41 protein-coding genes (2 of these 41 only partly in view) are annotated in these 57671 nt (G+C 49.5%); 18 read left to right on the top strand and 23 right to left on the bottom strand.

The window, feature by feature from the left end:
* A protein-coding gene (locus tag Q0577_RS08730) for a TonB-dependent receptor (protein WP_298734943.1) crosses the window boundary here: on the bottom strand, positions 1–2057 show its 5' portion. 268 nt of this gene lie to the left of the window's left edge; the window shows 2057 of its 2325 coding nt (coding positions 1–2057); it begins with the start codon at positions 2055–2057; its stop codon lies off the left edge, out of view.
* Positions 2058–2439: 382 nt separating this feature from the next.
* Here Q0577_RS08730 and Q0577_RS08725 point away from each other — a divergent pair, with 382 nt between their 5' ends.
* The 8 genes from Q0577_RS08725 to Q0577_RS08690 all read left to right on the top strand — a co-directional run bounded on the left by Q0577_RS08725 (position 2440) and on the right by Q0577_RS08690 (position 14444).
* A complete protein-coding gene (locus tag Q0577_RS08725) occupies positions 2440–4398 on the top strand; it encodes an ABC-F family ATP-binding cassette domain-containing protein (RefSeq protein ID WP_298734941.1) in 1959 nt (652 codons plus the stop codon).
* Positions 4399–4416: 18 nt separating this feature from the next.
* Entirely contained in the window at positions 4417–5103 is a 687-nt protein-coding gene (locus tag Q0577_RS08720; RefSeq protein ID WP_298734939.1) for a response regulator transcription factor, read from the top strand.
* A gap of 101 nt (positions 5104–5204) precedes the next feature.
* Positions 5205–6578: a HAMP domain-containing sensor histidine kinase gene (locus Q0577_RS08715; RefSeq protein ID WP_298734936.1), complete on the top strand. Its 1374-nt coding sequence runs from the start codon at positions 5205–5207 to the stop codon at positions 6576–6578.
* A 121-nt stretch (positions 6579–6699) separates the two neighbouring features.
* Positions 6700–7965, top strand: a complete 1266-nt coding sequence (locus Q0577_RS08710) for a TolC family protein (protein ID WP_298734933.1) — start codon at positions 6700–6702, stop codon at positions 7963–7965.
* A gap of 94 nt (positions 7966–8059) precedes the next feature.
* A complete protein-coding gene (locus Q0577_RS08705) occupies positions 8060–9148 on the top strand; it encodes an efflux RND transporter periplasmic adaptor subunit (RefSeq protein ID WP_298734930.1) in 1089 nt (362 codons plus the stop codon).
* A 116-nt stretch (positions 9149–9264) separates the two neighbouring features.
* Positions 9265–12363 (top strand): CusA/CzcA family heavy metal efflux RND transporter, encoded by a 3099-nt coding sequence (locus tag Q0577_RS08700; protein WP_298734928.1) that lies wholly within the window; start codon positions 9265–9267, stop codon positions 12361–12363.
* A gap of 330 nt (positions 12364–12693) precedes the next feature.
* Positions 12694–13731 carry a histidine kinase gene (locus Q0577_RS08695; protein WP_298734926.1) on the top strand — a complete coding sequence of 346 codons (1038 nt, stop codon included), beginning with the start codon at positions 12694–12696 and terminating at the stop codon, positions 13729–13731.
* The gene (locus Q0577_RS08690; RefSeq protein ID WP_298734925.1) at positions 13728–14444 is read left to right on the top strand and encodes a LytTR family DNA-binding domain-containing protein; all 717 of its coding nucleotides are present in this window, start codon (positions 13728–13730) and stop codon (positions 14442–14444) included. The genes Q0577_RS08695 and Q0577_RS08690 overlap by 4 nt, the downstream gene beginning before the upstream one ends.
* Positions 14445–14531: 87 nt before the next feature.
* Here the strand turns inward: Q0577_RS08690 and Q0577_RS08685 are convergent, their stop codons facing one another.
* The 7 genes from Q0577_RS08685 to Q0577_RS08655 all read right to left on the bottom strand — a co-directional run bounded on the left by Q0577_RS08685 (position 14532) and on the right by Q0577_RS08655 (position 21900).
* A complete protein-coding gene (locus Q0577_RS08685; protein WP_298734923.1) occupies positions 14532–15563 on the bottom strand; it encodes a rhodanese-related sulfurtransferase in 1032 nt (343 codons plus the stop codon).
* A gap of 100 nt (positions 15564–15663) precedes the next feature.
* Positions 15664–15915: a hypothetical protein gene (locus tag Q0577_RS08680; protein WP_298734920.1), complete on the bottom strand. Its 252-nt coding sequence runs from the start codon at positions 15913–15915 to the stop codon at positions 15664–15666.
* Positions 15916–16479: 564 nt separating this feature from the next.
* Complete coding sequence (locus Q0577_RS08675; protein ID WP_298734918.1) at positions 16480–18993, bottom strand: DUF5686 and carboxypeptidase regulatory-like domain-containing protein; 2514 nt, start codon at positions 18991–18993, stop codon at positions 16480–16482.
* A gap of 3 nt (positions 18994–18996) precedes the next feature.
* Positions 18997–19377 carry a hypothetical protein gene (locus tag Q0577_RS08670; RefSeq protein ID WP_298734915.1) on the bottom strand — a complete coding sequence of 127 codons (381 nt, stop codon included), beginning with the start codon at positions 19375–19377 and terminating at the stop codon, positions 18997–18999.
* Between the two features lie 78 nt (positions 19378–19455).
* A complete protein-coding gene (locus Q0577_RS08665; RefSeq protein WP_298734912.1) occupies positions 19456–20109 on the bottom strand; it encodes a hypothetical protein in 654 nt (217 codons plus the stop codon).
* A 50-nt stretch (positions 20110–20159) separates the two neighbouring features.
* The gene (locus Q0577_RS08660) at positions 20160–21344 is read right to left on the bottom strand and encodes an aminotransferase class I/II-fold pyridoxal phosphate-dependent enzyme (RefSeq protein WP_298734909.1); all 1185 of its coding nucleotides are present in this window, start codon (positions 21342–21344) and stop codon (positions 20160–20162) included.
* Positions 21345–21480: 136 nt separating this feature from the next.
* Positions 21481–21900: an OsmC family protein gene (locus tag Q0577_RS08655; protein WP_298734907.1), complete on the bottom strand. Its 420-nt coding sequence runs from the start codon at positions 21898–21900 to the stop codon at positions 21481–21483.
* Between the two features lie 185 nt (positions 21901–22085).
* Here Q0577_RS08655 and metX point away from each other — a divergent pair, with 185 nt between their 5' ends.
* The 3 genes from metX to Q0577_RS08640 all read left to right on the top strand — a co-directional run bounded on the left by metX (position 22086) and on the right by Q0577_RS08640 (position 26634).
* Positions 22086–23105, top strand: coding sequence for a homoserine O-acetyltransferase (metX, locus tag Q0577_RS08650; protein WP_298734905.1), 1020 nt, complete (start codon positions 22086–22088; stop codon positions 23103–23105).
* A 156-nt stretch (positions 23106–23261) separates the two neighbouring features.
* Entirely contained in the window at positions 23262–24350 is a 1089-nt protein-coding gene (locus tag Q0577_RS08645; RefSeq protein WP_298734902.1) for a hypothetical protein, read from the top strand.
* 451 nt (positions 24351–24801) lie between these two features.
* Positions 24802–26634, top strand: coding sequence for a DnaJ domain-containing protein (locus Q0577_RS08640; RefSeq protein WP_298734900.1), 1833 nt, complete (start codon positions 24802–24804; stop codon positions 26632–26634).
* A gap of 76 nt (positions 26635–26710) precedes the next feature.
* Here Q0577_RS08640 and Q0577_RS08635 read toward each other — a convergent pair whose 3' ends face one another.
* The 5 genes from Q0577_RS08635 to Q0577_RS08615 all read right to left on the bottom strand — a co-directional run bounded on the left by Q0577_RS08635 (position 26711) and on the right by Q0577_RS08615 (position 31653).
* Positions 26711–27214 (bottom strand): DUF5063 domain-containing protein, encoded by a 504-nt coding sequence (locus Q0577_RS08635; RefSeq protein WP_298734898.1) that lies wholly within the window; start codon positions 27212–27214, stop codon positions 26711–26713.
* Between the two features lie 838 nt (positions 27215–28052).
* A complete protein-coding gene (locus Q0577_RS08630) occupies positions 28053–29192 on the bottom strand; it encodes a hypothetical protein (protein ID WP_298734896.1) in 1140 nt (379 codons plus the stop codon).
* A 32-nt stretch (positions 29193–29224) separates the two neighbouring features.
* Positions 29225–30649, bottom strand: coding sequence for a hypothetical protein (locus Q0577_RS08625; protein WP_298734895.1), 1425 nt, complete (start codon positions 30647–30649; stop codon positions 29225–29227).
* Positions 30650–30658: 9 nt separating this feature from the next.
* The gene (locus tag Q0577_RS08620) at positions 30659–30907 is read right to left on the bottom strand and encodes a hypothetical protein (protein ID WP_298734893.1); all 249 of its coding nucleotides are present in this window, start codon (positions 30905–30907) and stop codon (positions 30659–30661) included.
* Between the two features lie 266 nt (positions 30908–31173).
* Positions 31174–31653 carry a hypothetical protein gene (locus Q0577_RS08615; RefSeq protein WP_298734890.1) on the bottom strand — a complete coding sequence of 160 codons (480 nt, stop codon included), beginning with the start codon at positions 31651–31653 and terminating at the stop codon, positions 31174–31176.
* Positions 31654–31920: 267 nt separating this feature from the next.
* On the opposite strand from Q0577_RS08615, the gene Q0577_RS08610 reads away from it, so the two are divergent.
* Positions 31921–34800, top strand: coding sequence for a TonB-dependent receptor (locus tag Q0577_RS08610; RefSeq protein ID WP_298734888.1), 2880 nt, complete (start codon positions 31921–31923; stop codon positions 34798–34800).
* A 160-nt stretch (positions 34801–34960) separates the two neighbouring features.
* Here Q0577_RS08610 and ychF read toward each other — a convergent pair whose 3' ends face one another.
* Positions 34961–36064 (bottom strand): redox-regulated ATPase YchF, encoded by a 1104-nt coding sequence (ychF, locus tag Q0577_RS08605; protein WP_298734886.1) that lies wholly within the window; start codon positions 36062–36064, stop codon positions 34961–34963.
* Between the two features lie 229 nt (positions 36065–36293).
* Here ychF and Q0577_RS08600 point away from each other — a divergent pair, with 229 nt between their 5' ends.
* The gene (locus Q0577_RS08600; protein WP_298734883.1) at positions 36294–37526 is read left to right on the top strand and encodes a spore maturation protein; all 1233 of its coding nucleotides are present in this window, start codon (positions 36294–36296) and stop codon (positions 37524–37526) included.
* A gap of 153 nt (positions 37527–37679) precedes the next feature.
* Positions 37680–38930 (top strand): putative sulfate exporter family transporter, encoded by a 1251-nt coding sequence (locus tag Q0577_RS08595; RefSeq protein WP_298734880.1) that lies wholly within the window; start codon positions 37680–37682, stop codon positions 38928–38930.
* Positions 38931–39045: 115 nt separating this feature from the next.
* On the opposite strand, the gene Q0577_RS08590 is transcribed toward Q0577_RS08595, so the two are convergent.
* Both Q0577_RS08590 and Q0577_RS08585 read right to left on the bottom strand, forming a co-directional pair.
* On the bottom strand, positions 39046–40455 hold the full coding sequence (locus Q0577_RS08590; RefSeq protein ID WP_298734877.1) for a SusD/RagB family nutrient-binding outer membrane lipoprotein: 1410 nt from the start codon (positions 40453–40455) through the stop codon (positions 39046–39048).
* Positions 40456–40466: 11 nt separating this feature from the next.
* Positions 40467–43613, bottom strand: a complete 3147-nt coding sequence (locus Q0577_RS08585; RefSeq protein ID WP_298734874.1) for a SusC/RagA family TonB-linked outer membrane protein — start codon at positions 43611–43613, stop codon at positions 40467–40469.
* A 106-nt stretch (positions 43614–43719) separates the two neighbouring features.
* Here Q0577_RS08585 and Q0577_RS08580 point away from each other — a divergent pair, with 106 nt between their 5' ends.
* Together Q0577_RS08580 and Q0577_RS08575 are read left to right on the top strand one after the other, a co-directional pair.
* Positions 43720–43932, top strand: coding sequence for a response regulator (locus tag Q0577_RS08580; protein WP_298734872.1), 213 nt, complete (start codon positions 43720–43722; stop codon positions 43930–43932).
* Positions 43933–43951: 19 nt separating this feature from the next.
* On the top strand, positions 43952–44305 hold the full coding sequence (locus Q0577_RS08575) for a response regulator transcription factor (protein WP_298734869.1): 354 nt from the start codon (positions 43952–43954) through the stop codon (positions 44303–44305).
* Positions 44306–44334: 29 nt separating this feature from the next.
* Here the strand turns inward: Q0577_RS08575 and Q0577_RS08570 are convergent, their stop codons facing one another.
* Together Q0577_RS08570 and Q0577_RS08565 are read right to left on the bottom strand one after the other, a co-directional pair.
* Positions 44335–44634: a thiamine-binding protein gene (locus tag Q0577_RS08570; protein WP_298734860.1), complete on the bottom strand. Its 300-nt coding sequence runs from the start codon at positions 44632–44634 to the stop codon at positions 44335–44337.
* 11 nt (positions 44635–44645) lie between these two features.
* Entirely contained in the window at positions 44646–46169 is a 1524-nt protein-coding gene (locus Q0577_RS08565; RefSeq protein ID WP_298734858.1) for a bifunctional GNAT family N-acetyltransferase/carbon-nitrogen hydrolase family protein, read from the bottom strand.
* 70 nt (positions 46170–46239) lie between these two features.
* Between Q0577_RS08565 and Q0577_RS08560 the strand changes: the two genes are divergently transcribed.
* Complete coding sequence (locus Q0577_RS08560) at positions 46240–47442, top strand: glycosyltransferase (protein ID WP_298734856.1); 1203 nt, start codon at positions 46240–46242, stop codon at positions 47440–47442.
* A 75-nt stretch (positions 47443–47517) separates the two neighbouring features.
* Here the strand turns inward: Q0577_RS08560 and Q0577_RS08555 are convergent, their stop codons facing one another.
* Positions 47518–52572, bottom strand: coding sequence for a PKD domain-containing protein (locus tag Q0577_RS08555; RefSeq protein ID WP_298734854.1), 5055 nt, complete (start codon positions 52570–52572; stop codon positions 47518–47520).
* Positions 52573–53006: 434 nt separating this feature from the next.
* Here Q0577_RS08555 and Q0577_RS08550 point away from each other — a divergent pair, with 434 nt between their 5' ends.
* Positions 53007–54350, top strand: a complete 1344-nt coding sequence (locus Q0577_RS08550) for an oligosaccharide flippase family protein (RefSeq protein WP_298734852.1) — start codon at positions 53007–53009, stop codon at positions 54348–54350.
* A 58-nt stretch (positions 54351–54408) separates the two neighbouring features.
* On the opposite strand, the gene Q0577_RS08545 is transcribed toward Q0577_RS08550, so the two are convergent.
* The 4 genes in view from Q0577_RS08545 to asnB are tightly spaced (at most 46 nt apart) and all read right to left on the bottom strand, a layout consistent with a single transcriptional unit that may run on beyond the window.
* Entirely contained in the window at positions 54409–55266 is an 858-nt protein-coding gene (locus Q0577_RS08545) for a beta-1,6-N-acetylglucosaminyltransferase (protein ID WP_298734849.1), read from the bottom strand.
* Between the two features lie 9 nt (positions 55267–55275).
* Entirely contained in the window at positions 55276–56028 is a 753-nt protein-coding gene (locus Q0577_RS08540) for a methyltransferase domain-containing protein (RefSeq protein ID WP_298734847.1), read from the bottom strand.
* A 46-nt stretch (positions 56029–56074) separates the two neighbouring features.
* A complete protein-coding gene (locus Q0577_RS08535; protein WP_298734844.1) occupies positions 56075–57208 on the bottom strand; it encodes a glycosyltransferase family 4 protein in 1134 nt (377 codons plus the stop codon).
* Positions 57205–57671 carry the 3' end of an asparagine synthase (glutamine-hydrolyzing) gene (gene asnB / locus Q0577_RS08530; protein WP_298734842.1) on the bottom strand. 1432 nt of this gene lie beyond the right edge of the window, so 467 of the gene's 1899 nt are visible here — the last part of the coding sequence; the start codon falls outside the window, past its right edge; its stop codon occupies positions 57205–57207. Before asnB ends, Q0577_RS08535 begins: the two co-directional genes overlap by 4 nt.

Raw genomic sequence — 57671 nt, 5'->3', positions numbered from 1 at the left:
ACCAGGGCGCCTTCGATCATGTAGAATTTGGTAGGCAGGGTAGTAGTGTTGCCGGAACCAAAAATGAAAATGCCGGAGAGGTGCCATTTTTTGCTGAGCTGATAGTTCCCAACCACTACCAGGTCGTGGCGGCGGTCGTATTTTGCAGGGAATTTCTTACCCTGGTTCAGGTCGGGGAACTGGCGCCAGGTCCGGGCCAGGGTATATCCCAGCCAGCCGGTAAAACGTCCTTTGGTCTTATTGATGAAGAACTCTGCCCCATAGGCCCAGCCTTTACCGAATACAAAATCCTCTTCGGGGTCTTTCAGGGAGGGGCTGTAGCCCTGCCGGTATTCTATCTGGTGCTGCATGTCTTTGTAGTAAACCTCTACAGACGTTTCCCAGGTATCATCATTAAAGTTACGGTAGTAGCCCAGCGAGTATTGCCAGGATATCTGTGGCTTCACATTGTAGGTACTGGGTACCCAGAGGTCGGTAGGCAGCGAGGTGCCTGCATTGGTAACCAGGTGTATGAACTGGTAGTTGCGGGTGGCGGATGCTTTTACGGCGTTCTGGTTATTCCAGGCATAGCGCAGGATGGCCCTTGGCTCCAGTCCGCCGTAAGACCTCACCGGCTCCCAGTTCTTGTACACGGTGCTGTCTGTCTTAACGCCCCCTGCGTCTTCCCTGTACCGGGTATATGGCCCCACCTGCTGGAAACCGCTATAGCGTACACCGATGTTCAGCTTCAGCTGGGGCGTCAGCTCCCAGTCGTCCATCAGATAGAGTGCCGCTTCATGCGCATATTTGCGGTAGGCATTATCCGGCGTGAAGTGGGTACTGTCCTGGCGGCCGGAAATAGAATAGGGCGTAAAACGATGGTAGATATAATTCCCGCCAAAGCGGATACGGTGATTAAAGTTGGCGAAATAGTCGAAGTCCAGCTTTGTGTTCACATCACTGATGCCGGATTTGAACGTCACCTCAAAATTATTCTGCTTGCCGGAAAAACTGAAACGGTAATCATTGAAGATAACAGACGTATTGGCAAAGAGTTTCTTGCTGAAAATATGGTTCCATCTTAAGGTGGCGGTAGCGTTTCCCCAGGGAATGTCTGCATCAAAGGTGCGGGTGCCGCTGCGGAAGGTGAACACGTCGCGGCCAAAATAGCCGCTCAGGAACAGCCTGTCGCGATCAGAGAATATATAGTTGGCCTTCAGGTTCAGGTCGTAGAAATAGTACCCCGATCCGCCATAGGTTTTGTTCTCTTTCACAAAGGGTTTAGCAATCAGGTCGATATAGGTACGGCGGGCGGATACGATAAAAGAAGACCTGTTCTTTTTGAGGGGACCCTGCAGCGAAAGCCGGGAGGCGATGAGGCCCAGGCCGCCTTCCCCCTGTAGTTCCTGGTTATTGCCTTCCTTCATGCTGATGTCTACCACGGAAGAGAGACGGCCGCCGTAATTGGCAGGCATCCCGCCTTTGATCAGGGTGGTATTACGGATAGCGTCTGCGTTGAAAACGGAGAAGAAGCCGAACAGGTGGCCCGTATTATACACCGGCGCTTCATCCAGCAGGATGAGGTTCTGATCTGGTCCGCCGCCGCGTACATATAACCCGGCATTCCCTTCGCCGGAAGCCTGCACACCCGGCATCAGCTGCAGCGCTTTCAGCACATCTGCTTCTCCCAGGAAGGTAGGCAGGCGTTTAACCGTTTCTGCCGCCATCTCAGAGCGTCCCATTTCAGTGGAAGCCACATTTTTGCTCTGGCGCCTGTCTGTGATCACCACTTCCTGTGCCTGGTAGGTTTTGGGGGCCAGCACCAGGTTCATGCGCATGCTGCTGTCCAGCCGTATGCTACGCACCTGTTCCTCAAAGCCCAGGAAAGAACATACGATGGTATACTCCCCTTCCGGGAGGCTCAGGGCATAAAAACCATAGGTATTGGACTGCACCCCGTTGGCGCTGCCCTTTACGTACACCGTAGCCCCCGTCAGGGACTCGCCATTGGTGCTGTCGCGCACATAACCGCTGATAGTGAATTTCTGCTGGGCTACTGCCAGCAATGAACAACACATGCAAAGCATGGATAAGACGGAACATCTTACGATAAGATATGGATTGTTCACGCTCATGGTAATTAGCCCCACAGTTCTGGTTTAGAAGCGGTTATCGCTCCAGGTTTTTCGTTAACTGTTCCCTGCTAAAGTCGTCTGGTGCTTCTGGCAGGATTTCATAGGATATCTTCATTTCATGCTCACATACATCAACCTGACAAAAATAAAAAAAATATATGATATATATGTTACAAGGCAGCAAATACCATTCCTATATTCGAACATCTGTACATTAATATTACCTTTGTGTGCTTTAAAATAGCTGTTAGCTATTAGCTGCTGGCTTTTAGCTAACAGCTAATTGCTAATAGCCAATAGCTTTACTTAACATTTATATCTTATTATGCTGATTGCGTTACAGGACATTACTTTTGAATTCGGAGCCCGGGTGATTGTGGAAGATGCATCCTGGCATATTGTGCCGGGAGACCGTGTGGGGCTGATAGGATTGAACGGAACCGGTAAATCAACACTGCTGAGAATCATCAACGGGGAATATTCCGTTTCCAAAGGCAGTGTGAATAAGATCCGGAACCTGAGCATCGGCTTCTTCAACCAGGACCTGCTGAGCTTTGAATCTGATGAGTCTATCCTGAACGTAGGCATGACCGCCTTCAGCGAAGCGCTGGAACTGGAAAAAGAGATCGACCGTATTACCAAAGAACTGGAACACAACCAAACGGAAGCATTACTGCATGAGTTCAGCGACAAACTGCACGCTTTTGAGGCGCTGGATGGTTATAACATGCGGCACAAAACCGCCCAGGTGCTGGAAGGCCTGGGTTTCAGCACCGCAGACCTGGAACGGCCTTACAGCCAGTTCTCCGGCGGTTGGCGGATGCGCGTGCTGCTGGCCAAACTGATATTGCAGCATCCCGACGTGCTGATGCTGGATGAGCCTACCAACCACCTGGACCTCCCTTCTATTGAATGGCTGGAAAAATACCTGCAAAATTATAACGGCGCCGTGATCATCGTTTCGCACGACCGCTATTTCCTTGACAGGATGGTGAACAAGATCGTAGAGCTATACCAGCAGCAGTTGCACCACTACTCCGGCAACTATGAGGATTACGAGCAGGAAAAAGACCTGCGCCGCGAGCTACAGCAACGCGCATACGAAAACCAGCAGGAGTACATCCGCCAGCAGGAACGCTTCATCGAGCGTTTCAAGGCTAAAGCCACCAAGGCCGCCCAGGCGCAGAGCGCCATGAAAAGGCTGGAAAGACTGGACCGTGTTGAGCAGGTTGACAGCGGTCCCTCCAAGATCAGGATCAACTTCAATGTGGATAAAACACCCGGAAAGATATTGTGTACTCTTACGGGAGTGACTAAACGTTTCGGTAACATCACCGTATTAAATAACACCGGTGCAGAGATCAACCGCGGCGATAAGATTGCGCTCATAGGCGCCAACGGTAAGGGTAAATCTACCCTGCTGCGCATTATTGCGGGCACCGAGCAGATGGAAGGCGAACGCATACCGGGCCATAACGTAGTACCGGCCTTTTATGCCCAGCACCAGCTGGAGGCCCTCCACATGGATTATGAGATACTGGAAGAACTGAAATCTGCGGGCAGCGGCCGTAATGAGCTGGAACTCCGCTCCCTCCTGGGCTGCTTCCTCTTTACCGGGGATGACGTGTTCAAAAAGATCCGTATCCTCTCCGGTGGTGAAAAAGCCAGGGTAGCCCTTGCCAAAACCATCATCAGCCAGGCCAACTTCCTGCTGCTGGATGAGCCCACCAACCACCTGGACATGAACTCCGTACAGATGCTGATAGATGCCCTGGGTAAATATGAAGGCAGCTATGTACTGGTATCACACGACCGTTACTTTGTAAGCCAGACCGCCAATAAGATCTGGGAGATCGTTGACGGGGAGATCAAAGAGTTCAAAGGCACCTATGCAGAATGGGAAGAATGGAAGAAACGCCAGGCTGCGGCCTCCCAGCCTACCAAACCCACTAAGAACGACCGGAAGAACAAGGGCAGTGAGCCTGCCCCCGAACCACCAAAGCCTGTCGCGCCAGCTGCACCTGTAAAGTCAGCTCCTATTGATAAAGAAGCCAAACGCGAGCTGCAGAAACTGCAAAAGCAATTCCAGCAGCTGGAAACCGAACTGGCCAGGCTGAATGAAAAGAAACAGCAGCTGGAAACCGCCCTCGGCAATCCCGATGTATATGGCGACAAAGGGAAGTTCCAGCAGATAGAGAGCGACTATAAGCAAACACTTAAAGACCTTGAACAGGCCAACCAGCAGTACGAGTCTGTGTTTGAAAAGATCGTTGAGCAAGGTTAATTCTTAATTTAAAGGGGTATGCAGAAAATTCTTGTAGTTGAAGACGAAGTAAAGGTTGCCAACGCCGTCAAAAAGGGGCTGGAGGAGAATGGCTTTGAAGTAGAGGTGGCCTATGATGGCCGTATGGGCAAAAGCCTGGCCTCCGGTAACAGCTATGACCTGGTGATACTGGACCTGAACCTGCCGCATAACAACGGCTACGAGATCTGCGAAGTGATACGGCAAAGGAATATCCGCATCCCCATTATCATGCTGACAGCGCTGGGCGGAATGGACGACAAGATGCAGGCCTTTGAACTGGGCGCGGATGATTACCTGGTAAAACCCTTTGACTTCCGCGAACTGCTGGCCCGCATCCGCGTATTCCTGAAAAGAGCCGGTGCAGATGTGCAGCAGAGCAGTCTTTACAAGATCGTGATCGCCGACCTGGAAATAGACCGCGAAAAGAAAGAAGTGACCCGCGGCGGCAAAAAGATCTCCCTCACCGCCAAAGAATACCAGCTGCTTGAATTCCTGGCCCTGCATAAAGGCAAGGTCATTTCCAAACTTACCATCGCAGAAAAAGTATGGGATATTGATTTCGATACCGGCACCAATGTGATAGAGGTATATATGAACTTCCTCCGCAAGAAGATCGATAAGGATTTCGACAATAAGCTCCTCCATACCAAAACAGGGATGGGATACTACCTGGGGGATGAATAAATTGGAAGTTTGAACGTTTGAAAGTTTGAAGATGTCCGGCATAACCAGGCCACCTTCAAACTTTCAAACACTCAGACTTTCAAACGCTCAAACATGCTAATGTGAAGATTAAATATAAAATAGGGATCTATTATACCGTATCGGCGGCATTGCTGCTGATCGCATTTGCATCCCTGGCCTATTATTTTTCTGCACAGTCCAGGAAAGCAGAATACCTGGAACGCCTGGAATACCGCGCCCGCTCCATTGCCAATGTGATCATCGAAGGCGATATGGTGAGAATAGACCTGCTGCGTAAACTGGACAAAACCACCTTCCAGGACCTGTACAAGGAAACCATCCTGGTATATAGTCCCAATAGTCCCAATTACGATCTCCTCTACTCCAATCTTAAGGATACGGCTATACGCACCAGCCGCGGATTGCTGGATTACATCAAACGCAATGGCATTTACAGCTATGAAAAGGACAGCGATGAGGTGGTGGGGGTTTATTATACTGAAGGTAATATCTCCGTGATCGTGCTGGTATCCTCACTGGATATGTATGGTTTCCAGAACCTGCAGAACCTGCGGCGCATCCTGCTGATAGAGCTGGTGGTGGCCGTTATTCTGCTGGTGATCATCGCCTATTTCTTTTCCCGGAACATGGTGGCCCCTATCACCCAGCTGGTGAACCAGGTAAATATCATCAATGCCAACAACCTGCAGGACACTAAGGTGGACATACGGGGGCGGGACGAGATTGCCACCCTGGGCAGCAATTTCAATACCATGCTGCAACGCCTCAGCGATTCCTTTGATCTGCAGAAAAGCTTTGTCAGCAATGCCTCCCATGAGCTGCGCACGCCACTGGCCTCCATTATCAGCCAGCTGCAGGTGACCCTTTCAAAGGAAAGAAGTAAAGACGAATATGCGGCGGTACTCAACTCCGTGCTGGAAGACGCGGTGAACCTTTCCGATCTTACCAATGGCCTCTTACAACTGGCGCAATCAGACCTGAATGAACAGCGGTTTGCTTTTTATGAAGTGCGCATGGACGAGCTGTTGCTGGAGATGGGCAATCTCATTAAATTAAAACAGCGCGGAAAGGTAGATATCCGGTTTGAAAAGCTGCCCGAAACAGATACCGAGATCACCTGCCATGGCAATGAAACCCTGCTGAAGATCCTCTTCCTGAACCTGGTGGATAATGCCTGTAAATTCTCTCCGGACAATACTGCCAGCGTAAGCATCGATTTTCCTGCCGGGTATATAGAGATAAAGGTGAAAGACAATGGTATCGGCATTGCCGCCGGGGAGCTGGATAAGGTGTTTGAGCCCTTTTACCGCGGATCAAACACGCATCAGACCAGGGGCCATGGCCTGGGCCTTTCCATCTGTAAAAAGATAGTGCAACTACATAAAGGATCCATCAGTGTCAGCTCTACACTGAACAAGGGCACCATCTTTACCGTAGTTCTGCCACACATGTAACAGGCTCCCAAACCCTTAAACCTCCAAACTGATTTTAAGCCCATTTTAATCTTCCTTAAAGGCCCCTTTAATTCTCCTTTCAGAGCTTTGCATCAGAAATTGAGACTGAAACGTCACTTATATGCAAAAAAAGCTCTGGATTATAACTACAGCCCTGTTAATATTTTCACTCAGCAGCATGGCGCAGGTTATACAGCCCATCACCTTACAGGAAGCGGAGGATACTTTCCTTCACCGGAACTACCAGTTGCTGGCGCAACGTTTCCGGATCGATGCGGACCAGGCGCTTGTTCAGCAGGCAAGGTTATGGAACAATCCTTCATTCAGTGCAACCTGGGGCTTCGGCACCACTGATAAAATACAACCTTTTTATGGAGGCAACGGCGGCCAGACCGCTTACAGCGTGGACCAGCTGATCACGCTGGCGGGAAAACGCAATAAAGCCGTGCAACTGGCAAAACTGAACGCCGGCACCACACAATCCGGGTTCTTTGAACTGATGCGCACCCTGCGCCTGCAGCTCAGGAGTAGCTACTACCAGCTGTATTTCCTGCAGGAAACAGAAAAGGTATTGCAGCAGCAGCTGTCTAACCTGCAGAAGATCGTAGCGGCTTATGAAGATGCAGACAGGAAAGGCAGTGTGGCCCACGCAGATGTGATCCGCCTGCGCGCACTGATGGTAGGCCTCACCAATGATTATACAGACCTGAAGCAACAGGAACTGGCCTCACAGTTAAACCTGCAGCAATTGCTTGGTAACGACCGCCAGTATGCGCCTAACGTGGATACCGAAGGCCTGTCGCGCTACAACCTTCAGCTGAAAGGTTATACGTTGCCTGCTCTTATAGACACCGCCTTGCTGAACCGGCCCGACCTGCGTATTGCACAGCAGCAGTTACAGCAGGCGCAGATGAACTACAGCCTGCAGAAAGCGCTGGCGGTACCGGATCTGCATGTAGGCGCCACCTATGATAAATCAGGTAGCTATGCGCCCAACTTTGTAGGACTGACCCTGGGCATTGACCTTCCCTTCTGGAACCGCAACCAGGGCAATATCCGCTCTGCCGGCAGCCAGGTAAAGGTACAGGAGCAAAACCTGGCGCAGGGCAACAACATAGTAGCAACAGATGTGCAGCAGGCCGTGCAGAAGATCAGCCTGATGGACCACCAGTACCAGCTGCTGGATTTCAGAAGCTTCAACCAGGAATATAACAAGCTGATAGATGAGGTAGCCCTCAACTTCCGTAAAGGCAACATCTCGCTGCTGCAGTTCATTGATTACTTCAACAGCTACAGCGATAACGTTAAGAACACCAATAAACTGATGCTGGACCGGATCACCGCATATGAGGAGTTGAATTTTGCGACCGGAACGGAGTTGTTCTGAAAGTTTGAAAGTTGCCTGATGATACCGGACACCATCAAACTATTAAACTTTCAAACGGAATAAATTAAACGCATAATTGTAAATGAATAATAACATGAGTCGTTTTTTAAGCCTGGCCTTACTTTTAGCCAGTGCTGCCTGGTGGACCAGCTGTAAACACACACAGGCCGAAGATGCCGAAAAAGAGACTTTCGTGCTGAGCGACACCATGTTGCAAAGCATCCGGATAGATACCGCGGCTGTAAAACCCGTGCAAAGCGATCTGCGCCTCTCCGGCAAGGTGTCGCCGGATGTGGGTAAGGTACTCAAGGTATATCCCCTGGTGAGCGGCTACGTAAAGGATATCAAAGTTCAGCTGGGCGACTACGTGCAGAAAGGCCAGATACTGGCCGTGATCCAGAGCGGCGAGATCGCCGACTACGAAAAGCAGATGTCGCAGGCGCAGACAGACCTGGCCGTTGCTGAAAAAGGGCTGAAAGTGGCGCAGGACCTGTACAGCAGCCAGCTAAGCACCGAAAAAGATGTGGTGAATGCGCAGGGCGAAGTAGATAAAGCCCGTGCAGATGTGAACCGCCTCAACGATCTCTTTAAGATATACCGCCGGGGCAACGGCTCCACCTACCTGGTAACAGCGCCCATCTCCGGTTATATCATTGAGAAGAATATCAATAATAACATGGAGATCCGCAGTGATAACAGCCAGAACATCTTTACGGTCTCCGAACTGAATGATGTATGGGTACTGGCCAATGTGTTTGAAACAGATATCGCCCGTGTAAAGGAAGGCTACGATGCAGACATTGTGACCATCAGCTACCCGGACACCGTGTTCCATGGCAAGGTAGATAAAATCTATAATTTCCTGGACCCGGCCACCAAGACCATGCAGATCCGTATCAAGCTGGATAACAAAGGCCTGCAGCTGAAACCGGAAATGTTTGCCACAGTAACACTGCACTATAACGAAGGCGAACAGCGGATAGCGGTACCGTCTTCCGCACTGATATTTGACAGAAGCAAGAACTATGTCCTGGTATTCAAGGATAAATACAATATACAGGTACGTGAGGTAGAGCCTTATAAAACCTCGGGCAGCCTGGCCTACCTGAACAAAGGGCTGAACCCGGGCGAAAAAGTGATCAGCAGGAACCAGTTGTTAATTTATAACGCCTTAAACGATTAGTGAAGCTTAAGGGTTGAAAGTTTGAAAGTTTTAGCGTTTGAAACGTTGGCGACTAAAATGCTTTCTTAAACGCTTAAACGCTCAAACATTTAAACTTCAAATGCCATAGACTGGATATGAACAAGTTCATCAGAAATATAGTCGGTTTTTCGCTTAAGAATAAACTGTTCGTATTTATCGCAACATTAACGCTGATCATTTCGGGGATTGTAGCATTTGTGCATACACCGATAGAAGCGTTCCCGGATGTTACCAATACACAGATCATCATCGTTACCAAATGGAACGGGCGCAGTGCACAGGAAGTAGAACGCTTTGTAACGCTGCCGGTGGAAGTGGCGATGAACGCAGTACAGAAGAAAACCAGCGTACGCTCGGTTACCATGTTCGGCCTCTCCGTGGTGAAGATCATTTTTGAGGATGATGTGGAAGATTTCTTCGCCAGGCAACAGGTGAACAACATGCTGCAAAGCATCAGCCTTCCTGAAGGCGCCGACCCGGAGATACAACCGCCCTATGGCCCTACCGGTGAAATATTCCGCTATTACCTGAAAAGCGACCGCCGTAACTCCCGCGATCTGCTGACCTACCAGAACTGGGTGATAGACCGCCAGCTGCGCAGCGTACCAGGAGTAGCGGATATTGTGGCTTTTGGCGGACAGGACAAAATATATGAGATAGAGGCTGACCCGGTAAGACTGGCTAAATACGATATCACGCCGCTGGAACTTTACCAGGCCGTTACCAAAAGTAATATCAACGTAGGCGGGGATGTGATCGAGAAGAACGGTCAGGCGTATGTGGTAAGGGGTATCGGTTTACTGAACAGCATAGCAGATATAGAGAACATCATCCTGGATAATATTAACGGCACTCCCCTGCTGGTGAAGAATGTGGCCACCGTGAGGGAATCCTCGCTGCCACGGGTAGGCCAGGTGGGACTTGATAAGGAGGACGACCTGGTAGAAGGCATCGTAGTAATGCGAAAAGGGGAAAACCCGACAGAAGTATTAGCCCGGCTGAAGGACAAGATCAGGGAGTTAAACGAAACCATCCTGCCCGGAGATGTAAAGATGGTCACCTTTTACGATCGTGATAACCTGATGGAGTTCTGTACCCATACGGTGTTGCACAACCTGGTAGAAGGTATCCTGTTTGTAACGGTGATCGTCTTCATCTTCATGGCGGACTGGCGCACCACGCTGACGGTATCTATCATCATCCCGCTGTCGCTTTTGTTCGCGTTTCTCTGCCTGCGGCTGAAAGGGATGACCGCCAACCTGATCTCTATGGGCGCTATCGACTTCGGTATCATCATAGACGGGGCGGTGGTAATGGTGGAAGGCATCTTCGTGATGCTGGATCATAAGGCGCATAAGTATGGCATGGAGCGTTTCAACAAGCTGGCGAAGATGGGATGGATCAAACAGACGGGCGGTGAACTCGCAAAAGCCATCTTCTTTTCGAAGCTCATCATCATCATCTCCCTGATCCCCATTTTCTCCTTCCAGAAAGTGGAAGGCAAGATGTTCTCACCGCTTGCGTGGACATTGGGCTTTGCCCTGCTGGGTGCACTGCTGTTCACGCTTACACTGGTTCCTGTGCTGACCTCCATCCTGCTGAAAAAGAATGTGAAGGAAAAGCATAACCCCGTGGTGAAGTTCTTTGACCGTATTGTAATGCGCGGCTTCAACTGGACCTATGGGCATAAACGCCTGAGCATGGTGATGGCCTTTGGCTTCATGTTCCTGACCTTCTTTTCCGCCCGCTGGCTGGGTACTGAATTCCTGCCCCAGCTGAACGAAGGTTCGCTATGGGTTACCACAGAGCTGCCCATGAGCATGTCGCTGACGGAAAGTGTGAAAATGGCGCGTGCCATCCGCCAGGACCTGGGCGGTTTCCCGGAAGTAAAGCGGGTATTGTCGCAGGTAGGCCGTTCCAACGACGGCACCGATCCCAACGGATTCTACTTTGTACAGTACCAGGTAGACCTGGCCGCCAAAAAGGATTGGACACGTAAGATCACTCAAGATGAATTGATCAGCCAGATGGAACAAAGGCTTAAGAAATACCCGGGCATTATCCTCAACTTCTCCCAGCCGATCAGTGACAACGTATCTGAGGCTGTGGCAGGCTTCAAGGCGGCCAACGGGGTAAAGATCTACGGAGACGACCTGGAGAAGCTGGAAAGCCTCTCACAGCAGGTGGTTGCACAACTGCAGCATGTACAGGGTATACGCGATCTGGGTGTGATCAGGAATATTGGTCAGCCGGAGATGAGCATCAATCTGCATGACAACATGATGGCGCTGTACGGCGTGAATACTGCCGATGCACAGGCGGTAATAGAAATGGCGATAGGTGGTAAAACAGCTACCCAGCTGTATGAAGGTGAAAAGAAATTTGATATACGCATCCGTTACGACGCCAATTACCGTAAAACGGAGGAAGACCTGCGTAACCTGATGGTGCCCACCCAGGGCGGCAATAAAGTGCCGTTGAAGGAAATTGCCACCATCAAAACCATTACCGGTCCGGCATTCATTTACCGGGATGGCAACAAGCGCTTTATCGGTATCAAATTTTCTGTGCGTGACCGGGATCTGGGCAGCACCATTGCAGAAGCCCAGCGTAAAGTAAGGGCGGCCATAAAGCTGCCTAAAGGCTACAGTGTTGGCTGGACGGGTGAATTTGAGAACCAGGTACGCGCCACCGGGCGGCTGGCGCAGGTGATACCAGTTAGCATTGTAGCCATTTTTGTGATCCTGTTTATAATGCTGGGCAGTGTGAAAGATGCGGGACTGATACTGCTGAATGTGCCCTTTGCGCTGATTGGCGGAATACTGGCCATTCATGTTACGGGCATCAACTTCGGTATCTCTGCAGGGGTAGGATTTATCGCACTTTTTGGTATCTGTATACAGAACGGGGTAATACTGATATCGGTGTTCCATAAGAACCTGGAGAACCGCCTGCCCCTGAATGAGGCCATCCGCCTGGGCGTAGAATCGAGGGTAAGACCGGTGGTGATGACTGCCCTGATGGCTGCCATCGGTTTGATACCCGCGGCGGTATCCCATGGCGTGGGCTCTGAAACACAGAAGCCGCTGGCTATAGTGGTGATCGGAGGTTTGATAACAGCGACGGTACTGACGCTGCTGATCTTCCCGATCATATTCTACGGGGCTTACAAGAGTAAAAAAGATACGATGTAATAATAGCTGCTGGCTATTGGCTGTTAGCCGGATGGCACTGATAATAAAAGAAACTACTGGTTTTAGTTCGCATATAGGTTGATAGAATGGAACATGCAAATGCAGCTACAGGAGAATCTCGAACTTCCTGAACTGGTTTCATGCTCAATTACTCCGCCCTGCCGTAGAAGAAACAACGCGGGGCGGATTCTTTTTTTCTGCATGCCGGTAGTTGAGGGGTGCAGCAAAGAAACCCTACCTTTGTAAAGGCAAAACGTACCACTCGTCAGGTAAAAGCTGCATCAGGTGTAAGTATTCGGCGTTAACTGTTACCAATCACTAAATTGCCGCATGAACATCTATAGGGTAATAACCAGGTATAAACTGCATCACGTGCTATTCTGGCTGGCTTTCTTTGCGGTATGGCTGTTATTGCGGATTGACGCCTATCCTTCAGTGGCAGCCACTATCCGGGCGGGCATATTAAAGGTGGTGACCCTGGCCGGGGCGGTATACTTTACCAACTATGTGCTGATACCCAGACTATTGTACCGCCAACGTTATGCAGGCTTCTTCCTGTCCTTTACTGCACTGATCATATTTACCGGCTGGCTGGTGATACAGGCGCTAAACCTGGTGCTAAGGCCCTATGCCGCCAGCATCAGCCAGTGGCCCAACAGTAACCTGAACAGCCAGCTGTATGATGTGTATATACCGCTCTTCTTTATGGTAGGCGCCATTGCGGGCATCCAGTTCTATATAGACCAGCTGAAAACGCAGCACCGGCTGCAGAGCGCCCTGAGGGCCAGCGCTGAGCAGGAGCTGCAATACCTGAAAGCGCAGATCAACCCGCATGCGCTGTTCAACTCTCTCAACGCCGTTTACTTCCTGATCGATAAAGAAAATAAAGCCGCCCGGGAAATGCTGATGCAGTTTGCCAACCTGCTGCGCTACCAGTTGTACGACAGTAATACGGATACCATCTCCATTGAAAAGGAAGCGCAGTATGTGGCCAACTATGTAGCTATCCAGCAGATGCGGCACAACGAAAACTGCGAGGTATCCTTTTACTGCGATCCGGGTATGCGGCAATTCCAGATCGCTCCCCTCCTGTTGATACCCTTTGTGGAAAATGCCTTCAAGCATGTTTCTGCGCACGTCAATGCGCCCAACAGGGTGAACATCAGCCTGCGGCGGCAGGGCTCCTTTCTGCAACTGGAAACGTACAATACGTGCGAACAAATGCAGCGGGAAAACGGCAAACATAAAGGCATCGGACTGGCCAATGTAAAACGCCGCCTGGAACTGCTGTACCCCGAACGGCACCACCTGCAGATAGACAAGACCGCACAGGCATTTCATGTAACCTTAGACATCCGTATCGCATGAACTTACGCTGCATGATAGTAGACGATGAACCATTGGCCCGGAAAGGCCTGCAGGAATACTGTGCGGATGTGGATTTCCTGGAAGTAGCGGCCGTATGCGACAGCCCCGTAAAAGCCGTGCAGCTGCTGCCAACAACACAGATCCACCTGCTTTTCCTGGATATCCAGATGCCCCGTATCAACGGGCCGGATCTGCTACGCTCCCTGCCCCAGCCACCGCTGGTGATCTTTACCACCGCCTTTCCGGAATACGCCTTACAGGGCTTTGAGCTGGATGTGATTGACTACCTGCTGAAACCCATCGCCTTTGAACGCTTTCTGAAAGCAGCGCTTAAAGCACGCTCCTATTATGAGCTCTTACAAAGGCCTGCCGCACCGGCGGACAATGCCGGGTATTTCTTCATTAAATGCGATAACGGCCTGGAACGTATATGCTTTGAGGATATACTGTATGCAGAAGCGCTGCAGAACTATGTAGTGCTGCATACCCTGCAGCGGAAGTACATTACTTACCTTACCTTCAAGGCAGTAGAAGACTACCTCCCAACCCTGCACTTCCTGCGGGTACATAAATCCTATATTGTTGCACTATCAAAAATAGACCGTATAGCCGGCAGCGATATTATTATCGGTCCGCACTACATCCCTATCAGCCGGCATTTAAAAGAGGAAGTGATGGAAAGAATATTAAAAAATAAGTACCTCAAAAGATGAGTGTCAGTTTGAGGGTTTGAAAGTTTGAAGGTGTCACCATGGGTTGGGCGACTTTCAAACTTTTCAAACGCTCAAACTTTCAAACGTCTATAGTCTCGGGCTGGGCCTTAGCCTTTGTTTGGATTTATTGAAGATCATCTGTCCCTTGTCGATGCCTTTGCGGAGTTGTTCCTGCTCATCGGCGGGCAGTTGCTGGATGGTGTAGCACTCGTCACTGCAGCAGCCATCGTATTTGGCCGCGCATTCCTCGCACTGGATGAACAGCAGGTGACAGCCGTCGTTCTTACAATTGGTATGTGTATCGCAGGGTTTGCCGCACTGGTGGCAGTGGCTGATGATATCGTCTGTAATGCGTTCGCCGAGGCGCTCGTCAAATACGAAGTTCTTGCCTTTGAATTTGTTGGGCAGGCCTTGCTGGCGGGCTTTGTTGGCATACTCTATAATGCCGCCCTCCAGGTGGTATACGTTCCTGAAGCCGTTATGCAGCAGATAGGCAGAGGCTTTTTCACAGCGGATACCGCCGGTGCAGTACATTACGATGTTCTTGTCTTTCTGATCTTTCAGCATATCAACCGCCATGGGCAGCTGTTCACGAAAGGTATCGGACGGCACTTCTATGGCCCGTTCAAAATGACCTACCTCATACTCATAGTGGTTGCGCATATCCACGATGATGGTATCCGGATCGGCGCTGAGCTCATTAAAGGAGGCTGCATCAAGGTATTTGCCTTTGCGGGACATGTCGAAGTCGGGATCGGTAATGCCGTCGGCCACGATCTTTTCTTTCACCTTGATACGCAGTACCCAGAAGGATTTACCGTGATCGTCCACCGCGATGTTGAGACGGATGCCGTTCAGGAAAGGAATGGCATAGAGGGTGTCGCGGAAGGTATCAAAGTTATGCTCTGGTACGCTTACCTGGGCATTCACGCCTTCGCGGGCAACATAGATACGGCCGAAAACTTTCAGCGCATCCAGGGAAATGTAAAGTTGGTCACGAAACGCCTGGGGATCGTCGATCCTTGCGTACTGGTAAAAAGAGATGGTTCTTCTTTTAAATGTTTCTGCTGCAAGACGGCGCTTTAGCTCGTCTGCTGATACTCGGTTGTGTAATGCCATAATGTTTGGAAATTTTAAGGACAGACGCCGGCTGAACAAAATTTCAACGAAAGGGCAAAAATAAGAAAAATAACCTATAACCTTTAACCAACTTCAAACCTCAAACTTCAAACCTTGCCGACCACACCTTTAGCAGGTGAAGGAGCAGGATGGCGGCGGAGCTGATAATCAATATGTAACCGATAAAGCCTAGAGTAACGAAAAGCGGTACATTGTTTCCGCCCCGTGCTACCCCGATACGGGCAGTGAGGCTTAACAGCAAACCAACAAGAAATACGCTGATGGAGATCCGTCTGAGCCATTTGGTACGTGCGCCCAGCCGTTTGATGGAAGTGAACAAATCCTGTTTCATAAGGGGTGTTTTCGGGTTAATCTGAATTCACATGTCGGTGGCTGACGGCAGCCAAACAATGACGAGCAAAGATAACATAATCGTGTTAGGAAAACAAACCACAGCTATGCCATTTTTTGTGGAAGCGCAGGTCAACAACTGACAACACTGCATGAGGCGGAAAGATCAGCGGGAACGGGTAAACGATTGATAATGACCCTCTTGAAAAACGGCATTTGCTTTGGCATTCTTTTTGACTTAAGGGCTTTTAACAAGCAATAAAGTAACCCAAAAAGTGTGATTTATGAGTACAATTATCCTTTCTGTTTTTTACTTCATCCTCGCCTTCATGGTATACCGTGTGCTGGCATATTTTTATGATGACAGCAAAGAGCCCAAGAAACAAAAAAGGCTGAAGGCGTAGTCGCCATTCCTATTAAAAATCAAGTTATTTGAAAGTTTGAGGTTTGAAGTTTGAGTTTTGAGGTTGGTTAAAGGTTATAAGTTGAGCTACAGTCATTCAACCTTCATTAACCGGCTATCATGCACCTGCAACGAGCCTCAAACTTCAAACCTCAAACCCGGTTATCTTCTGAAAAGCGCTCCCCCCAATAATCCCCCGAATCCTGCGCGTACGCCTATACGGGTTGCATCCTGGCTCTGATGGCCTGCAATGATATCCACCCTTATGAGTTTCAGGATATTCTCCAGACCGGCAAATATTTCCACATAGTTATTGTCGCCATTTACATAAAAGGCATTGGCCCCGGCTACCAGGTTCCATTTCAGGCGGTTCAGCAGCGGGATCTTATTGGTTAGCAGCCCATTGAAATGATGTTCCACATTAGCGGTGGTATAGAATTGCGCGATGGTGCTGTAACGGTAGTAGGGCGCCAGCTGGAAGCTGTTCAGGTACTTAATATTATAAAAGGTCTGGTTACCGTTAAAGTGCTGGTAATCAGGAATACCCACCTCCCTGTTATTCAGGAAGCCGCCGGCGCCCAGGCGGTAGCGGAACTCACCCAACAGTTTAAAGTTCATGTTGTCAGACACCTGCGCCCACCACTTATCAAAATCCACATCGCTGCCTGCAACACGGTGTATGCCTTTGCTGTAGTCTATCTCAAAACGGGGATATTTGGAACCGATGGCAAACTTACGGTCGGGGAATTCGATGAAATGCTGCCCGGGTTGAAAACTGAAACTGATATCTGCCACCAGCGCCTGGTGTCTTACAAAGGGCACACTGGCCAGCTCATAGGGGTGGTTAGGCAGAAATTGGCGGCCTGCATCCTTAAACACTACAAAATCGGTGGTATTCTCTACCGGGAGGCGGTCTTCATAGGTGATGCCCGCCTTTATTACCGCATTGTTCTCAAAACGGCGGCGGAATGCCAGGCTGCCGAACCAGTTCTCGTACAGCTTCATGTAATTCCGCTTCAGCAGCAGCGTATATACTTCATTTGTAAGGGCGTCTATCGGGTTATCCTTATTAAACTGTGAAATGCGTTTACCGCCTGCCAGGGTCCAGGTGTTGTTACCAATGCGCTGCCGCAGGCGCGACTCCTGCTCCCAGCTGATCTCCGTATACGCATTCAGGTGGGTATTACTGAAACCGTAGCGCAGATTGGGCGATATCCGCAACGCCTGGTTACGCGGAAGATCCAGTGTCAGACTGGGTTCCACACTTAGTACCAGGCCTTCCACGGTGTTGTATTCCAGCTGGGTAAGCAGGGGTTTTACCGCTAAGCGGTTCGTTACCAGGGTGGTATCGCGGCGGTAATAATAATTATGCTTAACGCCGCTCCAGAGTACACTGAGTGGCGTAACAGGCTTTTGTTTTTTACGCAGGGAATCGATGTGACGGTCAGACACCAGGCTGTCTCTCCGGGCTTTGGCGGTACTGTCTTTCTCCCTGAAATCCTTTACTTCCTCCCTTTCCAGGGGCACTGGCCGTATGCTGTCCCAATAGTGAATGTCCTTGTCGTTAAAGGCGGTATCATACTTCATCAGGATCTTATCAAAATAGCCCGGCGGGAAGTTGGGATGCAGGTTATAGTTTGAATAAACATTCACGAAACTGCCCAGTAGATCAAAGCCAAACTGTTTCATGGTGAGGGTGATCACCTGGTCTTTGGTACGCCATACCGCGCTGTCTACCGGTACATGTATCTGCCTGATCTGCAGGGTGTCCATGATCTCCAGCTGGTAATCGCGTGTAAGCAGCAGGTTGGCGCTGTGTATCCGCCAGTCGTTATCGGTGATGAAGATATACCCTGAGAAAAGGGGTTCAAATTTCCGGCGCGGCGTTACCTGTATCCTGTTCACGGTGCGGCCATCTTCTATAAAAGTACCTTCGAGGTGATATTTATAATACTGCAAGGCGTTATCCGCAATGGGTGATACATAGCCACGGGGACTGAACTGCGTGATCACCGCCTGCACGTTGTTGTCATAGAAATTGATATAGGCGGGGAAGCTGAAGCCGAAGCCGCCACCGCTCTGGCGGGAGGAGATCACCTGCAGCTTGATCTTATCAGGCAGGCGGGCGGATATTTTTGTAACGGATTCCGAAAGGAATACGATGCCTCTGCCGAGGGAGTCTACGCCGATGTCCTGTTTATCCACTTTCTGTCCGAAAAAGCGATCGGGCATATTGCGGAACTTGAACATGCCTTTTATGTATGCGTTGCAGCTGAACTCCGGTACCTGGGCCTTATACACCGGCCGTTTTTTAATGGCCTGGCGGATGATGGCGTAGGCAGGGTCTTCTCCCCCGCCCTTGATGGTCACTTCCCGGATCTGCAGACTGAGGGGCTGTAGCTGGAAGTCCAGCACCTGGTTGCCGGATACATTCACCGATCTTTCCTCCTTTCGGTAACCCATATACTGGCATACTATATTGTAGGCGCCATCGGGCAGTTCCAGCTGGTATTCACCGGCTGCGTTGGTAGTGGTACCTTCCGTGGTACCTTTCACCAGCAGGGTGGCATAAGGCAGGGGCTCATTCTTTTCATTGGTAACACGGCCGCGGATAATGCCGGCTGAACTGCCGGCGGATACACCAAGGAGTGCCAGCAGGATAAGGTATCTCCACATTCTTCAGGCAAAGTTTTCGCTGCGTGCTGTAGTATTACGGCGCAGGGCTTTGCGCAGCTGGCTGCCGGAGAGCGCGCCCATACCGCCTGTCAGGGCGCCGATGATGGAACTTACAATACCAAGCAGGATGGGGTTACGTACTTTCAGGAAGATCTCGCTGACGCGGTTGGCCAGGATGTGATCGTTGCGTACGTCCTGGAAGAATGCCACCAGCATCCATAGCAGGAAGATGGCGATGAAGCCGTTGAGAAAAGCCTTTCCGGGGGACGAGGGGATGGCCAGCGCTACCAGGAATGCAGCGAGGGCAACAGACCACCAGCCCAGGAAGAGTCCTGCGAGATAAGCCAGTGCAGCGATCAGTAATATGGATGCCAGGGATTTCATCTAGTAGTATTTATGTCCGGTTTTATAGATGGAAATTACGGAAACTAATATAAACTATAAAGGAAAAGTATCTTGTGTTTATCGGTAACGGCTTAATTGATAGGTTTTTTTAGACGTGTAGGGACATCTTCTACGGATCGTACTGTACAGGTCCGGATCCAGGTGGTCGGATTTGTCAATAAGCTTCTTTACACGGACACTATCCCTGAAAGTCCAGATGTGGTCACCCGTTTTGCCATCATACAGGGACATGATCAAGGTACTTATCCTGCCAGACATGCTAATGGCCACACCGGGAACACTGAAATTCTCCAGCTGTCCCATTAATACCGCATCTACCTTTAACAAAGCAGCCAGCATCTGTTTATCCATGAAACCGACCTTCTGCAGGCTGATGCCGTTCTTTTCCAGTATTGAATCCGTTACATGGTAATCCTGCACTGATACCCTCCATCTCATCTCATCGTCCATAATAGAGTTATAGAAGGCTTGTTGTACCTGCTTGCTGAAGATGGTTTCCTCACTGATCACCTGCTCTTTGGGCGCCCCCTTCTTGTATTTGATTTCCGGGGAGGTGGTCCGGAAAGGCAGGATCGCAATCAGCTGATGATCGACATAAAATGCGGTATCGGTCTCCGGTGAAGCCTCCTCTTCTTCTATGGTAGTTTCGTGTTGTGCAAAGACAGGTTGCAGCGATAGCAGCAAGATTAAAAAAGCGAACAATGTTTTCACTAACAGGTATAGGTAACAGGTAAAACTTAATTAATTTGAAAGGTGGCGGCTCAGGCTTTGGAAGCTTCCAGGGCCTGCTCAATATCCTGCAGGATATCCTGTACATTTTCCAGGCCTACGGAGATACGGATAAAGCCGGGTGTTATCCCTACTTTGAGGCGTTCGTCTTCCGTCAGCTTGGCATGTGTAGTACTGGCCGGGTGTGAGGCAATACTGCGGCTGTCACCCAGGTTGGCTGTCAGCGTCAGCATCCTCAGGGCATCCAGGAAGCGCTTACCCTGTTCCAGCCCGCCTTTCAGCTCAAAGCAAAATATACCGCCGCCGCCGCTCATCTGCTTTTTAGCGATGGCGTATTGCGGATGCGTTTCCAGCAGCGGGTATTTTACCCAGTTAAGCTGGTGGTGCTCTTCCAGTGCTTTAGCGAGGGTAAAGGCGCTGGCTGAGTGGCGTTCCATTCGCACGTGCAGGGTTTCAAGGCTTTTGCTGAGCACCCATGCATTGAAAGGAGACATGGAAGGTCCGGTGCTGCGGCAGAAGGCATAAATCTCCTTGATCAGCTCCGGTTTGCCTACTACGATGCCGCCCAGTACGCGGCCCTGGCCATCCATCCACTTGGTAGCGGAGTGGGTTACCAGGTGGGCGCCCAGGAGAATGGGCTTTTGCAGCACCGGTGTAGCGAAGCAGTTATCTACATTGAGAATGATGTTATGCTTGTTGGCTATTTTAGCCAGCCATTCGATGTCAACGATATCGAGACCGGGGTTGGCAGGCGTTTCAACGAAGATCATCCGTGTATTGGGCTTGATGAGGGCTTCTACACTGTTAGGATCATTCACATCGAAGTAGTCGTAGGATATTCCCCATTTGGGCAGGAACTTGGTGATGACCGTATGGGTAGATCCGAAGATGGAGCGGGCAGACAACAGGTGATCTCCGGCCTTCATCAGGGCCATAAAGCTGGCGAAGATGGCACTCATACCGGATGCGGTAGCATAACCCGCTTCGGCCTGTTCCAGGGCGCAAACGCGGCGAACAAACTCGTCTACATTCGGGTTACTGAAACGGCTGTAGATATTAAAGTCGGTTTCATCGGCAAAGGTGGCCCTCATCTCTTCCACGTTATCAAAGCAGAAGCTGGATGTGAGGAATAAAGGCGAAGAATGTTCCATTTGCCAGGTCCTTTCAATCTGGATCCTGACAGCATCGGTTTCCGGTTTGTATTGTTGCTCGTCCATCAGACAAAAAAGGTTTGAGGTTTGAAGTTTGAGGTTGGATGTTAGACATTCTTTGTAAGTGGCCGGCTATCAATATTGAACCTGGAACCTTCAACGAACCTCAAACTTTAAACCTCAAACTTCAAACGTATACAGATTATTGATTTACGCGGGTTTCCCACGTCAGCTGAGTGCCTGACTTACGCAGGGTTTCGGCTACGGAGCAGTATTTGTTCATGGATAATTCCACGGCGCGGGCGGCCTTATCAGGGTCGATATTTCCGCTGAGGTGAAATACGATATGGGCTTTTTCCCAGAGGCTGGGCTCTTTGCCTTTTTCACGGTCTCCTTCGATCTCGATGCGGAAATCCGTGATCTCCTGCCGTTGTTTCTTAAGGATCATCACCACATCAATGGCCGAACAGCCACCCAGGCCCATCATGAGCATCTGCATGGGGCGAACGCCATTGTTTTTACCGCCATTCTCTACAGAGGAATCCATGCGCACACTGTGCCCGGTTTCGTCCGTTGCTTCCATATTGAACCCGTCGTCGATCCTTTTTAATGAAATTTTCATGCTTTCCTAAGAATTTAGGTCAAAAATAGGTGAAAGTATGCTGAAAGCAAAACGCAGTTAAGGTTCAATACTTAACGCTTAATGCGAAACGCTGATAAGTGAGGAATAAGGGGTAGCGGGAGCCTTCAGTATTTGCCGTTTTGCTTTCAGCTTTTTTTGTGTAGTTTCGCGCAAATTTTTGGGGGTTGCCTGTAAAGGAATTACATATAAAGGAAGTATTTACATTAGAATCGGGCGCTGAGCTGCCTGAGTTGCGCATTGCGTATCATACCTACGGTACGCTGAACGCGGATGCCAGCAATGTGGTATGGGTATGCCATGCCCTGACTGCCAATTCTGATGTAGCAGACTGGTGGACGGGCCTGATCGGCGAAGGCAGGGTCATAGATCCCGCGCACCACTTCATTGTATGTGCCAATATCCTGGGCTCCTGTTACGGGAGCTCTGGCCCGCTGAGCATCAACCCACAAACGGGGCAACCCTACTATCGCAGTTTTCCGCAGGTGACCGTACGGGATATGGTAAAAGCGCATATCCTGCTGCGCAAACACCTGGGTATTGACAGGATCCATCTGCTGATAGGTGGCTCCATGGGCGGCTACCAGGTACTGGAATGGGCATTGGCAGAACCAGCGGCTATCGGCCGCCTTTTCCTGCTGTGCACCGGCGCCGCTGAAAGCGCCTGGGGCATTGCCATTCACACCGCCCAGCGCCTGGCCATTGAGGCAGACTGCAGCTGGCAGGACGCCAGCGCCCAAGCCGGGCAACGGGGACTGAAAGCCGCCAGGGCCATCGGTATGCTGACCTACCGCAACTACCAGACCTTTGTACGTACTCAATCAGACCCCGACAAGCACAAAACGGATAATTTCCGGGCAGCTTCCTATATTAACTACCAGGGCGATAAGCTGGTGAACCGTTTTAACGCCCAAAGCTACTGGCTGCTGACCAAGGCCATGGACAGCCACAACATTGCCCGTGGCAAGGAAGCAGACATGGGCGCCCTGCTGGAGCAGCTACCCCACCCCACCCTGCTGATGGGTATTACCAGTGATATATTATGTCCGCCGGAAGAGCAGCTCTTCCTGGAACGTCATCTGCCCAACGCTACCTACTATGAAATAGACTCCTCTTACGGGCATGACGGTTTCCTGATAGAATTTGAACAGATCGGCGCCCTGCTGAAAAAGTGGATGGGCGAATAGGCTATGCGCTTTCACCGTAGATTACACCTTAATTACACCAGGATAACACGCGAAGTTTACTAAGGAAACATAAGGAGTGCATTAAGCACTTCCGCGGAAAACAGTCTTCATAAATCAGTTATATTTACAGCATAAAGCATTTCATACGCGTTACCTATGAGATACTCATTTATTGCAGCCTTGCTGTTAACCCCCTGCTGCATGCTGGCGCAAACCCAGGCCGGGGAAGACACGGTTAAGCAAGAGAAAGTTAAAGTTATCCGCCTGGATGCCAAACGTTATAAAGCTAAAGGAGCGGCCTTGCTCCGGCTCTCCGGCATCAAAGTGATCCCCCTCTGCCCGGATACCAGTCAGCTGGGTTACGTGCAGGTAGGCATGACCAACCGGAAAATCCGCGCGGTACCCGACAAGGCTTATACCCCCTATCTCCAGGATTTTGTGAACGCCCTGCTGGGCGGCGTGTATGTACCTTCCGGCAGACAGATGCTGTGGGTGATCAAAGATCTGCGCATTAATGAGACTTCTGAAGTGATGGGCGAACAGGCATTTGTGCGGCTGAAGGCAGCCGCCTACGTTCCTGCAGACAACAGTGAGCACCCCGCCTACCGCCTGCTGACGGCTTTTGATACCGTCCTCATAAGGAGTGGCCTGGACGTTACGGGTAAGCATGACAGGAATATTGCCCAGGCCATGCAGTTGTTCTACCTGGCCTGCGAAGATGCTGCGGGCGCCTATACTGCCAGTACCCCCATGACGGAAGCGGCGCTTATAGACAGTACATTGGGAGCGTTCAAAGCGCCTATTTACCGGGATACTGCTTACAAAGAAGGTATCTATCAAAATTACGGGGAGTTCCTGGCAAATGCACCCGGTATCAGCGATTTTGAGGTAGAGATCAGCAAGCGGAAGAAAATGACGGTCTACGCCAAAGGTCCGGATAGTATCCGCCATGAAATGACCCAGCTGTGGGGTTTATGCTATAAGGGTGAACTGTACAAGTATGATGAGGGAGAGCTGGTGCCGATAGAACGGAAAGGCAATGCTTTTGTACTTTCCAGGTATATGGCAGACATCAACCGGAGGAATAAGTCTATCTTCTGGGGCTCGATGGGCGGGATAATAGGCACCGGTGTCGCTTATACCGCTACAACGGTGCATGCGGCCAATGCGATACCCTGGTTGCTGGAGTACTACCGCCCGGAGGCGACGATGGTGGATGTGGAGACCGGGGAGCTGATGTTTTAGCGGCGGGTAAAGGAGAACCGGCTCATTATACGGCGATGCCCGGTTCATGTTCGATTCATGTTGCACTCCGCCTGGTATAATATCTGTATCGGTAGCCAATCAACGCCGGATGCGTCTCATTCTTCTTAAAGGAATGAGACGAATGCGGGACAGATGCGGGACATATAGGGGAAATACAGGGAGACAACAGGAACATGGATGGGACATGGATCGAACAACACCCTTTTATAATATTTTGTCCCGGAAAAACACTAAATTGTTATGCTCAAGATACCAATGATAACAGACAATACAATGGATCTTTCGGATCCATGTTGTTCATCATCCTAACTCAAAAGCACCATAATATCGATCACAATATGATATACTATCGGATCACCGCAACGCCAACGTATATTGCCAGGTGGCAAGCTGATAAAGTAAATGCTATTTAAGGTTATCATCTGTCAACATGCCACGCGAAAACAAACATTCAAGAAACAGCTCTCATCCGTCTTCTGCTGCAGCAAACAACCGTTCGGGTGCAGGGATCTCAAGGCCTGCCGTTCATCCTTTACCATTGGACGAAAACATAACGCCGATGCCTGAGCGCAACCTGCCGCAGGAAGCCTGGCATACGGTACAACAAAAGCAGGAAGCAACACAAGCGCCCGCTGCACGTCCCCGGCATTTATTACGCATCGATACAGGGAACGCAGGCAACAGGCCCTACCAGTTTGCGAGGACCAGGAAAAAGACAAAGGAGGAGCGCAGGCAGGCTTTTTGGGAACGGATACGCAGATCGAGGGAACGAAATAAGGCAAACAAGGCCCGGCCTAAAAGGTATAGGGCGATGTATAATATACAACGTGATTTCAATTACGGTTTCAGATCTGCGGAGATTCACCGCCTGGCGCTGGAAGATGGCCCAGACTCACAAGCGATAGTGCCGTACAACCCGCTGATGAATCCCGATATCAAACCGCAGCACACCCAAGTGGATTTCGGTGGTGTAAATACTTATTTTTACCGTTTCTATGGCGGCCAGCCTTTCTTCAGGCTGGACACAGAATCGTTTGATGATCCTACCATAAAGAGTAACTACGATGAGATTATACAAAACTTTGCAGGCAATGACGCTGAGGTGGCCTTTGACATCTTACAAACAATAGAAACGAACAAGGGACTTACCACGGATATACAGGGACAAGCCCGGACCCTGTTGATATTTCTGACGCAGGTGATTGAGGCGCACAGCACCCGTATACCTGGTGCTGATAAACTGGCCCGCGCACTGTTGCGCCGTATTGCCCTTGGGCAGCTTACATTTAAGGAAGCCTTTAACCGGAAAAACGGATTATTTGTATCGGCCTGGGCCCCGGGAGCAGGCGCCAAAAAAGGCGGCCAGATCGCCGGCCGCGCCTTGTTTGGTATGGCCAGGGAGAAAGATAAATATGAAAGTGACAGCCTCGAGAAAGACCTTGGCGAAGAGCGCTTTGGTACCCTGATGGATACCGTGGAAGATTATTACTCAGATGACAGTGATGAAGAAGGTGAAGAGGACAGGCAGGAATATCTTTCCATGAACAGCCTTACCCTGAAATCAGTAAATGGTGCATTGAGTTTACTCGGTATATCCTTGTCCGTAGCATCTTCACATGACCTGTTAAAGCTGCCCGCTTTTGAGAAAGAGGTCAATGATTCATATCGCAAACTATCTGCCCAATATCACCCGGATAAAATGGGAGATTCCCAGAAGTTTACTGAAGTAGCCCAGGCAGCAGGTATTTTGCGCCAGTGGATCTCTGAACTAAAGGAGAATAAGGATGTAGATCTGAGCGGTAAGGAACTGAATACTTTGATGCAACAAAACGGTGTGAGGCTACAGAAGATCGATGGCACCGGCAACTGTTTTTATGACGCCGTTCTTGACCAGATAGCATTTCATGGAGGGAATGTTCCATCGGCACTTACGCTGCGCGACCGTATAGCGCAACTGATCATTGACAACGCAGCTACATTCCAGGTATTTGTTACGGGTAACCAGTTGAATCAAATTGTAGAGAGTATCCTGACCAATCATAGCTGGAACAATGCGGGCGGGGATTTTGCGCCTCAATTGATCGCTTCTGTGCTCCGCCGGCCTGTCCGCATTATACAGCCAGACGGGGTGATAGATATGGCGCCAAGAAATGACCTGAATCTTACACAACATAATACGCTTAATACGGGTAATGGGTTGATTACGATAATATATAATGGTAATAACCATTATGATTCAACACGGCAGAATTTTTTGATGTAGGAGCAAACAATGATAGCAGAGGATTATAACGATGGGTTTGATTGACATGGCGTGGCTTGTTTGCAGGTATTTTTAATTACTCGGTTCCCTTGCTTAAAAAATAATGAGATGCGTAAATGGCATTTATGCAATGATCTCCCCAGTGGTGGTTAAAAGTAAATTTAAATTCCCAGATAGCACTTTCTTTTGCAGCATCAGCGCCAAGCCCGAAGATTAATAATGATCGTTTTAAGTCCTTATAAATGTCTCCGATATCGTCAAGGAGATCTCCGTAGCAAATATCTTTGTCGCTTTCATCGGCAGGATTAAACAGATGCAGGTAATACCGGTTATCCATTAACCGCTCAGCGATAAAGCTTATTGTTCTTTCTAAAGTAACGTGATCGATATCTTTCTGAAGTTCTATATAGTCTTGTGGGTAAGTATCAGGTAATTTATGGGCAGCCTGGTAAAGGGCTAGTAATTTAGCTTGTATCACTGATAAAAATTCTTTGTCATTTTGAGTTTGATAATTCTCAATATATGCACAATAGGATGTTGCAGCGGTTATGAAATTAAAAACGTCTATGGAGTTCTGCATTTGTTTAGTTTAATTAATCCTTCTGGATGAGCGTATTAGCTGATCTTAAAGCCCGTGTTGCAAAGATATCCTGATTGCTTGAACCGACAACCTCAAAGGCTTCACAGACGGACTTTAATAACAAAAAGACTATAGCCATAAATGACAAATCCGCAGGTCTCGCCTGCGGTGTTGTTAACATATAGGATACTAACTTTTTCGAGACTATAAAATAAAGTGTGTAAATAGCGAGGCAACTGTTTAGAGTCGGCATCTGTTATCAAATATCGTTAAAAATTGATGGAAGCAGGGAGTGTAAAATAAACTGTGTCAAATTCTATTTCAATGTTTGGAACCCCACGCCAGGGGAAGGGGGAGCGGCGTTAGCTCCCCGGTCTATATTTGCAATTTCAGCCGGTCACCAAATATAATTGATAACTGGGATACTGTCGAGACTGTAAAATAAACTGTGTCAAAGGTTAAAAAAATTAAGACCTTTAACACAGTTTATTTTACACTCCCTTAGCGGCTGATATATGTAAATCAGAATAGCTTTCTAGTATGTTTGCATTCTGATGTAAGGGCACTGCATAGTTGTTAGGAACAGTACCCAAAAAGAGCACAGAATTGGGAATTCCTTTATGTTCCATCCTAATGGCATTCGGAAGTACAGCATCTGTAGACTCAATGGACAGTCTGTTTGGAGGAGAGGTTGTGCCGATACCAACATTTCCGGTTGCGTCAATCTTATTGGTCTGTGCGAAAGCTAACAGGTAATGATACCATAACAATAGTCAATGCGCGTAGCGCAGTAAATATTCTCTGCATATAGGGTGTTCGTTTGTAGTGTCTTTTAGATTTAATAGTGATTACTTTCCATTACTTTCTTTTCAAGGATCTCATTTCGCAGTTTTAGCTCATTGAGCTCTTTTTTAATATCAATCAGGTACAGGGTCAGCTCCTCCACTTTCTGCAACAGCTTCTTATTCATTTCTCCCACATCTAATCCATCTTGCTGCACTTCCGCAGCGGAAGGGATCTCCGGCAAGTGTTGATGTTCCTTGATATACTTTTCCACTTCACTCAAAGCCGGCAATTTATACCCAGGATGGAATACAAAATCTGCCCAGCCGGCCTGCGTTACTTTGACTCTTCGTGCGCCTATTGTCCCCTCCACCGCCAGTTTGTACGCCCCCGGAGTAGTGGTACCAATGCCAACATTGCCATTGTCCATTATAGTAAAACGGGAGGCACACATTCCGCCGGAACATCCAATATTGTCATACGCCCAGAATTGCAGACTGTTGCCGTAGCTTCCGGTCATATTATATATATTCCAGCTGCTCGCCGTACCCGCCGTTGTTTTTGAAGGATTCACCAAAGAGATACTACCGCCTATGTTCGGATTACTAATACTACTGATGACCGTTCCACTGAACTTGCCGTTTCCATTTACTTCCAACTTTTGAGTAGGACTGATAGTTCCGATCCCAATACTCCCCTGGAGGGTGATTGCATCCAGACCAGTAAAAGGCTGAACGTTACTTACAACATCATCATAAGCAATAGTCAGTGTTTCATTCTGAGCATAACCAGTAAAGTAGAAACTATTCAACCTGTACGAATTTGCAATGGTAACGGCTATGTATTTTTCTGAATTGTAGATCAAGGTCACCAGGCTAGCCCCTTCATTGTAGGTAAGAATGCTGCCTTGCGTCTGATCACGGGCACTGGAGGTATTTACTTCTACCGTCCACTTCCTGTTATACGCTCCTGTCGACCCTCTAACGCCGGTTATCTTTCCTTGTACATAGGTATCCTCGATATTAGTACCGTTATATATCTTATGCAACAACATATAGTTGGTGCCCTGCGAATCTTCTGTAACGCCGTCTATAGCCTTGTTGGTGTAATACTGACGGGTTTGTGCCTCTGCAACAATGTTGGCAGCCAATTGAAATAGGAAAAATAAGGATGTGAACGAGAAAAACTTCTTCATTATACGAGATTATTTTAATTACTGTTGAGTGCTCAGAAATTATAGCCCAACCTGAGCTTTATAGGGTCCGTTCTGGGTACATGCTGGTTATGCAGGAAATCATATAGCAGGATAATATTACCTTTCAGCTTACTGCTTACTTTATACTTCTTGCTGATACCCAGCAGCGCACTGCCCTGCCAGTTATCAATACTCCTTAACTGATCTGTATTGGTAAATGCCGTGTTGTAGTTCTCTTCAAAACCACCGTTAACATAAAAGGTACCTTTTAGTTTCCAGTCCAGGAAAGAGCGCAGGCCCAGGCCCTGATGCGAAAAGCTGATATTGTTAAACCCGGTGCCAAGGCCTAATTTGTACGCAGCACCCAGTCCGGCGCTACCGTTCTTATGGAACTTATAAGCTACCTGTCCGGCTATATCACTGGTAGTGGGGAAATATTGGGTAGAACGGGCAAATTGCATATTGCCGCCAAATTCCAGCCTTTGCAGAAAGCTTTTGGTTTTCATTTCATTGGGTTTGAAGCCGGGCATATCAGCTGCATTGTCTACATCGGGAAACTTATCTTTCAGTTCGTTGAAGCGTTCACGTGCAGCCGACATCTGCTGGCTCACCGCTGTCTGAGCATTAGGACCGCCCCCACCCAACCGCTGTTGAATGAGCTGTTCAACCTGGGTACGGGTTTGCAGGCCTTCCAGGTTAGGTGCAGCACCAGCTGCAGAGAGGTTGAACAAACCTGCCAGCTGGGAGTTCTTCTGCAGAAAATCATTGTAAGCAGGCACTTTTTTCAGCATCTCCAGCGCTTTGGCTTCAGCTTTCTTTTTATCTTTAAGCAACTCTTTATATTCCCTGAGTTGTTGGCCGTAGTAGTACGCTTCCTTGTTAAATTTCTCCAGGTCTTTCGTAAAACCGGTATACTGTGCCAGCTGCTCTTTGAGCTGCTGTTTTCTCTCACGGATGTAAGCCTTGATCTGTTCTGCCTGTTGCAGCTGCGCCTGCAGCTGTTGTACGCTTTGAAGGGATCCGTTCACTTTATCCTGCAGTGCTTTAGATTCACTGCCCAACGATTTGGCGTCTTTGAGAAAGGACAGGGAAGTCTGCAGGGTGTCGAGGTAACCGGTATAGCCGGCGCCCAGCCTGGAAGGGTCATATTTGCCCGCTTTTTGTTTTATCCGGGTCTGCAGGTTGCCCATGGAATCGATAGAACGGGAAAAGATGTTCTTTGCAGCAACCGAATCAATCTTTGCCAGTTTTGCCTGCATTTTCTTTTCCTGGCGGGCCAGGCGTTCCAGTGCTTTCTGTGAACGCTTATTCACCTGTTTTTCAAAGTGCCTGGATTTGCCGCTCACCTGGGAAAAGTATTTACCGGGTAGTTGTTGCAGCTGGTGCGCCGTACTGTCCTGCGCATGAACGGCATTTACTGCCAACATTAAGAAAATGATCAGGTATAGTTTTCGCATGGGGAACAGTTACTTGTTTGCTGCTTTTATTTGCTTCATTTCAGCTTCCAGGTCTTTCAGCCGGTGTAACACGGCTTCATGTTCTTTCTGTTGTTGTATCTGTAAGCCATTAGTAAACGGCATATTCGTTTTTATCTTCACGCCATTCGCCGCTGTACCGTTAAAATGATAGGTCGCGACGTTGCCAACAAAGGGAGATTGCGCATAAACCAGTACCGTAACAAACAGCAGGCATAGGGAAAATAGCAGCCTTCTCATAATTATCTATTAATCTTAAAATTCAACTTGACAAAATTGCATTTGCAGTACGCATGCTATCTGCATTCACACAGGATATCCACAAACAAAATATAACATGAGAACAGGGTGTAGTAGACGCATATCAATTCGGGTTACAACATCCGGTGCCAAATTACATTACTTTTTTTGTACACCAAGAAAACTTTTGTGTTAAATGGTCTTGAGCATCAGCTGTTTCAGATAAAACAAATCACATACATATCCGCGCTATTCCTCTCTCCTCTTCATTTAAACAGGATCGCCCCCGCATCCAGCAAACTATCAAACCTTGATATCCCGTATTGCCTTAAATCATCCTGTTGCCAGTAAGGATCCGTTGAAGGTATATCTCTTTCTTTAGTGCCGGGAACAAAAAAATGTACATAAAAATGATGTTGCTTACTGGTAGTATTGGTACTGTTAATACGGCTAAGATATCTTGTCTTTTTAGTGATATTTTTATCTTGTTGATAAACCCTCACCCATAGATCTTTGCCAGACCGGATATATTGCGCCGGAACATAAGCGATACCCGCTTCGTTTACCTTATACCGCCCCTTGGGCGTACGGTTAAAAGGAAAGCCTGCCGTATCCTTTACAGGTATAACGTAGCACCAGCCCTGGTAAGCTTCCGGAACCTCCACCTTAACGGTATTGAAGATCAAAGAACAGCCTGCAAAAGGGAACAAAGCCAGGAGTAAACAAAGTATCGTTTTTCGTACCATCGCTGCAATTGCTTTCCTAAGTCATAACAAGGTCTTAAAAAAAATGTTTACTACCTAAAATAGTCCATCTTTTTATCATTTATACCGATTTTTTTCGTTAACTTCCTGACAAACAATGATTCCCCAATCGCAAGATCTTTGATACAAATTACACCTTACAACACACATGTTAGAAATGATAATTGTTAATTCGTAATAGTTCGTTATTTTTAATTATAATAAAAAACGCTCATCCCCCGGCTCAACCAAAACAAAATTTCACCTTTTATGAAGAACTATCTTACTACCTGTTTATGTACAGTCTTATTTTTACTTAACCTATGTTCAGTAGTACAGGCACAAGAACAGACCACCATCACCGGCGCTGTTACCAATAGTCTCAACGGGGAAAAAATGCCCGGTGTAACCGTTAGCGTTAAGGGCACTTTATCCGGTACCATCACAGATAATAATGGTAATTTCAGACTGACCACCTCCAGGAGCCTCCCCATTACCCTCATATTCTCCTATGTTGGGTTCAAAAGCGAAGAAAGGATTGTGACCAGCCCCAATGAAGCCGTAAGCGTACAGCTCACCTCTACCGAGGTACTGGGACAGGAAATCGTAGTGGCCGCAAGCCGCGTAGCACAAAACATCCTGCAATCCCCGGTATCTATTGAAAAGCTGGACTCCAGGGCCATCAAGGCATCCCCCGCCCCTACTTTCTACGATGCACTGGCCAACATGAAAGGCGTGGAACTGAGCACCCAGAGCCTTACCTTCAAGTCGGTAAACACAAGGGGATTTGCCAGCAATGGTAACATACGCATGGTACAGCTGATAGATGGGATGGATAACCAGGCGCCCGGACTGAACTTCTCCGTTGGCAACATCGTTGGTATCACCGAGCTGGATATGGATAATGTGGAACTGCTGCCCGGCGCCTCTTCCGCCCTCTATGGCCCCAACGCGCTGAACGGCATTGTGCTGATGAACAGTAAAAACCCCTTCCAGTACCAGGGCCTCAGCGCCAATGTAAAGTCAGGTTTCCTGTCTGAACCCGGCCGCAGCAATTCTTCAACCGGCTACTATGATGTTACCCTGCGATATGCGCATGCCTTTAACAACAAAGTTGCCTTCAAGGTGAACCTGGGTTATCTTTCTGCAGACGACTGGCAGGCATATGACGACCGCGACCAGAGCATCCTGAACGGATATAATCTGACCAACGGCAGCCGTAGTGACAACCCTGGCTATAACGGCGTGAATGTTTACGGGGATGAGACTAATGTGAATATGAAATCTGCATTGCGGGGAGCTGCATTGACACCCAATAACCCCCTGGGTGTTGGTATCGCGCAATTATCTGCCGCCACACAGGGAGCCATCACACCGGAAATGATCTACAACGCCATCATGCCGGATAGCGCCCGCTCTTTTGTATCGCGTACCGGTTATGATGAACGCTCACTGGTAGACTATAAAACCAAGAACCTGAAAGTAAATGCTGCCCTTCACTACAAGATCCGCGAGAACCTGGAGGCGTTTATACAGGGCAGCTATGGTTACGGTACCACCGTTTATACCGGGGCGGACCGTTACTCCATCAAGAATTTCAAAATGGGCCAATACAAAGCGGAACTAAAGGGTAATAACTTTTACGTTCGCCTGTATACCACCCAGGAAAGAGCCGGAGACAGTTATGCGGGTGGCGTGCTTGCACAAGGTATCAATGAAGCATGGAAACCCAGCACTACCTGGTTCCAGCAATACTTCGGCGCTTATGCAACCGGCTCTCTCGGTACATTTGCCCAAGCTTTCCAGACGGCGCTGCTGGGCGGACAGTCCCCTCAGGAAGCATTTGCCGCAGCCACTAATGCGGCACAAAGCGGCTCTGCTAATTTCCATAATGGCGCCAGGGCAATAGCCGACAGCGGCCGCCTGCTACCCGGTACCGCCGCTTTCAACGCTGCCGCACAAAAGGTAAAAGATAAAGCCATCCCCGGCGATGCCACCGGCGTTGGCGCCAAATTCCTGGATAAAACAAACCTGTACCAGGCCGAGTTCATGTACAACCTGAGCGATCATATTTCCTTTGCTGAAATACTGGTGGGTGGCAACTACCGCATCTATGCACTGAACTCTGATAAATCGCTGTTCGCTGTAGATGATGACGGTGAAGAATTCCGTATTCACGAATGGGGCGGCTACCTGCAGGCTTCTAAAAAACTCATTGACGACCACCTGGCATTGACGGGCTCCGTACGTTATGATAAGAATGAGAACTTTGCAGGGCAGTTCACGCCCCGCGTTACCGCAGTGTATACATTCCTGAAAACACATAATATCAGGGCTTCCTACCAGACCGGTTTCCGTATACCTACCTGTCAGGATCAGTACATAGACCTGCAGACACCGCAGGCACGCCTGATTGGCGGCTTGCCCTTCCTGCTGGACCGCTACGGGTTGAAAAACGGGCCGGTATTTACCCTGGAATCCGTACAGGCAGGTCAGCCACAGCAATACCAGTTCAAAGAATTCAAACCCGAGAAGATCATTGCCTGGGAAGCGGGCTATAAGGGGCTGTTCGGCAACAAAGTACTGATAGACGCCTACGTTTATTACAATACTTTCAAGGATTATAACGGCATACAGCTGCTGGTACAACCTACAGGTCCCAGCACACAAAATGTTTTCTCCATACCCGTGAACCTGGACGAGAATATTAAATCCTGGGGATGGGCTTTTGGTTTAGATTATGCCCTGCCACTCAATTTTGTGATGGGTGGAAACGTTTCATATAACAGGCTGCTGGATGAAGAAAAATTCGGCGCTGCCGTAATGTACAACACACCTAAAATACGGTATAACCTCTACGGCGGTAACCGCAACATTGCCGGTTCAAATATCGGCTTCAACGTAACCTACCGCTGGCAGGACAGCTTCGTATGGCAATCCTCCTTTGTAGGGCCCGTAGTAAGGACCCTGGCCCTGAGCGAGATCCCGTCTTACGGCACCCTGGACGCCCAGGTTACCAAGCTGTTCCCGAAAGTAAAAACCACCCTGAAGATAGGCGGCGCAAACGTCCTAAGAAATACTTATACACAATCATGGGGTAACCCGGTAGTAGGCTCACAATGGTACGCCTCGCTGGGGTATAACCTCTAATGCTTACTCACCCGTTTAAATTGGCGAAGCCCCCCAGCGTTTATGCCGGGGGGCTTCTGATTTGTTGTAACCCCCAACCGGAGTTGGGATATTTTATGTTAAAAAACAGAACGCATCAGCGTCGCGCGTTCTGCATTAAGCGTTAAGCACCGGGTGTTTGTTACACGTTAAACCTGAAATGCATTACATCGCCGTCATTCACCACATATTCCTTCCCTTCTATCCTCAGGCGGCCGTTATCACGGGCGCCGGATTCTGAACCATACTTCACAAAATCATCGTAAGAGATCACTTCTGCCTTGATAAAGCCTTTTTCGAAGTCTGTATGGATCACGCTTGCAGCAGCAGGGGCTTTCCAGCCGCGGTGGATGGTCCAGGCACGTACTTCCTGCACACCCGCTGTAAAGTAAGTGATCAGGTTCAGCAGCTTATAGGCAGAACGGATCAGGCGGTTCAGACCAGGCTCCGTAAGTTTATATTCTTCGAGGAACAATTGTTTATCCTCCGGATCTTCCATTTCGGAGATCTGGGCTTCGATGGAGTTGTTCATGATGATCACCTCGGCGTTCTCGGCCTTTACTGCTTCCTGCAGGGCCTGGGAAAACTTGTTACCGGTGTGCAGGGAGGCTTCGTCTACATTCGCTACGTAAAGCACCGGCTTTTCTGTTAACAGGAAAAGATCGGCAATCGCGCTGCGGTCTTCCTTGCTCAGACCCAGTTCGCGGATATTGCGGCCCTGTTCCAGGCATTCCTGGCACTGTTTCAGAATCTCGAACTCCCTTTTAGCCTTTGGATCGCCCCCGGTTTTGGCCATCTTCTCGGTACGGGCTATCTTTTTCTCCACTGTTTCCAGATCTTTCAGCTGCAGCTCGGTATCGATGATGCCTTTATCACTTACGGGATTAATGGGGCCTTCCTCCCTTAATATATTATCGTCTTCAAAGCAGCGGATCACATGTACGATGGCGTCTACTTCGCGGATATTGGCCAGGAACTTGTTGCCCAGGCCTTCACCCTTACTGGCGCCTTTTACCAGGCCGGCGATGTCCACAAACTCAATCGTGGTAGGCACCACCCTTTGAGGCTTCACCAGTGATTCCAGCTTGGACAGGCGCTCGTCCGGCACGTCTACCAGGCCTACATTCGGCTCAATGGTACAGAACCGGTAGTTACTGGCCTGTGCTTTGGCGCTGTTACTAACTGCGTTAAATAAAGTTGATTTTCCTACATTCGGCAATCCTACTATTCCTGCTTGCAACGCCATGGTTTTAAAAAATTTGCCCGCAAAGATAGGAAAATTTAGGAAAAATTGTAAACCGTGTTAAGCCGCTGGATACCAAGAAACGATATTACTTTATGGAACAGGCACTGACTATGGACCATAGACTATGGACCATGGACTATTTTTAATAGATTTGACGGATTATATAAAATAAACACATATGCCATGGATCATCTGTTATGTTCCATGGACTACCTACTAACCAACATTTATGGCATTAAACTACGTTTGGATCGCGTTTTTCCTGGTGGCGTTTGTGGTAGCACTGTACCGCCTGATATTCCTGCATGATACGGCGGTCTTCGCCAATGTGATGACAGGCATGTTTGACAGCGCCAAAACAGGGGCGGAAATATCCCTGGGACTGGCCGGTATCATGACCTTCTGGATGGGTATTATGCGGGTGGGCGAGAAAGCAGGCATGATCAACATTTTTGCCCGTGCGGTGAACCCTTTCTTTTCCAGGCTGTTCCCCCAGGTACCCAAACAACACCCGGCCATGGGCTCTATTGTGATGAACTTCTCTGCCAATATGCTGGGACTCGATAATGCCGCCACCCCCGTGGGGCTAAAAGCCATGAAACAACTGCAGGAGGTAAACCCCGCCCCGGAAACGGCTACCAATGCCCAGATCATGTTCCTGGTACTGAATACGGCTGGCATGACCATCATTCCCACCTCGGTGATCGCTATGCGCCTGGCCAATGGCGCTGCCAACCCGGCGGATATCTTCATTCCTACTGTCATTGGCACCTTTATTTCCTTTATGAGCGGGGTTATAGCAGTGGCGTTGTACCAGCGCATCAACCTGTTTAACCTGCCCTCCCTGGTGTTCTTTGGCGGTTTTGGACTGGTCATGTTCGGGCTCTTCAGCTGGCTGCACAATCTGCCGCCCGCAGAAGTGGCCACGTATACGGGTATGCTGGGCGGATTGATCATCTTTTCTGTGATCGTTTCCTTCGTGATGCTGGGTTTTGTCAAACGTATCAATGTATATGAAACGTTTATTGAGGGCGCCAAAGACGGTTTTCAGACCGTGGTCATGATCATTCCCTACCTGGTAGCCATCCTGGTAGCCATCAGCGCTTTCAGGAGCACCGGCTGTATGGATTATGTTATTCAGGGCATCGGCGGCTTTTTTGCCCTGCTGGGCGTGAATACCGATTTTGTACCAGCCCTGCCCGTGGGACTCATGAAAACCCTGAGCGGCGGCGCAGCCAGGGGGCTGATGGTAGAGGCCATGCAGCATTACGGAGCCGATTCTTTTGTGGGGCGCCTGGCCTGTATCATGCAGGGGTCTACCGAAACAACCTTCTATATCCTGGCCGTGTATTTCGGTTCCGTTAATATCAAGAACACCCGCTATGCCCTTACCTGCGGACTGATTGCCGATTTTATCGGGGTCATTGCGGCCATCATACTCGGGTACGTTTTCTTTCATTAAGCCCGGTAATAAAGGTTGGCGCGTTTAAACGTTTGAAATGTTCGTGAATGCTCCCGATTTTAAACGCTCCAACTCTCAAACTTTTTTTTATATCTTGGCGCCGCACCCACCATGCACGCGTTCTTAACTTATAAATTCTGTTGACTAAGTACTATGAAGAAGTCGCTCCATGAAGACTGGATTGCAGTCATTATCGCATTTCTGACCATTGCATTGGTGTGTCTCGGCTTAAAGCCCGCTCTCCCTAAATTTTCTGCCTGGGCCGATGGGGCCGGGTTCTGGGCCCAGATCGGCAACGCTTCACTGCTGATGCATACCGGTATTTTATTTATCTGGGTGTTGGGCTGCCTGGTGCTGGCCCGCTTCCTGGCGGGAAACGCACAACCCGTAAAGCTGGCCATCAGCCTGCTGGGCATCGTGGTGATCAGCCTGGCAGCACAACTCATCACCAGCAATAAGTTTTTTAAAGACCTGGGCATCGAAGTGGTATTGTTCAGCCTCTTACTGGGTTTACTGATCAATAATGTACTGGGCGTACCAGGATGGCTGAAACCTGCCATACAAACAGAACTCTACATTAAGATAGGCCTGGTGCTGCTGGGCGCCAACGTATTGTTCCAGGAAATCATCAACGCCGGTGGACTGGGCATCGTACAATCGGTGGTTGTGGTATTTGCGGTATGGTATTTCACTTTCTGGCTGACCAAACGCCTGGGACTGGATGATGAATTCCGGATGATGATCTCCAGCGCGGTATCTATCTGCGGTGTATCGGCTGCTATTGCCACTTCAGGGGCCATAGAGGGCGATAATAAGAAATTGTCCCATGTGATCTCACTGGTGCTGATCGTTGCCATTCCGATGATGCTGTTCATGCCCTACATCGCCATCTGGGCAGGTATGACGCCAGCCGTAGCGGGCGCCTGGCTGGGCGGCACCATCGATACTTCCGGCGCGGTAGTTGCCGCAGGCACTCTGCTGGGCGATGAAGCGCTGAAATATGCTACCCTTGTAAAATTCTCGCAGAACGTATTATTAGGACTGGCCGCCTTCTTTATCTCCGTATACTGGACCGTTACCAAAAAAGAAGTGAGCGCCGACCAGAAGCCGGGATTAAAGACCATCTGGGAACGTTTTCCCAAATTCGTACTGGGTTTTGTACTGGCCTCCCTCCTGTTCTCCTTTGCATTACCTGCCGATGTGGTAAGCGGCGCCAAAGGCAGCCTGAAAGAACTGCAGACGTACTGGTTTGCACTGGCATTTACCTGTATAGGACTGGAAACAAAATTCACTGATATATTCAAGATGGAGAACGGACGTCCCGCCATCGCATTTATTATTGCCCAGCTGTTCAATATCTTCTTTACGCTGGTAATGGCGTATCTCGTGTTTGGACGGCAATAACCGTTTGAAAGTTTGAGGTTTGAGGTTTGAAGTTAGTTAAAAGTGAAAGGTTCAGAACATGTAAACTTTATAAGCATACATGTTCTGAACCTCAAACATCAAACCTCAAACTTTTTTATTCATCCCACCACAGCCTGTCAGACAGGGCGCCTATTGCGGGTACGTTGGCAGAGTTCCTGGCGGCTTCTGCGCTGGGATAGGCTACCCGGCGGATGAAGGTGGGCAGCACAGCGTTCACCGGCAGGTTGAAATCAGTATACTGATAATCCATACGGCGTACGTCTGTCCAGGATTCCGGGTTCAGGAACATCGCCACATATTTCTCTTTCATGATCAGCGCCAGCGTTATGTTGGCTTCGCCTACACTCACAACAGGATTATTCACGTAAGCATCCCGGTTGGCAGTACTTACCCCCAGTTTGTCCATATGGGCCCGTATCCCGTCGAGATAAGCGGCATAGGCGGCAGGTTTATCGCCTGCACGGAAGGCGGCTTCTGCCTCAATAAATTTACATTCTGCATAAGTGAGGATCAGCAGCGGAGCGCCTCCCTTTGAATAAAAGCCGGTTTCTACAGACAGGTAGCTTTCCTCATCATCCGTACCCGTACCAATTCTTCCCTTACCATTGATGGTACCGCGGTAGTCACCAAATTTTGTAAGCGACGCGATGAGGGGCAGCCTCGGATCAAAAACGCCAAAGGTGCTGTCGTTCAGGGCAGATACGAAATGCGTGCTCAGCCATCCATCCAGCGAGAGGTTGGCGTTATTAACGGCAGCCTGGTTCCAGGGACTTCTTGACTGGAACTGGGTCAGCTGCAGGTCGTCTCCATTGCTGGTGTAAGCCTGGTCTAATGCTGCCAGCACCGCAGCCGGATCATAGTCTGCCTTTTTTGTGATGCGGTTCAGCAAACGTGCCTTCAGTGCGTAGGCAGTTTTTTTCCAGGCTTCGGCATTGCCGTGATGCAGGAGGTCTTTGGTGTCGTCCAGCAGTATTGAGCCATCTGTACGGTTCAGCGAGGTAATGCCGGCTTCCACCAGGGCAAGAGATGACCGGTATACATCCTCGTCCGGGTCAAAATGAGGCTGTATCACTTCGCCGCTGAGCGCTTCCCTGAAAGGAACAGATCCCCAGATGGCGTTGGTTATGCTCAGGTTGAGGGCCAGCATGATCCTTCCTGCGCCCGCGTGCTCATAAGCGCCAACGGAATCGGCTGTTTGGATGAGATCATGGAGGTCTGCCATCGTGTTATAGATGTTAGTCCAGCTGGAAGAATAATCTACCTCATCATAAGTATCTGTACTGCTGGCGGTGTTGGGCGAGGCCAGGTACTGCACAAAATAGGAAGTGAAATCACCTGTGCGGTACACATTGTATCCCGTGTTATAGGTGGTGCTTGCCAGCAGCCCGTTCAGGGGCGGCGTTGCAGACGTATTGGGATCGGTGTTCACGTCCAGGTACTTCTTACAACCTGCAGAAAAGACCAGCAGGCTGCAACATGATATATAAACGATTAATTTTTTCATGGTCCGGTACATTAAAAAGTAAGATTAATAGTGGCCAGGAAGCTCCGCACAGCAGGATACGTAAAGCCGGAAAATGCATCTGCATTGCTGGATGCATTGGTAGAGCTGGATTCAGGATCAAAGCCCGTGTAATCGGTATGCAGCCACAGGTTATTACCGGTGAGCGTAATGTTTGCACCGGTGATCACTTTTGTTCTGGCCAGTAATTTAGCGGGTACCTGGTAAGAAAGGCTTACATTACGTAAACGTACCCACGAAGCGTTTTCAATAAACGCCTCTGTTACACCGCGGTACACACGGCGGTAGTAGCCGTCTCCGTAGTTCCTGCCATCGGGGCCTACGCCCTGTCCGAGGTACACAGGAATATCGTTGGCCTTGCCATCCGCAAAAACACCTTCAAACACCTTGGTCTGATCGCGGTCCTCCGTCATTTTGGAAGTACCGAAAGCGGCCATAAAGTTGGCAAACTGGTTATACTTCTGCGCTCCCTGCCTTACATCGAACATAAAGGATAAGCCTACGCCTTTATAAGAGAAGGTATTCGTGATGGCGCCTATCCAGTCTGGTTGTGTATTGCCCAGGTATTTCTGGCTGGTATTGATCTGGGCAAAGCCGGCAAGATCGCCTGTATTGCGGATCAGCAAAGGCCTGCTCTTATCAATGAACATCGGGTCTTCCGTGTCAGTGCCGTAATAGCGGGCATAGCTGCGCCCAAAGATGGCGCCCACCGGAAGACCTACCACGTATTTCTGTGTGGCGGTAGAGCTGGAGTAACCAAATTGTGAACCTACTACAACTTCATTCACACCATCTCTCAGCGATAACACTTTGTTACGGTTGGTAGAGAAGTTGGCGCGAACATCCCAGGTAAAGCTCCTGGTTTTAACCGGAGAGGCGTTTACGGATATTTCCACGCCCCTGTTGCGGATAGCGCCCGCATTGGTGTAGAAATATTCAAAGCCTGCGCTGGTGGGCAGCGGTACGCTCATCAGCAGATCTGTGCTCTTGGAATTATACCAGGTAAAGTCGAGGCCTATACGATTATTCAAAAACCTCAGCTCTGCCCCGGCTTCAAAAGTACTGGTGAATTCCGGTTTCAGTTCAGGGTCTGGTTTGGTATTAGTCCGGGTCCAGCCGATAACGCTATTATCGATAGGCCCATCTATCAGCGTTGTATAGCCATAGGTCAGCTTGTAGGGAGACGGGTCTTTACCGATCCTGGCCCAGGAAGCCCTTACCTTACCATAGCTGAGTACTTTATTCTCCAGCTTCAGGTGGTCAGAGAAAACATAGCCCATACTCACAGAAGGATAGAAAAAGGAGTTGCGGTCCTTATGCAAGGTAGAGGTAAAGTCTTCACGACCGGTCAGGGTGAGGTAAAGATAATTATCCCAGTTCAGGGTCCAGTCTGCAAATACGCCGATGATACGGTAGCGTTCCTCGCGCTGGTTGCTGACCACTCTTTTGGCATTGTGCAGCACCAATAGTTCGGGGATATCCAGGGTATCGCCTTCTGTAGCAACGCTGTTCGTTTTATACTGGTACATGTCATGACCCAGCTTGAAATCAGACGAGAGTTTTGAAGTGATCTGGTTCCTTGCATTCACAACAAAGGTGCCGTTGAGCAGGCGTTTGTCTATCTGGTATTTATGTACAAAGCCCAGGCCATTGTCGCCCAAAGGCAGCTCATCTACCACGCCTTTGGGGCCGGGAGCCGTATGGGAACGGACGTCTGAGTAATAATCGGTACCAAAGCGGTAGCTCAGATCCAGCCAGGGTAATGGCGACCAGGTAGCGTTCACATTGGCAATAATGCGGTTCACGTCGTCTACAAAACGGTTGGAGTACAAGGTGTACATCGGGTTGTCATTCTCAGTGCCGTAAGACTTCTGGGTGCCATCAGGCTTCAGGAAGTTTCTCACATCCCAGCGGGGCGACCAGTAGATCAGCTGCTCTCCGTAACGGTCAGCATTCACACGGTTGCCGCCGGAATTGATATAATTAACGGAAGCGCCTACTTTAAATTTGGAGCTGAAGCGCAGCTCACCGTTTACGCGGGCGGAGTAATTATTATAGTCGCTGAAAGGGATCACCCCATCCTGGTTGAGGGAAGACAGGGAAGCTGAGAACACGGCCCGTTCTGTACCTCCGCTCATAGAAACGGTATTCCTGAACTGCTTACCGGTGCGGTAGGCCTGTTTGAAATTATCAAACAGCTGTGCAGGATGGCTGGGATCCAGCCGTTTGGCTTCTTCTACGGTAGGTCCCCATGAGGGCCAGAAGCTGGCGGGATCGTATTCCCCGAGATAGCCCTGAGAGAAACGGTTCTGTACATCGGGCGTCTTATTTACATTTTCAAAGCCATAGGTTGAGCTGAGACTTACGGTGAGCCGGCCTGCCTTGCCTGATTTTGTGGTGATCACCACCGCGCCGTTGGCGGCGCGCAAACCATACAATGCAGTAGCGGCGCCGCCACGGAGGATGGAGACGCTCTCAATATCATCGGGGTTAATATCCGCTGCGCGGTTACTCATCCCGCGGGAATCGTCAATACCCGGCCGCGGATCAGTATAGGTATCATTATCGATGGGAATACCATCCACAATGAACAGCGGCTGACTGGATTTTGTAGGATCCAGCGAGTTGATACCGCGGATAATGATCCTTGCGCCCTGTCCCGGTGCACCACCGGTGCTCGAGATCTGTACGCCGGCCACCTGGCCCTGTAACGCATTAACAACGTTGGTCTGTTTGGTTACGGCCAGCTGTGCACCGCCTACATCCTGAACGGCATAGCCCAGTGCACGTTTTTCTTTTTTAATACCAAGGGCGGTTACCACCACCTGTTCCAGGTTACGGGTATCCGGTTGCAAGCCTACCTGCAGGCTGGTGCGCCCGTTCAGGGGCAGCTCCTGTTTCAGGTAACCTACAAAACTGAATACCAGTGTAACATTGGTGTTCGGAACATTGAGGCTGAAAGTGCCATCTGGACCGGTTGTTGTGCCGGCGGTGCCCCCTTTTACCTGGACGGTAACACCTGGCAAGGCGCTACCACCATCAGTGGCGGTTACTGTACCACGTACCACAAGATTCTGAGCCTTTAGCAGGATAGGTAGCATACAGTAACACACCATGAAAATCCCAAAGAACTTTTTCATGAGCATGCGATTTAGAATATCGGTTGATTTAATTACGACGTGTGTTAAATATACATAGTAAAATGTAATTGTCTGCATTTTATCGTATAAAAAAGGCACGGACCCGGTGGTGACAGCCGGCATCAAATCCGTGCTGCAGGACATTGCCTATGTGCATGTGATCGGCAGCTGTGCAGACAGCCAGTCTGCCAGGGAGTTCTTTCGTAAGCAGCCTGCAGACATTGTATTGTTGGATATTAACCTGCCGGACATCAGCGGATTGGATCTCTGCCTGGAATTTACGCAGGCAGCATCCGCAATTGCGAATACCGGCCCTTAGCAATTACAATGAACGCAGCATGATCAACGGCATGCTGGCCAACGGCGCATCGGGTTACCTGCTGAAAACGGCCACCACTGAGGAGTTACAGCTTGCTATTGACAGTGCGGTTGATGACCGCTTATATTTCAGCAGTGAAGCCGCAAAGAAAATGCTGGAGGCGCCAGCCAGCAGCACGGTCCCACAATTAACACGGTGCGAGACGGAAATACTCCAGCTGATCTCCCAGGGCTGCACCAGCGCTGTAATTGCCGATCAATTATGTATCAGCCAGCTGACCGTAGAAACCCACCGCCGCAACATCATCAAGAAATTTGATGTGCCCAGCATGGCGGCCGTTATCAAAATAGCAATAGACAATAAGATAGTTTGAGGGTTTAAGGGTTTGAAACTTTCAAACTATTAATTGTTGTCATATTTCGCCACTTTTTCTTCCATCGTCACATCTTCGTCTTTCCTGATCTGCATTTTAATGTATACCAACAGCTGGTTGGCGCCCGCTTTAAAGCAAGCTTCCTGCGCACGGCGGGCAATGTCCATCAGCTGGTCATAAGGGCCTTCCATCACTGTTTCGAAGGGGCATACCCGGTAGGGCACCCCGGATGCCTGGATAATGGCGATGGCTTCATCTACAACCGCATATACTCTTTCGCTGGCTACCTGCGGAATGATCTGCAAAGCCAGGTTAATCTTGTGTTTCATAACAACGATGTTTAAATGTTTGGCTTCCAAATTACGTCATACAGATCTTTTCTCCTATCCCTCTTTGTTTGTACACTGCCAAAAGCATTCAGTTCTTTCAGCAGTACCAGGTCAACATCTGCAATAACGATCATTTCGGTGTTGGGGGTAGCATCTGCCTTGACGCCGGTTACCGGGAAGGGAAAGTCAGACGGTGTTAGCACGGCGCTCTGTGCATATTGCAGGTCCATATTATTTACTTTGGGCAGGTTGCCTACACATCCGGCTATCGCTACGTAGCATTCCATTTCCACGGCACGCGCCTGGGCGCAGAAACGTACACGGTTATACGCATGCTGGGTATCGGTAAGGAATGGTACGAACAGGATCTGCATGCCTTGTTCGGAAAGGATACGGCTGGGCTCGGGAAACTCCACATCATAGCAGATCTGGATGCCTATTTTGCCGCAGTCTGTATCAAACACTTTCAGGTCATGGCCGCCTTTGATGCCCCAGGCAAAAACTTCGCTGGGTGTGGGATGCATCTTAATGTAATGATCAAAAGTACCGTCCCTTCTGCAGAGATAAGAGATGTTATACAGTTGTTCATCTATGACAATGGGCATGCTGCCGCCAATAATGTTCACATTATAGGATACGGCGTGTTTAACAAACTCATCCCTGATCTGCTCAGTATACCTGGCCACCCCACGGATGGCGCCAGCGGGATCCAGCTGGTTGAACTCTGCCATCAGCGGCGCATTGAAGAACTCGGGGAAGACAACGAAATCAGACCCATAATCACTTACGGCATCTATGAAATATTCCACCTGTTCCAAAAAACCCTGCAGATTGCGGTAGTCGCGCATCTGCCATTGCACCAGGCCTATACGTACCGTGGATTTATTGTAACGAACCGTATCTGCATCTTTCTCATAGTAGATATTGTACCATTGCAGCAGGGTGGCAAAGCCTTTGGAAGCTTCATCATGCGGCAGGTAATTCCGGAGGATCTTCTTCACCAGGAAATCATTGGAGAACTGGAAGGTAAGGGTAGGATCGTAGATCTCTTTGTCCTGCACCTTCTCTATATATTCTCTTGGCGACAACTGATCTGCAAACTTCTCATAATTGGGAATGCGTCCGCCGGCTACAATGCCCCGCAGGTTCAGGTGTTCACAAAGGGTTTTGCGGGCGTCGTAGAGCCGCCGCGCCAGGCGCTTGCCGCGGTAGTCCGGATGTACAAAAACTTCAATGCCATATAGCACATCGCCCTTTGGATCATGCGTATTAAAAGTGTAGTAACCGGTGATCTGTTCGTAGGTGTGATCATCGCCAAACTTGCCATAATTTACGATGATCGATAATGCGCAGCCCACCACCTTGTCATTTACCGTTACAGCTATCTGTCCATCAGGAAACAGGCTGATCAGGCGCCGGATAGTGTCTTCGCGCCAGTAGCTGCCTGCCATATCAGAGTAGGCAGATACCATGGACTCTTTCAAATCAAAATAATCTTCCGCAGTGAGCAGGCGTATTTCTATTGTTTCCGTCATGGTCTTGTTTTTGGGTGTTATATAAATATAAGGGGAATTTGGTATTTCTGATTTATTACCTTTGTTGCCTATGTTTCTTATTCAGAACAGGGACATTGTTATTGTAGGTTTACAGCAATGGTACACCCCAATTGGCAGCAACTGTAAAAATATTGCCTTACAGTTTGCCCGGCACAACCGGGTATTGTATGTGAATTCACCGCTGGACAGAAGGACCATCCTGCAGCAGCGGCAAGACAAAGAAGTAGCTTATCACCTGCAGGTGGTAAAAGGCCAGGCCCCCGGTGTAGTGCCCATAGCAGACAATTTCTGGAACCTGTACCCTAACCGGGTATTGGAGTCTGCTAACTGGATCCCTTTTACGCCGGTGTTCTCCCTGTTTAACCGGATCAATAACCGGCGCTTTGCCAAAAGCATACAGGAGGCCATCACGCAGCTGGGCTTTAAAGATGTACTGTTATTTAACGACAACGATATTTTCAGGGGCTTCTACCTGAAAGAGCTGTTGCAGCCAGATCGTTATATCTATTACAGCCGGGACTACCTGGTAGCCATGGATTACTGGAAACGGCATGGCCGGGCGCTGGAGCCCCGGCATATAGCCAAGGCAGATGTTGCTGTGGCCAATTCCCTCTATCTTACAGATATGTTGCTGCAGTATAATCCTGACAGTCATTATGTGGGACAGGGATGCGACCTGAGCCTCTTCAATCCGGACAAGCAGTATGAAAGGCCGGCAGACCTCCCTCCTGCCAACCAACCCATTATTGGTTATGTAGGCGCATTGACCGCCATGCGGCTGGATACGGAGATACTGATGGAGATCAGCCGTCAGCGGCCCGACTGGCAGATTGTGCTGGTAGGTCCTGAGGATGATGTCTTCCGCGCATCGGCGCTGCATCAACAGGCCAATGTGCATTTCCTGGGACGCAAGGAGCTGAGTGAATTACCGGGCTACCTGCAATATTTTGATGTGTGTATTAACCCCCAATTACTGAACGAGATCACGGTGGGCAACTACCCCCTGAAGATAGATGAGTACCTGGCCATGGGCAAACCTACGGTGGCTACAGACACAAAGACCATGCAGCTGTTCAGGGACCATGTATACCTGGCGGCGGGGCCTGCTGACTATGTGCCCCTGATCGAAAAGGCACTGCAGGATAAAAGCGATGACGCAATGGGGGCGCGTATTGCCTTTGCACGCTCGCATACCTGGGAGAATTCCGTATCAGAGATATACAAGGCTATCCTGGGATCAAAACGTAAATAATAAAGGTTTATATATAAACAGAGGGCTTATGTGATCACATAAGCCCTCTTTGTATGTAAACGGGTTCTCTCTCTTTTAATTACCGGCCTTTAAGAACTTGCCTGCCCAGCGAAACTGGTTTTTCTCATCCTTGATCTCCAGCATGTAATATCCTGCCGGCAGCTGGCTGATGTCCAGGTTCTTCTGCAGTGTACGGTCTGTCAGCGGATGGGTGAATAAGGCCTGTGATCTGCCGGTCATATCATATACGGAGAAGTACAGTTTATCACCGGTCCCCATGTAGCGCACAGCTGCACGAAGGAAGCTGATAGCCGGATTAGGCCAGATGGCTACGCTGTCAATTGGCCGGGTGGCCTTATCTGCCAGCACATCTATTGTAAAGGTGGCGCTCGCAAAGGCTTGTTTGTTATCAGTTACCGTGAGCTGGAAAGTGTACTTACCCTGTTTCAAGCCGATGATGCGCGTTTCTGCCTGGTTGGCCGCTTCGATGGCTGCATTGGCAGGACCGCTGAGCTGTTTCCAGCTATAGCTGCTGATACTGCCATCCGGATCGTAGGACTTTTTACCTGTTACGTATGCATAGCTCAGCGGAGACTGGATCACCTGGTCGCCCTGGGTAACCGCGATCGGCGGTTTGTTGCTTACCGGCGGAGCAGCGGCTACGGTAATGGTAATACGGTCAGTAGCAGTGGCGCCATCGTTATCCGTCACTTTCAACTCAAATACGTAAGCTCCCTGTTTCAGGCCGCTTACAAGCGTTTCTGTCCAGTCAGCATGCGCAATGGCGGCTGTTGACGGGCCGCTTACCTGTTTCCAGGCATAGGCGGTAATGTTGCCATCAGGATCATAAGAGCTCCGGCCGTTGATGTACAACTGGCTCACAGGTAGCGTTATGCGCTGATCAGCGCTGGTAATGGCTACCGGTGATTTATTGACACGCGGTTCCGGATGAACAGTGATCGTCACACGGTCGGATGCGGTGGCGCCCTCGTTATCAGCTACGGTTAACTGGTATTCATAGCTGCCGGCTGTCAGGCCGGTGATATTGGTGGTCTTGCTTTTTGCACTTGAAATAGCGCCTCCTGCCGGGCCGCTGACTTTGATCCAGCTATAGCTGCTGATGCTGCCATCCGGGTCAGAAGAGCCGCCGCCGTCCAGCTGCACGCTGTTCACCGGCAAGGTGATGGTCTTGTTGGCGCCGGCGTTGGCGGTAGGCGTTTTGTTGGGGGCTTTGTTAACGGTAACGGTCACACGGTCTGTAGCGGTAGCGTTCCTGTTATCGGTCACTTTCAGCTCAAAGGAGTAACTGCCCTGTATAAAGCCGCTTACACCGGTAATGCTGGCGTTGGGACTGGCAATCTTGATGGTGGAAGGTCCGCTCAGCTGTTTCCAGGCGTAAGCTTTGATGCTGCCGTCGGGATCTGATGAAGCGCTGCCATTCAGCTGAGTGCTGCTCACCGGTAAGGTGATGGTAATATCATTACCTGCTTTTGCCAGCGGGGCATCATTTGTGGGTTCGGGAGCCACTGTAACGTTCACCCGGTCGCTGGCGGTAGCGCCGCCATTATCGGTAACAGTCAGTTCAAAAATATAGCTGCCTGCCAGCAGACTGGTTACCCTGGTTGTACCGGATGAAGGGGTGCCGATGGTGGCGCCTGCAGGACCACTGATCTTCTTCCAGGCATAGGCTGAAATAGAACCATCCGGATCGGATGAACTACGGCCATCCAGCTGCACGCTGTTTACCGGCAGCGTAATGCTGATATCATTGCCTGCGCGGGCAAGGGGCGCCTTGTTGGGGGCTTTGTTCACGTTAACGGTTACACGGTCAGTGGCAGTTGCATTCTTATCGTCTGTTACTGTCAGTTCAAATGAATAGGAACCGGCTATAAAGCCACTGACGCCGGTAATGCTGGCAGCAGGGCTGGCAATCTTAATGGTAGAAGGACCGCTCAATTGTTTCCAGGCGTAGGCTTTAATACTGCCATCCGTATCTGTTGAGCCGCTGCCGTTCAGCTGTGTGGAGCTGGTAGGTAATGTGATTGTTATATCGTTACCTGCCTTTGCTACAGGAGGCTGATTGGCAGGACTGGCCTGGAGCACGGTTACGCGCACACGATCGCTTGCGGTAGCATTGTCATCATCGGTAACGGTCAGCTCAAATTCATATACGCCTGCGGCAAGACCGGTGGCATTGGTCTTGGCAGCGGCTGGTGCGCTCAGCACACCGGGGGCAGGGCCGGATATTTTCTGCCAGCTGTACTTGGTTATGCGGCCGTCAGCATCTGAAGACGTGCTGCCATTCAGTTCAACGGTATTCAGGGGCAAGGTAATGGTCTTATCCACTCCTGCTCTTGCTACCGGCAGCTCATTCTTCTGCGGGTAAACAGTAACGGTTACACGGTCTGCAGAAGAGCTGCCTCTGTCATCTTTCACCGTGAGCTCAAACACATAGGTACCTGGTTTGAGGCCGGTTACATTCGTTTTGCTGCTATTGGGCGTTACGATGGTTTCTCCGGCAGCGCCACTGATCTTTTTCCAGGTGTAGCTGCTGATATTTCCATCATCGTCTTTGGAGTTGGAGCCATTCAGCTGAACACTGCTGGCGGGCTGGGTAATGCTGATGTCATTACCTGCGTTGGCCACCGGCGGTTTATTGGCGGCTGCATTCACGGTGACGGTCACTTCATCTGCATTGGTGGCGCCTTTATCGTCTGTTACGGTCAGCTCAAATACATATACGCCGGCTACCAGTGCTGCCAGCGTTGTTTTGGCCGCATTGGGGGTTACGATGGTGCCCAGCAGCGGCCCGGTCTTTTTCTTCCAGGAATAGGATTTTATGGTACCATCCGGGTCTTTGGAATTGCTGCCATCCAGCTGTGTTACGAGGCTGATGGGCAGGGTGTACACCTGGTCTTTACCCGCATCTGCCACGGGGGGAAGATTAGCGGCAGGTGTGCCGTTGAACTCATAGGCGCCTACATCAAACTTACCACTCACCGGACGGCTATGGTCATCCATATCTGTTTTCAGACCAAAGTCGGTCATGTCACGGCCAGCGTTCACCGCTTCAGACTTAGCGGTCAGCTTTACATTGCCGCCGCCTGCGTTTTCAAAGTAAGCCTTGTCGATGGTGGTATAGGAAAGATTGTTGGCTGCATCAAACTTAATGGGGTGAGCACCTCTGAAATAAAATCCCTTCTGCGGGTAGTCATACGAAGAGCCTTTGGCGATCACCAGGTTGTTGTAGATCTTATGTCCAACCGTAGTCAGATCAGCATAGATCTTAATAGCGTTTATGTCCGTATTGTAAATGGTATTATTATAGATATAGCCGGTAGCGGGCTGGAACACCAGCTTATCCGTTACATTGATGCCTTCGTATTCTACATTGGAAACAACGTTGTTATATACATAGTTGATACCGCTGCCAAAGATCTGGATACCGCAATTGTATCCTTTGTCTATCCGGTTATTGTAAATGCGCAGGGTGCTGCCACCACCGCTGAGGATGCCGTAGCCATGGGCCGCGTTTTTTGAAGTGGCATAGTTCACCACCCGGTTGTGGTGTACCAGGTTATTGCCCAGGTCTGCCATAGAGATCTGGATGCCATCGCTGCCCATATTTTCGAGGTCGTTATTATATACTTCCAGGTTCTCCACATGGTGCGACTTCATATCCTTGCAGCTGCCTTCGCTGAAAAGATAGTGGGTATTACCAATGTAAAAACCTTCCCAGGCTGAATTACGGCATTTCGTATCATGGATCTTTACATTGCGCATTACAAAAGCGCCTTCCAGCCATTCCGGATGCGCGCATTGCTGAAGGGTCTTGGCCTGTATGAATGTGCCGCAGTCATGTATATACGCATGATGCAGTTCATAATCGGTACAACCGTCTCCCAGGAAAAAACCATACATGATATTCCCCTTGGCATTGGTACCATTCACATCAAAGCCATAGGTAACGCCCGGTGCGCCATCCCCTTCTATCTTGAAGTATTTTGATCTGCTGAGCACAAAAGCGCCGTTAGAGGCGGTGCTTCTTACCCCTACCCTCACCAGCCCGCCGCAGTTCTTAATGATAATAGGCTTGGCGGCAGTTCCTTCCAGTTTGTTGAAATAGATATAATCATAATCGCCTGCGGCAATGCAGAGGGTATCTCCAGGCTGTACATTGAGCGTGGTCATCACATCCGGGTAATAGATCTGGCGGTAACTGTTAGCCGGCACATTGATCGTTTTATTACCACGGGGAGGCGCCGGCGCTGGTGCCGGACTGGCAGCGGTGCCGGTACTATATTGCAGCATCCACTCATACACATTCATGCCGTTCTCTTTATAGGCAGGATCATAGGCTTTTGACCAGGCGTCGTGGCTGTGCGACTGAAAGATGGTAAGCTTTGCAGCGGGATTGGGAGCAGGCACATGACCGTTGATGGCCCTCACCCAGCCCTGGGAATAAGACAGTGGTACGGTAGGGTCGTTATCATTATGCAGGGCCCACACCGGTGTATTATCTTCCGCTATCACATTGGCCAGTTTGGGCTGAAGATCCCAGGCGCCGCATACTACAACGGAGGCGGCAATCTTTTTAGCCTGCGCCTGGTTTTCAGACAGGGCTCCCCAGGTAACGCCGCCGCCCATACTCAGGCCGGTGACATAAATACGGTTTTCATCTATACGCAGTAGTGTTTTAAGATGGGCGATCAGCAAATGCACATCGCCGGATGCCGGCCATTCTTTAAACTGCGGTGTAATTACAATAAATGAGTATTGTTGCCCCTTAACGGTAAAGGATGCGGGAAAAGTGCCTTGTTCTATGAGCCTGGGTGGCCCGTTCTTCAGCACCTTATTCTGCAGGTTTCTCCCGTTGGCGCCGGCCAGCTCGCCTACGCCATGCAACACGATCAGGAGGGGATATTTTTTGGAAGGATTGGCATTGTAATCCTGAGGCACCGCCTCGTAATAGCCGGTCATGTTGGTAAAAGAAGCCGGCAAATCTCTTGGTACATTCTTCATCTGCCCGACGGCAGTCAGGTACAGGGATAATGTGAACAGCAATAAAAGCAAACGGATACGATTACGTAATGGTCTGCAACGTTGATCTACTTCATAGAGGTTCTTCATGAAACAATATGGTTTCAGGTTATCGAATGAGATTTAGTTAAAGATTCACCGCATGATGCCCTGGTCATGCATGATGAAGATTAAGTGAATAACATCGACAGTAATATTGTCCGGGGCTCCGCTACTATGTACTCTTCTGTTGATTCCAATATTATTGTGCAAATAAAAGGTTTTTTGTGGATCAAATAATAAAAATTTCCTATATGTATTACTTATTATAATAAATTATCGATTTTTTGTATCCGTAAATATATTGACAGCTGTTGCCTAAGCTTAAACAATAGTTGTAACAAATTTTTTTTCCGGATAAAAAATGTATCTTACACCCATTATAGATATTTGCATTGCCCTTCCTTCCCGGGACTGCTTTTTTACCTGTATCCTATTAAAAAGACCTCCGTTAGTTTTAAGCATTTTTTCTTTAACGATTGTACATGGCTTTTGGATTTCTGGCTGCCATCCGTAACAGGCACTTTCATTCTTTGCTGGGCAATATTGTGATGGCGTTCTTTAACGTGTTGTCTTTTTCACTGTTGGTCAGGATGCTTCCCCTCACTGCATTTGGCGAATGGGTACTTTTCATTGGCACTTACAACATCCTTGACCAGATCAGAACGGCGCTGCTGCAGTCAGGGCTGATCAAGTTCTACACCGGCGTGGAAGAAGCCACCGCCCGCAAAGTAGCGGGCGCCGCCTGGTATATATCGCTGGTGCTTACATTAAGTTATGTACTCCTTTCTTTTGTAGTGTACTTTGCCTCCTATCCCTGGTTCAATGATACCTGGCATTTCTTTATACGCTGGCTGGGCATACTTACACTCTGTTCCTTGCCTATGAACTTTGCCACCTGGGTATTGCAGGCAGAGCACCGTTTTGAGAAGATTGTATGGGTTAGGTTAATGCAGAACGGTTCTTTCCTGGTTTTGCTGGGCAGCCTTTATCTCTTCAAACAGGTTACCATACAGAACGTGTTGTATGCCTACTGTACATCCATGCTGCTGGCCAGCCTGTACTGCCTGTTACGCAGGTGGACCAAGGTGCGTATGCTTTTCTTCCGCACAAAAGAACAGGCGCTGGAACTATTTCGTTTTGGTAAACATATTGTGGGCAGCATGGTATCATCTTCCCTGCTCAACTACTCTGATACGCTGATAGTAAGAACCATGTTAAGTCCGGCTGCCGTAGCAATTTACAGCATACCGCAAAAGTTCATGGAGGTTATCGAGATCATCCTGCGCAGCTTTGTAGCTACAGCGCAGCCTACCATATCCGGCGCTGCCAACCGGCATGACTATGGTGCAGTGGCCCGCGCCTTTTCGAAATATACCGGCACGGTAACATTGCTGATATTGCCTTTTATCATCGGCCTGTTCCTGTTCACACAACCGTTGATCATTATACTGGCAGACCGCGCCTACCTGGGCGCGACAGATATTGTACGCATCATCCTGTTGTCTGCTATTCTCTGGCCGCTTGACCGTTTCATCGGCGTTACGCTGGACATGATCAACCTGCCGAACATTAATTTCTACAAGAACTTCCTGAAGCTGATATTGAACGTGGCCTGTGACATAGTATTTGTATGGATCTATACGGATATACGTTCAGTTGCTTTCGCGTCGCTGCTAAACGTGATATTTGCCGCTGCCTTTGGCTATTACTTCCTGAAACGCCGTCTGGATATCAGTCTGCGGGATGTATGGCAGCTGGGCTGGGAAGAAAGTAAAAGACTGCTGTCAAAAGTGAGGAGAGAGAAAAAAGAACCGGTTGAAGTGTAAGCAACCGTTACAATAAAACAAAAAGCCGGATGCGACTCATCATCACATCCGGCTTTTTTTACAGCTGAACCGTACTGCAGCTTTCATCCACGAGGTCCATGACGGCGGCTCCTTTTTCCATATCAAATTTACGGGCAAAGAGCTTACCGGAGTTCATCAGCGCGCTGATGTCTTCCACACCAAAGGTTTTGGGATGTTCGAGCCCGGCGGCCCAGTCAATATAGTGCAGATTATCCAAGCTTACTTTTTCACGGTAATCACTGTTCATCAGGATCGTCTGGATCAGGAACTCATCAGAACCCCAGGTGAATTTAAAGTAGCGGCGTAAGCTGGGATGCGTGCGCTCAAACTCCAGGCAATACGCTACACAGTCAGGCGTAAGCGTCCACCAGGCGGAGCCGCAGAACAGTTTAAAACCCAGCGGCGGCCGCCGTTTGGGCAACAGTGCGGTTAACAGGTTGCCGAACTTATATTTGCCAGGAAAATTATACTCTACAAAATGATAATTGTTCATTTTGCTCATCATAGGCGCCAGCGCGGCGTCTGATATCACATTGAGGAACTGGGCGCCGCTATGCTGCCTGGCAATGAGATAATCGTAAATAAAACCGGCGGGCTTCAGGATATAATCCTGCCCGCTCAGTAAGGTGATGTAGGCATAAGGCTCCTTGCTGTCTACCACTGCCTGCATGCCGTTCAAAGTAGCCTGCAGAATGCTCCACCCAGCCCAGGTTACTTTCACCCGCTGCTGCACCGTATATACCTGCGGTAAAGACAGCGCGTCTTGCCAGTCTGACAGCTCACATTTGGCGTCCACATGTACATAACAGTCAATACCGGGATGGGATAAACGCTGCAGCAGCCGTTTCAGCTGTGCAGGATGCCGGTGGGCCAGTATAATAAAAGCGATCTTCATGAATGTTAGTTACGCTTTTCTCCATACGGTGTTGAAACCGCCGGTAAGGCCTACAGGCAGTAACTCTGCCACCTTGCAATCAAGTGCCTGGAGAAATTTAATACGTTTGGTGAACAGGGAAAAAGGAAATACGTCTTCCACGAAATTGGTCTTGGCTATCTGCACTATTTTGAAGTCGTGCGCAGCAGCCAGTTGCTGCAGATCCTTATAGGTAAAGAACTGTACATGGTCCAGGTTATCTGCCTGCGACTGCACCGTTGTGCCTTTAAAGCCGAGGGCTCTTTTCACGCTGTTGATGAAAGACCAGAGTTTTGGGTTACTGCGGGCCTTCAGCATGGGTTTGGTCACACATACCTCCCGGGGGCCTTTGCCATTTGGCACAGTAACGATCAAAACGCCTTCCGGTTTCAGGGATGCATAGATTGTTTGCAGTAATAAGCCCGGCTGGTGCAGGTGCTCCAGTACTTCGCTGCATATTACGGCATCGTATTGCTGACCCTGTGCAGTCAGTGCTTCTGCGCTCACCGCTTCAAAGCGTACATTCGGCAGCTTGTTCTTTGAACGCGCTACATCAATTGTTTTCTGGCTGATATCTATCCCCAGCACTTCGTAACCAAACTGTCCGAGGTGGCGGCTGATCACGCCGTTGCCGCAACCTACGTCCAGCACCCGTGCGCGGGCGGGAATGTTCTGCTGCAGGCAGGCTGCGATGAAGTTGAGGCGTTTAATGTCTGCAATCCGTTCGTATTCGTAGGTGATCATATAAAAAATAGCTTTTGGCTGTTAGCTGTTGGCTGTTAGCTAAGCGCTAGTGGCTAGCTGCTAACAGCTTGTTATATATTGCTTCAATGTTGCGCGTCATACCGGTTACATTGTAGGTAGAGCGGATGGTATCGATCGCTCTTTGCTGCAGGCGTTTTCTCAGGGAGAAATCCTGCGCCAGGCGTATAATAGCATGGGCCAGTGCGGCGCTGTCAGAGGGTGGCACCAGTAATCCGTTCTGCTCATGCGTAACTGCTTCGCGGGTGCCATCCACATCGCTGGCCACTACAGCCTTACCCATGGCCATGGCTTCCAGTACACCGATGGGGAATCCTTCCCAAAGAGAAGGCAGGCAATAGATGTCCATTGCCTTTAACACAGCCGGTACATCCTGCCGGAAATCCTGGAACACCACGTGCTCACTGATGCCCAGTGAGGCGGCGGTATCCCGGGCGCTTTGCTGCAGCTCTCCCCCTCCTACCATTAACAAGGTAATATCGGGTACCTGTGCGGCAACGGTGGCAAAGGCCTTTATCATACCAACGGGATCCTTCTGCAGGGTCATGCGGGCAATGTAACCTACCACCAGGTGGTGGGCGGGAATGCCGCAGGCAGCCTTTACATCTGGATACATTCCGGCAGGGTTGAACTTCTGCGGGTTCACCCCATTGCGGATCACTTCTGCTTTAAAACCGCCGAAGGCCCTGAGGCCGGTTTGCCGGTTGGACTCAGATACGCAGATGTTCACCTGCGCTTTGCGCGTGATGTACTTCTCCGCCGCAATGCGGGCCTGCCTCATTACCGGGTGCAAGCCTTCGTGGAAAGACCAGCCGTGAATGGTATAAATCAGTGGCAGTCGCAGGGAGCGGGCGGCCCATAATACATTAGTATTAGCGCGGGTGCCATGTACATGCACCAGGTCTACCTGTTGTTGCTGCATGAAGCGTTTTACCTGCTTCCATACCCTGATGTCAAATGCTTTTTCGCTTTCGATCACGTGGGCCGGCACCTGCATTTGTTGCAGTGCAGTGATCATTGGCCCGTCTGTAAAGGCCAGCACCAGCGGATCGAATTTAGCGCGGTCTAATGTCGCCACCAGGTCCAGTACATGGCTCTCTCCTCCGCCAATCTTTCCCTGGCGGATGGTTTGCAGCACACGTATCTTTCTTTCCTGTGTCATAATTTCTCTATCCATCTGTTATACCATAGCTGGAATACGAGGATATTCCACAGTTTCTGATGGCTGATGTTGCCGCTTGTAAGGAACCTGTCCAGCAGTTGCTGTACGTGCGGCGCATTGAACAGCCCCGTTTTGTTCAGCCTGTCGGGAGACAGGTAATACTGCATCTGTTCGCGCAGTTCATCCCGGAACCATTCCTGCAGGGGTGCGATGAAAGGCCGTTTGGGGCGGTCCATAAGGGAGGCCGGAATGTACTTGTGCACGATCGTCTTCAGTATATATTTATTCACATTATCTTTTACTTTGAGTGAAGCGGGCACCCTGGCCAGGAACTCCACCAGTCGGTGGTCCAGCATGGGTTCCCTGCCTTCTATGCTCACGCTCATGGTGGCCCTGTCTACCTTTACCAGGTTATTGTCTACCAGGAAGGTCTTATAATCCATGGCCAGCAGCTTATTCAGCG

This window comes from uncultured Chitinophaga sp. (assembly GCF_937898475.1).
GTDB lineage: Bacteria > Bacteroidota > Bacteroidia > Chitinophagales > Chitinophagaceae > Chitinophaga.
Note: the sequence above shows the minus strand (reverse complement) of the source record. Positions and strands in the feature narration are given on the sequence as shown.

What these genes read in the sequence shown, in the direction of transcription:
- Q0577_RS08725 (WP_298734941.1), top strand. Translation starts at nt 2,440, where the DNA reads ATGCTGATTGCGTTACAGGACATTACTTTTGAATTCGGAGCCCGGGTG.
- Q0577_RS08720 (WP_298734939.1), top strand. Translation starts at nt 4,417, where the DNA reads ATGCAGAAAATTCTTGTAGTTGAAGACGAAGTAAAGGTTGCCAACGCC.
- Q0577_RS08710 (WP_298734933.1), top strand. Translation starts at nt 6,700, where the DNA reads ATGCAAAAAAAGCTCTGGATTATAACTACAGCCCTGTTAATATTTTCA.
- Q0577_RS08705 (WP_298734930.1), top strand. Translation starts at nt 8,060, where the DNA reads ATGAGTCGTTTTTTAAGCCTGGCCTTACTTTTAGCCAGTGCTGCCTGG.
- Q0577_RS08700 (WP_298734928.1), top strand. Translation starts at nt 9,265, where the DNA reads ATGAACAAGTTCATCAGAAATATAGTCGGTTTTTCGCTTAAGAATAAA.
- Q0577_RS08695 (WP_298734926.1), top strand. Translation starts at nt 12,694, where the DNA reads ATGAACATCTATAGGGTAATAACCAGGTATAAACTGCATCACGTGCTA.
- Q0577_RS08690 (WP_298734925.1), top strand. Translation starts at nt 13,728, where the DNA reads ATGAACTTACGCTGCATGATAGTAGACGATGAACCATTGGCCCGGAAA.
- Q0577_RS08685 (WP_298734923.1), bottom strand. Translation starts at nt 15,563, where the DNA reads ATGGCATTACACAACCGAGTATCAGCAGACGAGCTAAAGCGCCGTCTT.
- Q0577_RS08680 (WP_298734920.1), bottom strand. Translation starts at nt 15,915, where the DNA reads ATGAAACAGGATTTGTTCACTTCCATCAAACGGCTGGGCGCACGTACC.
- Q0577_RS08675 (WP_298734918.1), bottom strand. Translation starts at nt 18,993, where the DNA reads ATGTGGAGATACCTTATCCTGCTGGCACTCCTTGGTGTATCCGCCGGC.
- Q0577_RS08670 (WP_298734915.1), bottom strand. Translation starts at nt 19,377, where the DNA reads ATGAAATCCCTGGCATCCATATTACTGATCGCTGCACTGGCTTATCTC.
- Q0577_RS08660 (WP_298734909.1), bottom strand. Translation starts at nt 21,344, where the DNA reads ATGGACGAGCAACAATACAAACCGGAAACCGATGCTGTCAGGATCCAG.
- Q0577_RS08655 (WP_298734907.1), bottom strand. Translation starts at nt 21,900, where the DNA reads ATGAAAATTTCATTAAAAAGGATCGACGACGGGTTCAATATGGAAGCA.
- Q0577_RS08645 (WP_298734902.1), top strand. Translation starts at nt 23,262, where the DNA reads ATGAGATACTCATTTATTGCAGCCTTGCTGTTAACCCCCTGCTGCATG.
- Q0577_RS08640 (WP_298734900.1), top strand. Translation starts at nt 24,802, where the DNA reads ATGCCACGCGAAAACAAACATTCAAGAAACAGCTCTCATCCGTCTTCT.
- Q0577_RS08635 (WP_298734898.1), bottom strand. Translation starts at nt 27,214, where the DNA reads ATGCAGAACTCCATAGACGTTTTTAATTTCATAACCGCTGCAACATCC.
- Q0577_RS08630 (WP_298734896.1), bottom strand. Translation starts at nt 29,192, where the DNA reads ATGAAGAAGTTTTTCTCGTTCACATCCTTATTTTTCCTATTTCAATTG.
- Q0577_RS08625 (WP_298734895.1), bottom strand. Translation starts at nt 30,649, where the DNA reads ATGCGAAAACTATACCTGATCATTTTCTTAATGTTGGCAGTAAATGCC.
- Q0577_RS08620 (WP_298734893.1), bottom strand. Translation starts at nt 30,907, where the DNA reads ATGAGAAGGCTGCTATTTTCCCTATGCCTGCTGTTTGTTACGGTACTG.
- Q0577_RS08615 (WP_298734890.1), bottom strand. Translation starts at nt 31,653, where the DNA reads ATGGTACGAAAAACGATACTTTGTTTACTCCTGGCTTTGTTCCCTTTT.
- Q0577_RS08610 (WP_298734888.1), top strand. Translation starts at nt 31,921, where the DNA reads ATGAAGAACTATCTTACTACCTGTTTATGTACAGTCTTATTTTTACTT.
- ychF (WP_298734886.1), bottom strand. Translation starts at nt 36,064, where the DNA reads ATGGCGTTGCAAGCAGGAATAGTAGGATTGCCGAATGTAGGAAAATCA.
- Q0577_RS08600 (WP_298734883.1), top strand. Translation starts at nt 36,294, where the DNA reads ATGGCATTAAACTACGTTTGGATCGCGTTTTTCCTGGTGGCGTTTGTG.
- Q0577_RS08595 (WP_298734880.1), top strand. Translation starts at nt 37,680, where the DNA reads ATGAAGAAGTCGCTCCATGAAGACTGGATTGCAGTCATTATCGCATTT.
- Q0577_RS08590 (WP_298734877.1), bottom strand. Translation starts at nt 40,455, where the DNA reads ATGAAAAAATTAATCGTTTATATATCATGTTGCAGCCTGCTGGTCTTT.
- Q0577_RS08585 (WP_298734874.1), bottom strand. Translation starts at nt 43,613, where the DNA reads ATGAAAAAGTTCTTTGGGATTTTCATGGTGTGTTACTGTATGCTACCT.
- Q0577_RS08575 (WP_298734869.1), top strand. Translation starts at nt 43,952, where the DNA reads ATGATCAACGGCATGCTGGCCAACGGCGCATCGGGTTACCTGCTGAAA.
- Q0577_RS08570 (WP_298734860.1), bottom strand. Translation starts at nt 44,634, where the DNA reads ATGAAACACAAGATTAACCTGGCTTTGCAGATCATTCCGCAGGTAGCC.
- Q0577_RS08565 (WP_298734858.1), bottom strand. Translation starts at nt 46,169, where the DNA reads ATGACGGAAACAATAGAAATACGCCTGCTCACTGCGGAAGATTATTTT.
- Q0577_RS08560 (WP_298734856.1), top strand. Translation starts at nt 46,240, where the DNA reads ATGTTTCTTATTCAGAACAGGGACATTGTTATTGTAGGTTTACAGCAA.
- Q0577_RS08555 (WP_298734854.1), bottom strand. Translation starts at nt 52,572, where the DNA reads ATGAAGAACCTCTATGAAGTAGATCAACGTTGCAGACCATTACGTAAT.
- Q0577_RS08550 (WP_298734852.1), top strand. Translation starts at nt 53,007, where the DNA reads ATGGCTTTTGGATTTCTGGCTGCCATCCGTAACAGGCACTTTCATTCT.
- Q0577_RS08545 (WP_298734849.1), bottom strand. Translation starts at nt 55,266, where the DNA reads ATGAAGATCGCTTTTATTATACTGGCCCACCGGCATCCTGCACAGCTG.
- Q0577_RS08540 (WP_298734847.1), bottom strand. Translation starts at nt 56,028, where the DNA reads ATGATCACCTACGAATACGAACGGATTGCAGACATTAAACGCCTCAAC.
- Q0577_RS08535 (WP_298734844.1), bottom strand. Translation starts at nt 57,208, where the DNA reads ATGACACAGGAAAGAAAGATACGTGTGCTGCAAACCATCCGCCAGGGA.